The sequence below is a fragment of the Vibrio qingdaonensis genome, from assembly GCF_026191675.1.
Lineage (GTDB): Bacteria > Pseudomonadota > Gammaproteobacteria > Enterobacterales > Vibrionaceae > Vibrio > Vibrio qingdaonensis.
In genome coordinates this window covers 345,157-402,827 of record NZ_JAKRRY010000001.1, presented here as the reverse complement: position 1 = coordinate 402,827, position 57,671 = coordinate 345,157, and the positions used below count along the sequence as shown (strand labels likewise).

43 protein-coding genes and 1 pseudogene (2 of these 44 only partly in view) are annotated in these 57,671 nt (G+C 43.9%); 23 read left to right on the top strand and 21 right to left on the bottom strand.

What is annotated here, in order from left to right:
- The 9 genes from MD535_RS01790 to MD535_RS01750 all read left to right on the top strand — a co-directional run.
- Positions 1-547, top strand: the end of a protein-coding gene (locus MD535_RS01790) for an NDP-sugar synthase (RefSeq protein WP_265673199.1). It extends 578 nt beyond the left edge of the window; the window shows 547 of its 1,125 coding nt (coding positions 579-1,125); its start codon lies beyond the left edge, outside the window; its stop codon occupies positions 545-547.
- Between the two features lie 10 nt (positions 548-557).
- A complete protein-coding gene (locus tag MD535_RS01785) occupies positions 558-1,037 on the top strand; it encodes an ATP-binding protein (RefSeq protein WP_265673198.1) in 480 nt (159 codons plus the stop codon).
- 16 nt (positions 1,038-1,053) lie between these two features.
- Positions 1,054-3,210: a glycoside hydrolase family 2 protein gene (locus MD535_RS01780; RefSeq protein WP_265673197.1), complete on the top strand. Its 2,157-nt coding sequence runs from the start codon at positions 1,054-1,056 to the stop codon at positions 3,208-3,210.
- A 93-nt stretch (positions 3,211-3,303) separates the two neighbouring features.
- Positions 3,304-5,166: a glycosyltransferase family 2 protein gene (locus tag MD535_RS01775; RefSeq protein WP_265673196.1), complete on the top strand. Its 1,863-nt coding sequence runs from the start codon at positions 3,304-3,306 to the stop codon at positions 5,164-5,166.
- The gene (locus MD535_RS01770) at positions 5,156-6,472 is read left to right on the top strand and encodes a DUF3131 domain-containing protein (RefSeq protein WP_265673194.1); all 1,317 of its coding nucleotides are present in this window, start codon (positions 5,156-5,158) and stop codon (positions 6,470-6,472) included. Before MD535_RS01775 ends, MD535_RS01770 begins: the two co-directional genes overlap by 11 nt.
- A gap of 30 nt (positions 6,473-6,502) precedes the next feature.
- Positions 6,503-7,912: a DUF3131 domain-containing protein gene (locus MD535_RS01765; protein ID WP_265673192.1), complete on the top strand. Its 1,410-nt coding sequence runs from the start codon at positions 6,503-6,505 to the stop codon at positions 7,910-7,912.
- A gap of 11 nt (positions 7,913-7,923) precedes the next feature.
- Positions 7,924-9,315 carry a DUF3131 domain-containing protein gene (locus MD535_RS01760; RefSeq protein WP_265673191.1) on the top strand — a complete coding sequence of 464 codons (1,392 nt, stop codon included), beginning with the start codon at positions 7,924-7,926 and terminating at the stop codon, positions 9,313-9,315.
- The gene (locus MD535_RS01755; protein ID WP_265673190.1) at positions 9,302-10,327 is read left to right on the top strand and encodes a hypothetical protein; all 1,026 of its coding nucleotides are present in this window, start codon (positions 9,302-9,304) and stop codon (positions 10,325-10,327) included. The genes MD535_RS01760 and MD535_RS01755 overlap by 14 nt, the downstream gene beginning before the upstream one ends.
- 166 nt (positions 10,328-10,493) lie before the next feature.
- Positions 10,494-11,777, top strand: a complete 1,284-nt coding sequence (locus MD535_RS01750) for a glycosyltransferase family protein (RefSeq protein ID WP_265673188.1) — start codon at positions 10,494-10,496, stop codon at positions 11,775-11,777.
- Between the two features lie 54 nt (positions 11,778-11,831).
- On the opposite strand, the gene mpaA is transcribed toward MD535_RS01750, so the two are convergent.
- Complete coding sequence (gene mpaA, locus MD535_RS01745; RefSeq protein ID WP_390902875.1) at positions 11,832-12,641, bottom strand: murein tripeptide amidase MpaA; 810 nt, start codon at positions 12,639-12,641, stop codon at positions 11,832-11,834.
- A 172-nt stretch (positions 12,642-12,813) separates the two neighbouring features.
- Here mpaA and MD535_RS01740 point away from each other — a divergent pair, with 172 nt between their 5' ends.
- A complete protein-coding gene (locus MD535_RS01740) occupies positions 12,814-14,457 on the top strand; it encodes an ABC transporter substrate-binding protein (RefSeq protein ID WP_265673186.1) in 1,644 nt (547 codons plus the stop codon).
- Between the two features lie 111 nt (positions 14,458-14,568).
- On the opposite strand, the gene MD535_RS01735 is transcribed toward MD535_RS01740, so the two are convergent.
- Both MD535_RS01735 and MD535_RS01730 read right to left on the bottom strand, forming a co-directional pair.
- Positions 14,569-16,251 carry an aspartate:alanine antiporter gene (locus MD535_RS01735; RefSeq protein ID WP_265673185.1) on the bottom strand — a complete coding sequence of 561 codons (1,683 nt, stop codon included), beginning with the start codon at positions 16,249-16,251 and terminating at the stop codon, positions 14,569-14,571.
- A gap of 262 nt (positions 16,252-16,513) precedes the next feature.
- Positions 16,514-16,780: a GrxA family glutaredoxin gene (locus MD535_RS01730; protein WP_102470603.1), complete on the bottom strand. Its 267-nt coding sequence runs from the start codon at positions 16,778-16,780 to the stop codon at positions 16,514-16,516.
- Positions 16,781-17,283: 503 nt separating this feature from the next.
- Between MD535_RS01730 and MD535_RS01725 the strand changes: the two genes are divergently transcribed.
- Positions 17,284-18,510, top strand: coding sequence for an iron-containing alcohol dehydrogenase (locus MD535_RS01725; protein WP_265673184.1), 1,227 nt, complete (start codon positions 17,284-17,286; stop codon positions 18,508-18,510).
- 63 nt (positions 18,511-18,573) lie between these two features.
- On the opposite strand, the gene MD535_RS01720 is transcribed toward MD535_RS01725, so the two are convergent.
- The 5 genes from MD535_RS01720 to MD535_RS01700 form a co-directional block, all read right to left on the bottom strand.
- On the bottom strand, positions 18,574-19,428 hold the full coding sequence (locus tag MD535_RS01720; RefSeq protein WP_250617170.1) for a MurR/RpiR family transcriptional regulator: 855 nt from the start codon (positions 19,426-19,428) through the stop codon (positions 18,574-18,576).
- A 396-nt stretch (positions 19,429-19,824) separates the two neighbouring features.
- Complete coding sequence (gene panP, locus MD535_RS01715) at positions 19,825-21,492, bottom strand: pyridoxal-dependent aspartate 1-decarboxylase PanP (protein ID WP_265673183.1); 1,668 nt, start codon at positions 21,490-21,492, stop codon at positions 19,825-19,827.
- Positions 21,493-21,671: 179 nt separating this feature from the next.
- Positions 21,672-22,184 carry a hypothetical protein gene (locus MD535_RS01710; protein WP_265673182.1) on the bottom strand — a complete coding sequence of 171 codons (513 nt, stop codon included), beginning with the start codon at positions 22,182-22,184 and terminating at the stop codon, positions 21,672-21,674.
- An 89-nt stretch (positions 22,185-22,273) separates the two neighbouring features.
- Positions 22,274-23,179: a lysine exporter LysO family protein gene (locus MD535_RS01705; protein WP_265673181.1), complete on the bottom strand. Its 906-nt coding sequence runs from the start codon at positions 23,177-23,179 to the stop codon at positions 22,274-22,276.
- A 111-nt stretch (positions 23,180-23,290) separates the two neighbouring features.
- A complete protein-coding gene (locus tag MD535_RS01700) occupies positions 23,291-24,214 on the bottom strand; it encodes an HDOD domain-containing protein (RefSeq protein WP_265673180.1) in 924 nt (307 codons plus the stop codon).
- Between the two features lie 371 nt (positions 24,215-24,585).
- Between MD535_RS01700 and MD535_RS01695 the strand changes: the two genes are divergently transcribed.
- Positions 24,586-25,185 carry a TfoX/Sxy family DNA transformation protein gene (locus MD535_RS01695; protein ID WP_265673179.1) on the top strand — a complete coding sequence of 200 codons (600 nt, stop codon included), beginning with the start codon at positions 24,586-24,588 and terminating at the stop codon, positions 25,183-25,185.
- Between the two features lie 147 nt (positions 25,186-25,332).
- On the opposite strand, the gene MD535_RS01690 is transcribed toward MD535_RS01695, so the two are convergent.
- From MD535_RS01690 to MD535_RS01680, 3 genes are all read right to left on the bottom strand, one after another.
- The gene (locus MD535_RS01690) at positions 25,333-25,878 is read right to left on the bottom strand and encodes a hypothetical protein (protein WP_265673178.1); all 546 of its coding nucleotides are present in this window, start codon (positions 25,876-25,878) and stop codon (positions 25,333-25,335) included.
- A 369-nt stretch (positions 25,879-26,247) separates the two neighbouring features.
- A complete protein-coding gene (locus tag MD535_RS01685; protein ID WP_265673177.1) occupies positions 26,248-26,745 on the bottom strand; it encodes a response regulator in 498 nt (165 codons plus the stop codon).
- A gap of 73 nt (positions 26,746-26,818) precedes the next feature.
- Positions 26,819-28,780, bottom strand: a complete 1,962-nt coding sequence (locus tag MD535_RS01680; protein WP_265673176.1) for an ATP-binding protein — start codon at positions 28,778-28,780, stop codon at positions 26,819-26,821.
- 145 nt (positions 28,781-28,925) lie between these two features.
- Between MD535_RS01680 and MD535_RS01675 the strand changes: the two genes are divergently transcribed.
- The 3 genes and pseudogenes from MD535_RS01675 to MD535_RS01665 all read left to right on the top strand — a co-directional run bounded on the left by MD535_RS01675 (position 28,926) and on the right by MD535_RS01665 (position 33,128).
- On the top strand, positions 28,926-30,206 hold the full coding sequence (locus MD535_RS01675) for a DUF945 family protein (protein ID WP_265673175.1): 1,281 nt from the start codon (positions 28,926-28,928) through the stop codon (positions 30,204-30,206).
- Between the two features lie 136 nt (positions 30,207-30,342).
- Positions 30,343-31,437: a 3-phosphoserine/phosphohydroxythreonine transaminase gene (gene serC, locus MD535_RS01670; RefSeq protein ID WP_265673174.1), complete on the top strand. Its 1,095-nt coding sequence runs from the start codon at positions 30,343-30,345 to the stop codon at positions 31,435-31,437.
- Between the two features lie 379 nt (positions 31,438-31,816).
- A pseudogene (locus MD535_RS01665) lies at positions 31,817-33,128 on the top strand (hemolysin family protein).
- Positions 33,129-33,181: 53 nt separating this feature from the next.
- On the opposite strand, the gene cydC reads toward MD535_RS01665, so the two are convergent.
- The 3 genes from cydC to trxB all read right to left on the bottom strand — a co-directional run bounded on the left by cydC (position 33,182) and on the right by trxB (position 37,743).
- Positions 33,182-34,903, bottom strand: a complete 1,722-nt coding sequence (gene cydC, locus MD535_RS01660; protein ID WP_265673172.1) for a heme ABC transporter ATP-binding protein/permease CydC — start codon at positions 34,901-34,903, stop codon at positions 33,182-33,184.
- Positions 34,896-36,683 carry a heme ABC transporter permease/ATP-binding protein CydD gene (cydD, locus tag MD535_RS01655; RefSeq protein WP_265673171.1) on the bottom strand — a complete coding sequence of 596 codons (1,788 nt, stop codon included), beginning with the start codon at positions 36,681-36,683 and terminating at the stop codon, positions 34,896-34,898. The genes cydC and cydD overlap by 8 nt, the downstream gene beginning before the upstream one ends.
- Positions 36,684-36,786: 103 nt before the next feature.
- Positions 36,787-37,743 (bottom strand): thioredoxin-disulfide reductase, encoded by a 957-nt coding sequence (trxB, locus tag MD535_RS01650; protein WP_265673170.1) that lies wholly within the window; start codon positions 37,741-37,743, stop codon positions 36,787-36,789.
- A 526-nt stretch (positions 37,744-38,269) separates the two neighbouring features.
- Here trxB and MD535_RS01645 point away from each other — a divergent pair.
- Both MD535_RS01645 and MD535_RS01640 read left to right on the top strand, forming a co-directional pair.
- Positions 38,270-38,926 (top strand): 2OG-Fe dioxygenase family protein, encoded by a 657-nt coding sequence (locus MD535_RS01645; protein WP_265673169.1) that lies wholly within the window; start codon positions 38,270-38,272, stop codon positions 38,924-38,926.
- The gene (locus MD535_RS01640; protein ID WP_265673168.1) at positions 38,910-40,136 is read left to right on the top strand and encodes a cysteine desulfurase-like protein; all 1,227 of its coding nucleotides are present in this window, start codon (positions 38,910-38,912) and stop codon (positions 40,134-40,136) included. Before MD535_RS01645 ends, MD535_RS01640 begins: the two co-directional genes overlap by 17 nt.
- A gap of 54 nt (positions 40,137-40,190) precedes the next feature.
- Here the strand turns inward: MD535_RS01640 and MD535_RS01635 are convergent, their stop codons facing one another.
- From MD535_RS01635 to MD535_RS01625, 3 genes are all read right to left on the bottom strand, one after another.
- Positions 40,191-41,015 carry a DUF2797 domain-containing protein gene (locus MD535_RS01635; RefSeq protein WP_265673167.1) on the bottom strand — a complete coding sequence of 275 codons (825 nt, stop codon included), beginning with the start codon at positions 41,013-41,015 and terminating at the stop codon, positions 40,191-40,193.
- Between the two features lie 139 nt (positions 41,016-41,154).
- Entirely contained in the window at positions 41,155-42,846 is a 1,692-nt protein-coding gene (locus tag MD535_RS01630) for a GGDEF domain-containing protein (protein WP_265673166.1), read from the bottom strand.
- The gene (locus MD535_RS01625) at positions 42,843-43,898 is read right to left on the bottom strand and encodes an ABC transporter substrate-binding protein (RefSeq protein WP_265673165.1); all 1,056 of its coding nucleotides are present in this window, start codon (positions 43,896-43,898) and stop codon (positions 42,843-42,845) included. Before MD535_RS01625 ends, MD535_RS01630 begins: the two co-directional genes overlap by 4 nt.
- Before the next feature lie 338 nt (positions 43,899-44,236).
- Here MD535_RS01625 and MD535_RS01620 point away from each other — a divergent pair, with 338 nt between their 5' ends.
- The 4 genes from MD535_RS01620 (at position 44,237) to MD535_RS01605 (ending at position 51,348) form a co-directional block, all read left to right on the top strand.
- Complete coding sequence (locus MD535_RS01620; RefSeq protein ID WP_265673164.1) at positions 44,237-45,946, top strand: type I secretion system permease/ATPase; 1,710 nt, start codon at positions 44,237-44,239, stop codon at positions 45,944-45,946.
- A complete protein-coding gene (locus MD535_RS01615) occupies positions 45,943-47,247 on the top strand; it encodes an HlyD family type I secretion periplasmic adaptor subunit (protein ID WP_265673162.1) in 1,305 nt (434 codons plus the stop codon). The genes MD535_RS01620 and MD535_RS01615 overlap by 4 nt, the downstream gene beginning before the upstream one ends.
- A 25-nt stretch (positions 47,248-47,272) precedes the next feature.
- Positions 47,273-49,723 (top strand): calcium-binding protein, encoded by a 2,451-nt coding sequence (locus tag MD535_RS01610; protein ID WP_265673161.1) that lies wholly within the window; start codon positions 47,273-47,275, stop codon positions 49,721-49,723.
- Between the two features lie 443 nt (positions 49,724-50,166).
- Positions 50,167-51,348: a GGDEF domain-containing protein gene (locus MD535_RS01605; RefSeq protein ID WP_265673160.1), complete on the top strand. Its 1,182-nt coding sequence runs from the start codon at positions 50,167-50,169 to the stop codon at positions 51,346-51,348.
- 80 nt (positions 51,349-51,428) lie between these two features.
- Here the strand turns inward: MD535_RS01605 and MD535_RS01600 are convergent, their stop codons facing one another.
- From MD535_RS01600 to MD535_RS01590, 3 genes are all read right to left on the bottom strand, one after another.
- Positions 51,429-52,163: a SanA/YdcF family protein gene (locus MD535_RS01600; RefSeq protein WP_265673159.1), complete on the bottom strand. Its 735-nt coding sequence runs from the start codon at positions 52,161-52,163 to the stop codon at positions 51,429-51,431.
- Positions 52,163-52,486 (bottom strand): DUF3392 domain-containing protein, encoded by a 324-nt coding sequence (locus MD535_RS01595; RefSeq protein WP_265673158.1) that lies wholly within the window; start codon positions 52,484-52,486, stop codon positions 52,163-52,165. Before MD535_RS01595 ends, MD535_RS01600 begins: the two co-directional genes overlap by 1 nt.
- A 122-nt stretch (positions 52,487-52,608) precedes the next feature.
- A complete protein-coding gene (locus tag MD535_RS01590) occupies positions 52,609-54,297 on the bottom strand; it encodes an NAD-dependent malic enzyme (RefSeq protein ID WP_265673157.1) in 1,689 nt (562 codons plus the stop codon).
- A gap of 196 nt (positions 54,298-54,493) precedes the next feature.
- On the opposite strand from MD535_RS01590, the gene MD535_RS01585 reads away from it, so the two are divergent.
- Together MD535_RS01585 and MD535_RS01580 are read left to right on the top strand one after the other, a co-directional pair.
- The gene (locus MD535_RS01585; RefSeq protein ID WP_265673156.1) at positions 54,494-56,848 is read left to right on the top strand and encodes a helicase-related protein; all 2,355 of its coding nucleotides are present in this window, start codon (positions 54,494-54,496) and stop codon (positions 56,846-56,848) included.
- Between the two features lie 280 nt (positions 56,849-57,128).
- Positions 57,129-57,515: a transporter gene (locus MD535_RS01580; protein ID WP_265673155.1), complete on the top strand. Its 387-nt coding sequence runs from the start codon at positions 57,129-57,131 to the stop codon at positions 57,513-57,515.
- Positions 57,516-57,619: 104 nt separating this feature from the next.
- Here the strand turns inward: MD535_RS01580 and MD535_RS01575 are convergent, their stop codons facing one another.
- Positions 57,620-57,671, bottom strand: the 3' portion of a protein-coding gene (locus MD535_RS01575) for a phosphoribosylaminoimidazolesuccinocarboxamide synthase (protein ID WP_265673154.1). 1,055 nt of this gene lie beyond the right edge of the window; the window shows 52 of its 1,107 coding nt (coding positions 1,056-1,107); the start codon falls outside the window, past its right edge; the stop codon is at positions 57,620-57,622.

The following is a 57,671-nucleotide window of genomic DNA, read 5'->3' as shown; positions in this document are numbered from 1 at the left end:
ATTTGATTACATACCCAAAGAGACAGAGTTTGATATTGGTAGCGAACTTTTCCCAACTTTGGTTGAGCAGCATATCCCTTTCCACGCGGTTGAGATGAATTTTCAATGGCTGGATGTGGGTAATATCAAAGATATTTGGGGAGTAACGGAAGACGTATTGAGCGGGAAGGTCCCGGGTTATCGTATCCCTGGAACGCAAGTCAAAGCCGGTATTTGGCTAGGCATTAACACCAACATTAATTTATCGAAATGTAATATCGTCCCACCGGTCGTAATTGGCAGCGGATGTAAAGTCGAGGATGGGGCAACCATTGTTGGGCCAGCCTTAATTGGTGCCAATTGTCACGTTAAAAGCGGTGCGACAATCAAGCATTCGTTAATCTTTGATTACACGCAGATTCATTCGGGAGTCGATATTGCAGAGCAAACCATCTTTGGCGATTTTAGTATTGGTCATGATGGTCAGGCTGCAAGTTCAGTGATGTGGACGAATTTACGACCGTATTTGGCAATGAATCGTTTAACTGATGCGATAAACACGATGTAGGCAATACTCAATGCATATTAATGGTGATGAGGGCTCAGTAATGACCATAGATGGGCAAACATTTTCAAATACATATAAAAGCACCATCGATGTATCAAGAGTGGCCGCCGAGGATTTGAAAGGGTTCTGGCATTCACGTCGCTTGAGTGATAGCGATATTGGTGAACTTGAGCTTTGTGTGGTCGAACTTGTCAATAACGCGTTTGAGCATGCCTATGCTGGTCAAGATGGTGAGCCGATAGAAGTCACGAGTCGCTACAACGAAAATAAAGTTATTGTCGATATCACCCATTTTGGTGAGGGGATGTCACAAGACGAGTTTCGCGGTGCGTTAGAGGCGGATTTTATTGAGCCTGACCCTGATGACCCTGATACATGGACGACCTCAGGACGTGGGTTCATTATATTGGCCGCGTTACTCGATACTGTGGAGTTAACGCAAGATGGAGAAAAAAATACGTTTACCTTAATAAAAACCATACGGTCATGAAGCGATGGGGGCGGTCATGAGAATTCTAGGATTAAGTTTAATTTATTTGTTACTGCAGGGCTGCACTAGTCAGCCAGCAGTGCAATCTGTGAGTACTCAATCTCTGCATGGCCAATGGAAATTTACCTCGTTGACACCTATAGCTAAGCCTTATTCGCGTTCGTTATCTGTCCCCTCTAATTGGTATTCACAAGGCGTGGAGTTTTCAGGTGAAGCACTCTATCAAACATCGTTTAATGTGACAGAGTCAACTGAAAATGGCCGATACTGGTTGATGTTTGACGCGGTTGACTACGAGGCTAAAGTTGCACTGAATAACATTCCGGTAGGCGCACATACTGGTTATTTCTCTCCATTTTCCTTTGATGTCACGCCTTTCATTAAACAAGAAAACAACCAATTAACCGTTATCGTTAAAAGTGAAAATGATGAAAAACTTCCGGATTGGTCATTGAATAAAAGGGAGCTTAAAGGCGTGTTAAGCCACCATGATACTCGACCAGGAGGCGCGTGGTCAGACAAAGGGCAGGACGCCAACTCTGGCGGGATTTGGGGGGAGGTTACACTCAAAAAAACGGGGCCAATTGCAATTAAAGAAACAGCGTTTATTCCAACCATTGATTCCAATCGATTTACCTCGGGGACCTTAACCATTGAGCTGGATAGCTTAGTTATAGGGCAAGCGAATATTAATATCTCCCTTGTCTCGCCCTTGGAAGCGGATCATCAAACCCGTAGTGAAACTTACACTTTGGAAACGGAACTCAAGCAGGGAACAAATATAGTTGAATGGGCAGTACCAACAATGAAGAGAGCGTTGTGGTGGCCTTATGATTGGGGAAAGCCTAACTTACACGATCTAACAGTGGAGGTTTCATTAACGAATCAAGCCTTGTCTGACCAAGTAATGCAGCGCATTGGGTTTAGGGAAGTAAGGTATTCAGAGTCAGAGAAACATTTTTACATTAATGATCTTCCATACTTCATCCGAGGCACAAATTATATTGCAAGCCAGTGGTTAGGAGAGGTGACCCGTGAGGACTATGCCAACGATTTGACGTTGATGCAGCACGCGAATATTAACGGCATTAGAGTGCATGGGCATGTCGCTGGGCAGGCGTTTTATGAACTTGCAGATGAATATGGTTTTGTTGTCTGGCAAGACTTCCCGTTACAGTGGGGTTATGAAAACTCATTAGCGACAGCGGTTGAAGCGGCTCGGCAAGCAACTGAAATGACCAATATGCTATCTAATCATCCGTCGGTCGCCTTCTGGAGTGGCCATAATGAGCCTCCTTGGGATGCGACCTGGATGAAGTATAAGTACCCCAGTTATGAACGATCTCACAATACACAGTTGACGGCATCGGTGCATGAAGCGCTGTTACGTGCTGATGATGGTCGCATTGTGCGGGAGGCCTCTTACACTCACGAACATCCTTGGTTTGGCTGGTATTCAGGTCATTATAAGGACTATAAAAGACTGCAAGGACCACCCATTATTAGTGAGTTTGGTGCACAAGCCTTACCGCGTGAAGCGATATTATCCCGCTTCTTGACCGATAGAGATACTTGGCCATTAAGCGCAGAGCAATTGGCTACACTCGAATATCACAATTTTCAGCCTCATGAAATGACTAACTTGGCAAAAGTAAATATGGGAGACAGTGTTAGTGAGCTCATTATTAACAGCCAAGAGTATCAACGTGTCGTGAATAAATACGCTGCTGAACAGTTACGATTGAAGAAAAATAATGGAATTGCGGCTATTTATCAGTTTATGTTTGTGGATAGCTGGCCTTCTGTAACGTGGTCGATATTAGATGTCGAACGGCAAGAAAAATTGGCATACCTAGCAATTAAAGAATCTTTTCAGCCAATTTTACCCGTTGCCAGTGTAAAAGATAAATCTTCGTCTAAGCTATTAAATATCAGTGTAATCAATGACTCAAGAAACGATGTTGTTAATGCGAAGATAGAGATTAACTGCATAGAAGGCAAAGCTGAACCCACATCATGCTGGCAAGAGAGGAATATAACAATTGAGCACAACAAGGTTGTGAAAATTGCCACAATTGAACAGTCAAATATAACTGATGATTTTGTAATTAATATCATTGGTGGGGATGGACAGTTAATTTCAAGTAATCACTATAGAGCGGGTGATTATTAATGGCCTGAACAAGTATGTTGAATGAGATACTAAACATATAAAGGTCATTTAAGAAACTGAAGCATGAAACGCTTAATAAGGGAAGTTAAGTTGATGGATATGTATTTCAAAAAGTTCGAACATCGAACACCACCAGAGCCGGTGCCCCATAGCATTCCGAGAGAGTTGCTGTATCAGTATCTAGCGACGTGTAACCTCACGCTCGGGATGTGGTATTTATGGTGGCGTTGGACCTACGCATTAAACATGGATGCGTTGTGGTTTTCTTTGCCACTTGCTTTTGCTGAATCCTGTGCATTTATAGGTTCCATTTTGTTTACCATTAATATGTGGAAGACGAAAGATGAGCCGAAGAAAACCCCTCCTTCCAATATTAATCAGTGCGTTCGTGATTGTGAAGAGGACCGCCCCGTTTCGGTTGATGTATTTTTCCCTAGCTATGATGAAGAACCAGACTTGGTGCGATTGAGTATCGAGGACGCACAGAAAATTACCTATCCCAGTGAAATCGATATGAAGATATTTATCTTGGATGACGGTAAACGGACATCGATGAAAGCGCTCGCAGAAGAAATGGGTGTTGGCTATATTACCCGAGAAGGGAACGTCGGCTTTAAAGCGGGAAACCTAAGAAATGCCATGGAGCAAACCTATGGTGATTTTGTCGTTATCTGTGATGCAGATACTCGTCCATTTTCTACGATTTTAGAACATACCTTAGGATACTTTAGAGATCCAGATGTGGCATGGGTTCAAACGCCCCAGTGGTTCTTTGACCTCCCTGAAGGCGTTCGATTACCTAAGTGGCTATCAACAAAATTGGGTAATTGGGCGGCACCACTGGGCCGTGGCATAGAGAAAGTATACGGCCCTGTGACCTTCGGTCAAGATCCGTTTGTAAACGACCCCCAAATGTTTTATGACGTGATTCAACGTAGACGAAATTGGGTTAACGCTGCATTTTGTTGTGGAGCTGGTTCTATACACCGCCGAGAAGCGGTTATGGAAGCCGCTTTGAGAGCGTATGCCGAACAAATTACCAATGAACAACAAGATGTCGAGAAACAGATTAGAAAACTGACCAAAGAGAAAAGCGTCGATCAATCTGTTTCTGAAAATTTACGAAATGAAATTTTGTTTGATACTGAGTTTACTCCTTATAAGTTTCATGTCTCAGAAGATCTGTATACGTCAATTGTGTTGCATTCGGACTCTCAGCGTAACTGGCGTTCCATTATGCACCCAGACGTTGAAAGTAAAATGTTATCGCCGCAAGATTTACAAACATGGACGGTTCAACGCTTCAAGTATTCTGGGGGATCCATTGACATTTTCATGAATGATAACCCGATATTTCGCAAGGGGTTGAATCTAAAACAGAAGCTCATGTATGGCGGTAGTTTCTGGTCCAATCTATCAGCGGTTTGGAACATCGTATTTCTAGCTTGTCCTATTATCTACTTTTTGACCTCTATTGCACCGGTCAGTGCTTATGACGTGACCTTTTATCTTCATTTTCTTCCTTACGTATTAACCGCGGAAATTGCAATGATGATTGGTACATGGGGAGTAGCTGGCTATAAAGGTAAAACCAATTTCCTATCTTTCTTCCCAGTGAATATGCGTGCACTTTGGACCGTATTGAGAGGGCGGAAAATCAGTTTCCCTACCACGCCAAAAGAGCGACAAACAGGTAATTTTGCCAAACTGGTGGCGCCTCAGATGGCTGTGTTTTTTCTCAGCCTATTTAGCTTAGGATTTGCTTGGTACGGTCATTATTTTGGAGGATGGGGCAGCTATTCAGAAGGTGGTCTAGTTCTGAATACGTTTTGGATCATCAATAATATGCTCGCAATGTGGGGCATGATTGCAGCAGCATTTTGGGAACCACCAAAAGAAGATACAGCAGATAAAGCGGCCGTTTCAGAGACAGAGGATCTTAAGTATGAAGTTTAGTAATGCATTGTTAGCGGCAAGGCACCATATTGTTTTCATTCTTGGTCTCGCAACCGCGCTCGTTATCGCCTTTTCTATTGAAACGCGTGATTATGGCAAAACATTAGGCAATATCACGTTTGAGGCACATGAAGAGATTCCGTTAAAAGCGCAGCGAGTGCTCACCCAAGAAGAATTTACTTGGGCAACGACGGCTTGGCAATATTTTGAAAATAACTATCAAGAAAACACTGGTTTGGTGAATTCAGTTGATGGCTATCCTTCAACGACAATGTGGGATACGGCGTCTTATTTAATGGGGTTAATTGCGGCGGAAAAAATCAACATAGTGACACAAGACGTATTTAAGATGCGGATGGAAAAGGCCCTTCGATCGTTAGCCCGTTTACCGTTGGTTGAAGGGAAGTTACCTAACAAAGCCTATAACACACAAACGCTAGCCATGGTGGACTACCAAAACAATCCAAAACCGGACGGTATTGGTTGGTCTGCGATTGATATTGGACGAATTTTAGTCCCGCTTAATATTCTTATTTGGCAATATCCACAATTTAATACTGAAGTCACCAACATTTTAAATCATTGGAAAATGGATGAGATGCTAATTGAAGGCTATTTATATGGCTCTCGACCAAATGAACAAGGTGGCTTTGAACTTGTCCAGGAAGGGCGAATAGGGTATGAAGAGTATGCTTCGAAATCATTATTTCTGATGGGGCGGGATGTGTTTAACTCAATGAAATATATAGATTACCTAGATATGGTCGATGTCTACGGGATCGAAATTCCAACGGACAAGCGAGATCCCGCTAAGTATCACGCCCACAACTATGTGGTGAGTGAGTCCTATATTTTAGATGGCATTGAGTTTGGCTCAGACAGTGTCTCAAGAATATTCGCACATCGTGTGTTTAGTGCACAGGAGCGCCGTTACGACGATATAGGCATAGTGACCGCAGTGAGTGAAGATAACGTCGATGAGGCACCTTATTTTGTCTATAACACAGTCTTTTCCGATGGAAAAAAATGGAATGCGATTTCTGACGACGGTAAAGATCAATCACACTTGAAAACGTTGTCAACGAAGGCTGCTTTCGGTTGGTACGCCCTTTATGAGAATGCCTACACCGATCTTCTAATTAGTGAAGTATCGCCTCTATTTTCTGATGGTAAAGGCTGGTATTCAGGGCGCTATGAAGCGGACGGCCGTCCTAATAGAGCGATTACTGCCAATACCAATGGCATTGTATTGGAGTCCTTGGCCTACATAGAAAATGGCCCCTTGTTACGGGTTGGAGCTCAGTAATTGAGATTGTGCAGTATTAGGGAGAATTCGATGCGTTATTTGTCAACACTATGTATCGCGCTGGCCGTAGCTGGGTGTGGTAATAAATATAATCAGTTTTCAGAAGATATTGTTGAGCGAAAATCTCACTGGAGCATACCTCAGCCTCGTCATGGTGAACTGACGGAAAAAGAAATGGATATGGCCAGAATTGCTTGGAAATATTTTGAAAATAACTATCAAGAATCAACGGGTTTAGTCAATGCGGTAAATAACTACCCATCAGTAACATGGTGGGATGCGGCTTCCTATCTTGCTGGAGCGGTGAGTGCGCATCAGTTAGGAATTATCGAGAAGGAAGAGCTTGATAAGCGTTTAATTGCTTTTATAGGGACATTAAACCGGCTTGACCTGTTTCGTGGAGAGTTACCAAATAAGGCCTATAACACTCAAAATGCCGCGAAGGTGGATTACGCCAACCAACCTGGGGAAATTGGCTACTCTGCTCTAGATCTAGGGCGGCTTCTGGTTTGGTTGTATATCATTAAGCAAAGGTATCCAGAATTTGCACCGAGTATCGACTCTGCAATCTTACGCTGGAATTTTTGTAATGTTGTAGACGAAAATGGCACGATGTTTGGCGCTCTTCTAGAAAAAGATAAACCTGTGCAATATCTTCAAGAGGGGCGACTGGGTTACGAAGAATACGCAGCAAAAGGTTTTCAACTTTGGGGTTTTGATACCAGTCAAGCATCAGACCCTGAGCCGTATGCGACCATCAACTTATTCGGCTACGACGTGCCATATGACACACGTGACCCAAGAAAGTTAAAGGCACATAGTTACGTTGTAACTGAAAGTTATGTTTTAGATGGTGTGGAGCTTGGATGGGATTTAACGGAAGACAAAACGGGGCATGATGCTAACTATTCCAATGAGTGGATGGCGGAGTTTGCGCTTCAGATTTATCGCGTTCAGGAGGAGCGTTATAAACAAACTGGTATTATCACTGCTAGGACTGAACATCAATTAGCAGGGGCGCCTTACTTTGTTTACGACACAATTTATACCGATGGCTTTGCATGGAATACCATCTCTGAGGTTGGTGAATATCTACCACAATACTCAGCTGTTGCCATTAAAGGTGCGATGGGAATGTGGGTGCTGTGGGATACAGAGTATACCGACTTACTGTTTGACCATGTTTCTCATATCTATGATCGGGATAAGGGGTTCTATGAAGGGATTTATGAAAATGGTACAGGTCTAATTAATACGTTTACCTCTAATAATAACGGCATCACGTTGGAAATATTGTTGTACAAACAACAAGGGAAATTGTTGCGCTATAAGGACAAACCAGCCCCAAGCTTATGGGAAAAAGCGCTAGAGACACCGTTTGGCTATGAAGGGCAGTGCTTACCGCGAGAAAATTACAAAAAAAAGCAAAATAAAACGTAGAGATGTCGCTGATGGTTAAGCACGCAGTATTGCTTATTGTATTTCCAGTATTGGTCGCATGCGGGACGATTGTCCGCGGTGTGAGCGATGGTGTCGATGCAATTAACGCTTCTCAAAGCTTTAGGCAAGGACGATTTGGTGCGCTAACCGAAGAAGAGCTCGCATGGGCAAGTACTGCCTGGAAATACATTGAAAATAACACTCAGCTTCAAACTGGATTAGTCAATGGTATTGACAATTTCCCCTCAACAAATATGTCGGGCATATCGGATTATTTAATCTCACTGTTGGCAGCAAAAGAGTTTGAATTTATTTCTAACAAGCAATACGACGAGCGTCTTACCCTTGTTTTAACCTTTCTGAACGATATGAATCTGAGTATCGGACAAATCCCAAACAAAGTCTATCACACACAAACAGGTCAAATGACGGACTATGGCTTACAACCTAAAGATATAGGTTGGTCTTCTCTGGATGTTGGACGTCTGTTAATTGCTTTAGCCATGGTTAAACAGCATTCGCCGGAATTTTCTGAATACGTTGATAAAGCCGTGTTGCGTTGGAATTTTTGTGAACTGATTAATGAAGATGGTGAGCTGTTTGGAGGCGCGATCTTTGACGGAAATGTCACGCGATACAAAGAGGGGCGTCTAGGGGTAGAGGAATATACGTCATACGGGTATCTGGATTGGCAAGTGGTTCCTTATAAAGCGATGCGGATAGACCCTTATGATGTTGCCACGATTTATGGTATTGACCTTTTATTTGATGGGCGAGATCCACGCAATTTTGATGTGCTTAGACCGGTCTACAGCACGCCTTATCTATGGATGGGATTGGAATTTAACTGGGACAAAATCGACGACCGCTCTTCTTCAGATGCGACGCATACTGATGAAGTGATGTCGGCGATGGCAGACTCACTCTACCGGGTGCAAGAAGCTCGCTGGGATGCTGATAGAATTTATACCGCGCGCGGTGATCATGTGGTCGCTGGTGACCCTTATTTTGTCTATGACGCTGTTTATGCCCTTGGAACTCCATGGATAACAGTCGCAGAGGATGGCAGTTCCCATGACCTATTGGCGTTAGTATCAACAAGGGTCGCGTTTCAGATGTGGGCACTTTGGAAAACGGATTATACTGATCGATTAATGATTTTGGTCAAGGAGCTCTATGATCCTCAACGCGGTTGGTATGAAGGCCGATACGAGCGCAATAGTAAGTATGAGAAAAGTATTACCCTTAAAACCAATGCAGGGGTATTAGAGGCGTTACTCTATAAAAAGAAAGGAAAGCTCTACCAGCCTAAAGAGGATCGAGAATATCGAGATGTACAATTTGATTCGCGTTTTTACCACCCAGGTAAGTGCTTGACGGAGACCTTTGATGATTATGATTAGAGCGTTTTTTTTAATTTTAGTGCTCACGTTTAATGGATTAATGGTCTGTAATTTTGCTAATGCGGCAGTGCAAGATGTCGACTTAAGAATTTTTAGTAAACCGACGTTGTTGGCTGGCAATGGAAGGTATAAACAAGCTGCTGAGCAATATCACCGACTGAGTATTCAAATTTTGGCGTCAGAGTCTAAGTTAGGCACAGAAAAAATGTGGCAGTATGCAGGCCTTGCTGAAGTGCTGGCAACGGTATGTGCTAATTTAGATAATGATGCAAAAGCTTATGAGTATTGGGCGAATAGCGTCCGATACTTGTTAACGGGAGGGACTGACTGGGCTCAAATGCAGCAGTATCTGCATCAACAAAATGAGCAAGCCAATACGCAACTTCTTACGCAAATGCAAACCATCGATGTTGCGGGAGGCTATGATCAATCTTGGGAGCAGGATGCTGCTGTATTACAAGTGTGGCAGGAAAAACTAAACCTGTTTGTTTTTTCAGGCCCTAGAGCAGGGATGGCCGTTTCACCATCCGCTCTTACTATTCAGCCGCAAGTGCGGCGACCTGCTTCGCCGGTTCCTGCACAAGTGGCACCGGGGCAAAGAAAACTCAATGGGTTAGAGTCTAATTTTTCTCAGTCTTCGTCTTTCGTTCCAACCGAAGTTACTCCTGTTGTTGCTGTTGAAAGTAAGGATACCGAAGCGACGGCGGAGTCGGTATCAACAAGTTCTCCTACGCTAAATATTCCCCGCACCAATAGGCATTTAATTCAAGGCACAATCTCGCCACAGCCAGTGGTTACAGGCAATGAAGTGACGATTGCGACGCCTATTGAAGCGTTCGATTATGAACAAGCAGAAACGGCTCATAATGAACGTTCAATGCCTAAAGTAACAAAAGATGAAGGGCAGCAGCCAGAGGTCGCGTCACAGTTGCAAAAAGCCAATATTGGTACTGAAACTAATCAAGGCGTGCAAGCGATACAAAGGCGAAGCTTCGCACCGATAACAGAATAACTCTCGATAACAGAATAACTCTCGATAATTGATTGACGTGATCAGCAATCGTGCACTGGATCTCCTCGCATTAGATTTATGTCGGACAATTTCTTGATAACACGATGATAAATCCTAGTTTGCTTTCGTTACGTACATTTCGTTCCGTGAACGCGAGGCAAAGGATATGACCCAAGAACATCAACGACAAAGCGCAACAAAACTTCTTCGACACGCGAGCCAGCATTTTGACCTCACTGATAACGAGCACCAAAAGCAACTATTGAGTTTAGCTGAGCAGCTAGATTCATTGGCCTTGCTTTCAGTCGAGCAACTTAAACAGTTAGCAATTAACGAGCAGGCTCCCTTAGAGTTTCGTCTTGCGGTTAAATTGGTGGACTCAAAGCGCTACATGAGACAAATAACTAAGCCGATATCCGTCGGTGTAGTTTTTGCAATGTGGGGTGAACATAATCGCCTCAACCCAAAATCTGCTCATAATCCAAATGGTGAGGACTCTTTGCGTGCCAAAATCGATCAGCTTAATTGGGTGACACAAGATAGCCCAGTCTCTTGGCGGTTGTATCCCATTGATGATGGCTGTCCACATGGTAGTGCGGAAATAGCGAGAGGCATTAGCATTACGAGTGAATCGAGTAAGCAAGTAAAGGTTTCCTGTCTAGAGGACTATGTCGCAACAGGGGCAGGGCCTTTAGCGAACTTACATAGCGCAGACGATTCACGTAAGGGGGGCGCGATTATACTCGGCTGTATGAAGGCGGTTGAAAACAAGGTCGATGTGGTGGTTTACACTGATGCGGACAATTCAGTGCATCTTGGGCAGCTTGGTTTGTTGTTACGACCGTACTTAGAACAAGGAAAGCAGGTCATTCTTGGAAATAGGAAGCATCCAGATTCGATATTGGTGAAACAAGAAGAGCGTTGGGGAATTGGTATTAAAACGCTGAGGCATATGCAAAGAATGATCGGTAAGCAGATCTTTTCTCAGGGCATCAAAGACACGCAAGCGGCATTTAAATTGTACTCAAGAGATGCGCTAACAAAAATTTTGGAGCGACCAACGGTTTATGACTTCTCGTTCGATACCGACTGGATATTGGCGGCTATGGAATACAACAAGCCAATTACGACAGTGCCATTTGCATTCATTGACTCTGCAGCCGAATCCGCCTCGATAGTACAAGGACCTATGACGACATGGTTTACTTTGTTGGAAGGTTTAGTGAAAGCTGCGCGAGCGCGTCAGGCAAGTTATAGCCGTGAAATGGCAACCGTCTTTGATGAAGAAATTCATTCGCACAAAGACTTAGAGTTGCTCATCGATATTCTTCCTCCAGAGCTTGAGAAGGCAACCGATGCTAACCTTGGAGATCCAGCATTGATGTCACCACAAAAAATGCGTGAGTGGATTCAGAGAGCGAAAATTTCGCGACCTGCAGCGATTTCCTAGTGAGTGCTTGAAGTATAAAGCCAGGTATTGTTGTGCTTCAAGAAAGTTAATTAGCTATGCTGCCTTACCGCTGTACTGCAGCAATGATATTAAGGATTCAAGATAGTTAATAGTTAGCTGGTCTGGTGATGAATTTGGTAGCTCAAGGGTGATGCAGGGTAGTGCCTGCTCTTGACACCAGCTACCAAAAGATCCTGGTGTGTCATAGCCAATATCAGGAACTAAAGGTAATTGAAAGTAGGTAGACAACCAGTGGCCTAATGGCGAATTTTCCGGATCATCAACGCAGGCGAGCGGTTCATGCAAAGAAACAACAAAGTTCGGATTTCTCGTTTTAATAAGAGAAATGATAGCGCTGATTTCGGGTTCTAATGTTGTTTTTTGCCCTGTTGCAACATGTACGTCGCGTTGGGCATTCTTGCTAGTCCAACGATAGGTGGTGCCATTTTCACTCCAGTTTTTCGTTGGGAATGCACGGTTTAAATCAACTTGATTAGCATTTGCTCGCGTACCCAGCTGATGTCCATCAGGATTTAAAGATAAAACAACGTCATGGCGCAGATGTTCAGGTTGCATGCTTCGTAGCGCTGCTGATAATGCCGCCACTGAACCGGTTTCATCTCCGTGAGTGCCTGCAATAATTAACCCCTTTTGTGGGGAAGGTATTTGGGCTGGGAAAAAGAGCAACGGGGCATTGAAAACGCTGTGACCAAATGGTTGCGGTTGGATTAAAAATTGCGCGCGCTGAGATCTGGGAATTCGGGCCGTCAGGGAAGATGACGCTTTTGTCGACGATAAACTGTCGTCTTTTGAATTATCTTGCATCGCTATCGTATGTTGTTTAGGGGTGTTCTGACCTGACATAGACTACCTCGAAGCTCATTACTTGGGATAACCTCACGGCTTTATGGATTTGCCTGTGATAAAAGTGTAGGTGAGCTTGTTAATTATAACTTACCTCTGCTCATACGATAGTTCACTGATTTGGTACCCTCGTATGAACAATCAATATACATGGAATGTTGGATACGTCTCTATGAAAAAAAACAGTAAACGTCAGAGGGTGTCATTGACGCCATTTATACTCTTATCTGCTTTCACTATTCTTCTTCCCTCAACTGCTTATACTGCACAGTTGCCCGACCAGGTGCAATTAGCCCCTAATCAGCATGTTGTGAGAGGGAATGACGCTGAAGTCGCGACGTTAGACCCTGCTAAGGCAGAGGGGTTACCTGAAATGCATGTCATTCGGGATTTGTTTGAAGGTTTAGTGATTCAAGATGCCGATGGGAACGTGATTCCTGGCGTCGCAGAGTCATGGGAAACCAAGGATAATAAAACGTTTATTTTCCACCTCCGCTCTGATGCAAAATGGTCAAATGGAGATCCAGTCGTCGCTTCTGATTTCGTTTTTGCGTTAAAGAGAGCTGTTGACCCGGCCACCGCTTCGCCAAACGGCTGGTATTTGAAGATGACGAAGATCAATAATATCGCGATGATCTTAAATGGTGAGAAACCGGTATCGGAACTGGGTGTTAAAGCGATTGATAACCACACCCTAGAATTTAAACTCGACAGTGCCGTGCCTTATTTTGTGGCAATGACGGGGCATACATCGATGATGCCAGTCCATCAAGCCTCGATGAAAGCAAATGGTGACAAGTGGGCGCGAGCGGGCGTGCTTGTTTCAAATGGTGCATTCACTTTAAAGCAGTGGGTCGTGAATGAGCGTATTGAACTGACAAGAAATAGTGATTATTGGGATAACTCAAACACCGTGTTAAATTCGGTGACGTTTATTCCTTTTGAAAGTCAAACCGCAGCTTTAAATCGTTATTTGACCGGTGAAGTTGACATTACTTCAGACGTACCTGCTCAGATGGCGGCAAAGTTAAAGAAGGAGCAACAAGACGCGTATAAAGTCGTACCGTTACTATGTACTTATTACTATGCGTTTAATACAACACGAGCGCCTTTTAACGACGTGCGAGTTCGCAAGGCGGTGTCTTACACGATTATGAGGGATGTGATAACGAACGGTATTACTCAGGTTGGTAATATTCCTGCTTATACGTTTGCTCATCAGTATGTTGCGGGGTTTACCGCCACTCAACCAGACTATAGCCGTTGGGCCCAAGAACAAAGAGATCAACAAGCCAGACAATGGTTATCGGAAGCAGGCTATGGCATTGACAACCCCTTAGATGTTAAGTTGCTTTATAATACCAGTGAGAGTAATAAATCTATTGCAGTTGCCATTTCTTCAATGATGAAGAAGAACTTAGGCGCAAAAGTGGTGTTAGAAAATCAAGAATGGAAATCCTATCTAGTGGCTCGTCGAGAAGGGGACTTTGATATTTTACGAACCTCTTGGTGTGGTGACTATAATGAAGCGTCGACATTCTTATCTTTAATGACGTCCGATAGTGCTGGCAATAGAGCCTTTTACAAGAGTGATGCCTACGATCAAAAAATCAGTAGTGCGTTAACTGCCACTGACATTGAAGCACGTAATCAATACTACGATGCGGCGGAAGCCGTTTTAGTGGAAGACATGCCGATCGCCCCCATTTATTATTACATGCAGGCTAGGCTGGTTCGCCCAACGATTGGCGGATTTCCCATTAATAACGTAGAAGGGCGGATCTACTCTAAAGATTTATACGTGTTGGGACAATAGCACAAGCAGTAGTCGTCATGTTTACGCGACACTTAAGCGTGTGAGTAAAAGAAAAGGATGCCGTAGGCATCCTTTTCGTGTTTAAGGTGAGGCGTTTCTAACGTAGCTAAGTTAAGACAGAATAATCAGTATGGTGCCGGCGAGGGTCATTAATATATTCGCGATGGCATAAGTACCGGCATAGCCAAGCGCTGGGATGGTTGACCGCGCATGTTCGTTCACTACATCCATCGCAGGAGCACATGTTCTCGCTCCGACAATAGCACCGATAAGAAGCGCGCGATTCATCTTCAAGAAGTACGCGCCGACTAGATAGGCAAGTACGACCGGCACGACGCTGACTAAGAATGCGATAACAATCACTTGCGGGCCAACTTGAGTTAGGTGCTCAAACATTTTACCGCCTGCGCTTAACCCGATTCCAACCATGAAAAACATCAGCCCCAGATCTTTGACCATATTGAGGGCACCTTGTGGCACGTAACCAAAAGTAGGGTGATTTGCCCGAAGGAAACCAAGTGTGATGCCTGAAAGCAGTAGCCCAACAGCATTGCCTAAACCAAACGATACCTGACCAAATGTCATGGTAATCAAACCAAACATGATGCCTAAAATGAAGAAGCTGCAAAATGCAAGCAGGTCTGCCATTTGGCTATGTATGGAGATAAAGCCAACTTTTTCAGCAAGTCCTAACACGCGGCTTTTCTCACCACTGACTTGCAAAATATCACCTTTAGCAAGAACGATATTAGCATCCATCGGCATTTCGATTTGAGCGCGAACTACGCGGTTTAGAAAGCAGCCAAACTCTGACAGGTTAAGATTTGATAAACTCTTTCCTGCAATATTATCACTCTTAACAACAATCTCTTCTTCAACGATGCGAAGGTCAAGTAGGTTACGATCAAACACTTCTTTGCCATTTCTAAAGCTTGGGTCCAAACGTGCATGACTGTCAGGGAAACCAACAAGCGCGATTTCATCGCCTTCTTGTAAAATCGCATCTCCGTCAGGGTGGGCAAGGATACCATTACGACGAATTCGTTCGATATAACACCCCGTTTGACGATAGATGCCAAGCTCACGGAGGTTTTTGCCGTCAGTCCAGTCAATTAACTCTTGCCCCACTCGGTAGGCTCGAATTATTGGAAGATACACTTTACGTTGACTAGAGCCGCCAAGACCGCGCTCTTGAGCAATTTGTTGAGCAGAATCGTGTAAATTCTGCTTTTGTAGTTTCGGCAATAGTTTGGCCAGCATAATCATACTGATAAGACCAATCAAATACGCCATGGCGTAGCCGACGGAGAGGTTTTCTAGAACCAAACCAAAATCCATACCGCGTGGAATGGTGGCCAGACCAGAGTTCAACGCGTCTTGCGCCCCCACGAGCACAGGTGTTGCCGTAAGAGCTCCAGCCATAACCCCAGCTGAGAGTCCGTAATCTAACCCTAAGTAATGGCTTGCAAAATAGGTCACCGTTAATGCCGTGACCAGCACCACTAAACTTAGGATGAGGTAGTGCTTACCATCTCGAAAGAAGATACCAAAAAAGTTTGGTCCTGCTTCAATACCGACACAGTAAATAAACAGCATGAATCCGATGGTGAGTGCTTCGGCGTTAAATGAGAATCCAAGGTGTCCCATAACCAGTGAGGTGATTAATACACCAATGGAGTTACCGAGCTGAAGACTTCCAAAGCGAATTTTGCCAAATGCAAGGCCAATCGCTAAGGCGACAAAAATAAGGAGGATAGGGTTTTGATCTAACAATTGTACTACGTCAATGTTCACTGTAGCGACTCGAAGCAACGAAGTTGAGTGGGTTATAAAGTGTGGCGATTGTAGCGGAAATAATCAAAAAGATAAGTGATTTTTTTTAAGTTTGACCATTAGATTACATATTGTGGGGATTCTCTGACTTACTCGTGGCGGGTCAATAGCAATTTGGTATAGCTTTGTCGCAATATTGATATAGATCCCAATAAAAAAGCCAACTCATTACAGTTGGCTTTAAGTGTGATTCTTTCAACTATACTGTTGATTAGACAGTGAGTTATTCGTCGAAAAGACCTAGATTTTCTTTTGCATACGCTTCAAATTCCGTACAACCACCAATATGGTCTTGATCGATAAAAATTTGAGGAACGGTTTCAACGGGCTTACCAACGGTTTTCTCTAGGTCAGCTTTAGAGATACCTTCCGCGTGGATGTCAACATAGCGGAAGTTGAAATCGTCACGTTTAGCTTTTAACGTTTCTGCATGCTCTTTTGCACGAACACAGAATGGACAACCTGGACGACCAAAAATTACGACAAACATTGACTTTCTCCTTGAAGATTAAATTCTTACTAAGCACTAGGAGTTTGATTAACTCGGCTCTTATAGTGTATGACGATAACTATGCCTTAAGATGAAAAGGAAATAAAGCCGGAAATACCACTCACTACCATAGGTAAAACCTATTAGTGCATATGTTAGTCAGTTTGCAGCGTCAATGGATGAGTTTATGTTGTGACTCATACCGAAATTGCGAATTTAAAAATGGGTAAAACGTATGTTGATTGGTTTATATCAACTTTTCATTTCTCAGGTCACTGCATGCTATTAGTGGCTTATAACTCTCATGTGTTTTTACTATCGACAGGGCTTGCAATTTGAGACACCACTTTTTCAATGTCGTATTTTGAACTTCAACGACACTGCGCTTTAGGTTTTTAGCATCGGATGAATCGTCTATATGCTGAGACTTAAGTTTCTAGCATAGAAGCTAAATCGACAATGGTGTAATGGTGAGCTTGACGATATACCGAAAGGATATTGGTATGTTTCAGTTTATGACTTCGAGTCGTATCGTATTTGGCGAAGGTGCATTGCAATCGTCTCTCTCTATCATTAACCAATTTGGCTACAGTGTATTACTTGTAACAGGGCAGGATAGGCAACGCGCCGAACCTGTCATCCATTATCTTCACAGTCAAAATATGCGCTATCAGCATGTTGCTATCTGCGGCGAACCGAATATTACTATGGTGGAAGAAACGGCGATTATGGGGCGTCGTTTTAACCCAGATATGGTGATTGCGATTGGCGGTGGAAGTGTTTTAGATATGGGCAAAGCCCTGGCTGCCATCATCCCCAATCAAGGTGACGTTTATGACTATGTTGAAGTGGTGGGGAGAAATGTACCGTTAAAAACAAAACCAATCCCAATGATTGCGATTCCAACGACCGCGAGTACAGGAGCGGAAGTGACGAAAAATGCGGTATTGAAATCAGGACAAGATAAGGTAAAAGTGAGCTTGAGAAGTCCTGACATGTTACCAGACGTCGCGATTGTCGATCCGGTGCTGACTTATGGGACGGATGCTTACACTTCAGGGAGGGGGGCAATGGATGCGTTTACGCATCTGATGGAAGCCTATGTATGTGGTGAGCCAAACCCTCTTACGGACATGGTCTGTGAGGAAGGGCTAAGAAGGTTAAGCCAATCTATAATTTCAGGTTGTAAGCAAGACAACCCTAAAGCGCGCGCGGATCTTTCTTTTGCCGCGATGCTTGGTGGCATGGCAATTACCAATGCTAAACTCGGGGCGGCACATGGGCTTGCCTCTGCATTAGGCGGTAAAATTTCAGCCCCTCATAGTGTGATCACCGCGCAATTAGCGCCTCATGTTATGACTGAAAATGTGAAAGCTGCGAAGCGGGCTGGACGCAGTGACGTGCTAAATCGTTATCGTCATATTGCTCAGATTCTAACGTCACGATCGGATGCGTCGATCGAAGATGGGATTGTATGGGTCACAATGATTTTAGAGCGTTTAGAGTTGCCTAAATTATCCGATTTTGGTGTTTGCCATACACCATTTGATGTTGTTGCAGCAGACGCAATGAAATCCGTTGCCATTAAAGGTAATCCATTGCCTTTAACTGTCGATCGGTTAGAGCATATTTTAAATCAAGTATGTCAGTGTCAGTGCGACTCGCGAGATAGGGTCACAGAAGAGCAAGTACAGGTGGAGTATAGAAATAATCCAATTGAAACCGATTAAGGGTGAGAAGGGATAAAAAAAGAGAGGCGTTAACCTCTCTTTTTATGTTTGTTTGCAGCTGGATTAAAAATTAGGCAGCTTATCGTAGCGGGAGTCTTTTAGGACTTCTTTTACACGTTTCAGATTGTCTCTGAAGCGACTACCACGTCGCAGTGTAAAGCCAGTAGCAAGAACATCGATAATGGTCATTTGCACGACACGGCTAGCCATTGGCATGTACACATCAGTGTCTTCCGGCACGTCAACCGTAATAGACAGTGAACTGGCTTTATCCAGTGGCGAGTCTTTTGCTGTAACCGCAATAACCGTGGCACCATTTTCACGGGCAAGATGTGCAATTTCTACCTGACTCTTTGTTCGGCCAGTGTGCGAAATAAGCACAATAACATCATTATCTGAACAGTTAATGCAACTCATTCTTTGCATCACAACGTCTTCATAACAAGAAATTGGGATGTTGAAGCGAATAAATTTGTTTTGTGCATCACGGGCGACAGAAGATGACGCACCGAGTCCAAAAAATGAGATTCTTTTCGCTTGCGTTAGTAGGTCAACCGCGCGATTGATCTGCATGGAGTCTAAGCTGTTTTTTGCCACATCCAAACACGCCATTGTCGATTCAAAGATCTTGTGGGTGTAGGCGTCGGGACCATCATCTTCCTCAACATTTCTGTTGACGTAGGGTGTGCCATTAGCAAGGCTTTGCGCCAAATGCAGTTTAAAATCAGGAAACCCTTTTGTGTCGAGTCGTCGACAAAAACGGTTTACCGTCGGTTCACTGACATCTGCCATTTTCGCTAAGGTAGCAATGCTAGAGTGAATGGCCGTCTGGGGAGATGCCATTATAACTTCTGCTACCTTTCTTTCAGATTTGCTGAAATTTTCTAAGTTCTTTTGGATTTTCTCTAATGTATTCATAGTGTTCACAGGGTAAAGAGAACATCTTGTTAGCGCATAATAGTTTGATAAGGTGCCATTAATCTAGGGGTAGATTAGTGGGTTCTGTATCAATATCGATTTTATATAGTGACTTTATTTAACGAATAGAGTCACTGTCGACGCGCGCTAACTCCATAAGTTCAGTATAAACGAACAAGCCAGTCAGCTGTAACAAAAGGTCACATGAAATCTTTAGAATATGACAGGCATCAAACAAAATTCTGGAAGAAAAAAACAAATGGACAAAAAACAGGCGAAAATAGTGCTTTTCTAGCCCGTTTACGCCGTATTAGCGCCACAAAATAGAAATAAAATTTCATAATGTGATTGTTGCATCTAATTTCTTCTACAGTTGTGGTATTACTCACCAATACATCAGTTAGCTGAATGATGCTGCGCAAGCGTTATCTGTTTCGCGAGGCGTTCGATCTGAGTGACCAAGTTCGCACCACTGTCTTGCGCTATTTCACGTTGTTCTTGTAACACCGCTCTTAGAACATCCGTAGAGGTGAGTGGGTTCGCTAAGACTACACGAAAAACTATGGTATTGAGTTCACTCCATCGAGTCGGATTCAATTGCGTCCGTGACACAAAAGAACGTCCGGTTTCGCGTTGCTTCTTCTGAATGAGCTTAGTTAGCTCGTTGAGAAGTGTATGGATGCGAGTGACTTGTTCAGGTGTCGCCATGTTCAGTGCCTGTTTAGCACACTCAGGAACATAACGATAAGTTAATAAACACAGCTCAGGCTTGGATACTAATTCAAAATCGTGCTGTTTATCGATCAATTCAGAAAAGAACTTGGCTTTTTCGATGCTCTGGTTAATGAGTAATTCGTACCCAGGGCGACTAATAATATGCATCGCTGCATATACAAGCATGGCCATACCTGAACGAGAGCCTTCTAATGTGTGGCTTCCAAGATCTTTGGATCCTTTGCGAAGTATATACTGAGCATGATGTTCAATACTTTTCATGGCATCGGGCTTTTTGAAAAGCACCATGCCAGCGCCCATTGGGATGTAGAGTTGTTTATGTGCGTCTATGGTGACGGAATCAGCAAGTTCAATACCATCTAGCAAATGGCGATACTTATCAGACATCAAAGTTGCGCCACCCCATGCAGCATCCACGTGAAAATGGCATTGCTCTTGTGCACAGATTTGAGCGATTTCACGCAATGGATCGACGTGGCCTGTTTCTGTTGTGCCAGCTACGCCAATCACTGCGAACGGCTTGATACGCTGCTTATTTAACTGTTCAAATTTCAGTTGCAAGTCTTGCGGGCAAATTCGGTTATTACTATCAGTCTTTACGGCGACGAGTCCTTCTTGACCAATGCCAAGAATGTCCGCGGCTTTTTTAAGTGAATAATGACCTCGCTCCGACACCAGAATGGCAAGCCCTTCATAGCCAAAATGTTTCATGGCTTTGAACAAACCTTCTTGTTCAACACCCTTAAATTCGCCGTCGGCTCTTAAGGCGTTGTTTCGTGCGACCCAAAGCGCGGTAATGTTGGCGATGGTCCCACCAGAGCAGAAAGCGCCCAAAGAATGGTTCGCACTGTGCATCCAGCGCTGATAGAAGGGTTCATCTTGTGAGTAAATAAGCTTGTGCAGCATACCTAGCACTTGACGCTCTAAGGGCGTAAATGCTTTTGATGTCTCAATCTTCACGAGGTTTTGATTCAACGCGATCATTATTTTAGATAGCGGCATCAAAAAATAGGGCAGCGCTGATGTCATATGGCCAATGAAACTTGGCGATGATGTGTGTACTGAATGAGAAACCAGCGTGTCTAATAAGTGCTGCGTATGCTCTGAAACGAATTCAGGCTGCTCGGGAATAACCGCACTAGAGAAATCTTTTTCAATTTCATAAAGCGGTTTTTCTTCCGCCACAATATGCTCTCGCAAAAACTCATTAAGGTTTTGCGATAAGCTTTCTTCTATTTGTGTCAGCGTTGAATCTGGTCCTTCAGGGATAGTGAATATGCGAAGAAGGCTCTCAAAGCTGACGTTAGCAATTTTTTGCTCAGATACCATATCGTAATCTACTAATATTCCATTGGTGCAAGCGGCACAATCTAAACCAATTAAACGAGAATGTCTTCCAATAATTGAATTGAGAACTAAAGTTTCACCGTGCTACAGACAAAATGGCTAGTTTTTGGCTAATTCAGAAGCAAAAGCTGGCGAAAAAGCCAGCTTTCACGGTAGGGGCGCTATTTACAACGGGTTGCTTCGACTTTAGTTATCGCATCGTTGTACTTATTAAGTGCGGAATCAATTTTCTTTGGATGGCTAAGTAAGTCGGCGAAGGCACTGCGCAACTCATAATTTTGTTGATGTGGTGTCGCTTGACGGTCAGCAAAGCTTGTCGCGGCAATCTTACCCAGTTCGTCGTTACGTTGAGACAGTATTTTGATGTCTTTTTGTTCGAGCTGCAACCAACTTTCAATAGGACGCTCTGTTGATACTTTATTTTGATCGTTTTCTAGGTAGTAGTGCACCGCCGCTCGATTGAGTTCAAAGTGGTTTTTACGACCCTCTAAAAACCATTGGCTGACATCTTGTAGCTCAGGATATTGCTCAGTGGTGAGCGTAATTAAATCTTGATACCAGTTAATTGATGCGTCGACATAGGCATCATATTTACCAGAAAGGCATTGAGTATCTGCAGCAAGCGAAGAGAATGAGGTTGTTGCTAGCATCATAGCGGCAAGCCATTTTTTCATTATTAAGTCCTTTAAATGGGCTGAATTTGATTAATTATAATTATTAGAGCGCGAGGAGTATAACGACTTTACGCTAAAAATCCTGCGATCTAACTTCCAAGAGAAACAAAGAACAGCATTAAAACAGGGACTAATAAGCTGAGAATAAAGCCACTGACGATTGCGACAGGGACGCATTTCACACCGCCAGTACTTTGGATCACAGGTAGGGTAAAGTCCATTGCTGTGGCACCAGCGTAGCCTATCGCCGTACTTGGTTTCTTTTGAATAAAAAGGGGTATAAAGACCAATGCCACTAACTCTCTTAGTAACTCTATCATAAAGGACGCGCCGCCAAAGACAGGACCAAACGCATCCCCCATTAAAATACCCGCAAGAGAATACCAACCGAACCCCGATGCCATCGCTAGCCCTTGGTAAGCAGGAATGTCCAATGCCCACGCTGCTAACAAACCCCCGATGAGTGAGCTGATGATGATAAGAGACGCGATAGCCATGCCTTGCTTATTGACTAAAATTTGTTTGAGCGACAAGCCACTGTTTCTAAGCTGAATACCAATGAAAAACAGAAGAACAAATAAGATCCATTCACTTGCCACCTCGACCCAAGCCAAGCCAAGCGGGAGCAGAAGACCTGCCGCAAGGCCACTTCCAACGACAATAATCAGCTTTAGGGATTCAAGAGCCATGCGAGACAGAGGTAAGTTTGAACTCTTTTTCTCTGACTCAAGTGGTAGGAAGCGATCAATCAGTGGAAGGCATAGTAGGTTACACAAGCTGATAATGACAAAGAATGTCACCGTCATTGTGACGATAATCTTTAGATTACTGCCAAAGTCCTCTAAGGCAGCTAGGCTCAATCCCATTAAAAACAAGATGACATAAATGAGCCAAGACGTTGCTTGGTTGATTTTGTCGAGCACTTCGATACGAGAGATCGAAAAAAGATAGCCGATTACCAATGGAGCAAAGATAAACAACATGCCGGAGAACATAAGCTCAATAATCCTTCAAAATATGATTTGGATCGTATTGTGTAGCGTTTGAGCTTTAAAAACAAGCATGTAGCATTGTGTTTACATACTAGATAATAACCATTTCTTTCACTATAAGCCTGAACTACGCATGATATCAGCAGTGTGAGCCAGAAAATCAGCGTCGTTCATAGTGGTTAGCTGAAACATTACTTCTGCGCCGTCAAGGTTGATCTCAACTTCGTGTTCTTCTAAAGCTTCGTCATTTTGCTTTCGATATAAAAGAATGTGGTGAGCAATTCGTGCAATGTCGAGATACGAGACTTCCGGTCTGTCAGTGGTTTTCTCTTGGTTAGATGCCACTTCAATAAAGTCTTGATCAAATGCCCAAGTTGTTAGGACTTTTTCACTAATAAGAGGGCAGCGCGAATGGAATATCTGCATCGCAAGCTCTGGATTAAGGTAGTTACCTTTCTCTAAATAGAGGTGGTATTCGTTCACCAAGCAAAATAGTCCGATATCGGCGAGCAGGCCAACCAATAGTGCTTTTTCTTGTTCTAGGTAACTGTACTCGTCTTTTGACTGTTCATGAAATGCTCGGGTTACGAGGACCATTGTTGCGGCTAATTCACGTGAAATGGCGGCACTTTGGACAAGAACACTTTTGCAGTTATCAGACAAATTAACGGAATGTTTAAGTAACTCAATAGACTGGGCAGTAACGATGTCGCGCACTCTTAATATGCCAAGGCGCGAAACGGCAGTGTGTAAGTCATTACAGGTAATATTTCTGCGGTTGAATACAACAGAGTTAGATACGCGTAAAACGATGGCAGCGAGACCAGGGTCATCAAGAAGGCACTCAGCAATCTCGGTGATTCCAGTGGTTTCAAGTGTACAAAGCTTTTGTATCTTTAAAACAACTTCTGAAATAGGAGGTAGGGAAATCTTACCTGTATTGATGGACTGTTCCACGAGCTCGGCAAACTCGGTCTCTAAGCTTTCTATTAATAATTGTTGATTATCAGGGAGCCAGTAAAAAGATAAGTGATTCATAGGACTTCGGCAGCTAAATATAAGCATCTAGTTTACCTGTCCTTACTCGTAATTGACAATATCCTTAGTGCCAAAATGTCGTGCCAAGTCAATTGTTTGACGTTTAAAACAGCGTTCATATATTGATAGTTATGCCACTAGATGGGTATGATATAAAATAGTGAAGTGACTCGCATTTGCTGGGGGGTGTAGTTATGTAAATGTGATGTTGACCCAGACTTATTTTGCAATGTGAACTATGATTAATGCACATTATATAAAAAGAGAGACACCGCAGTGGTAATGCAGGTCTACTCTAGCTTCACTTTTTTCGCTTAAAAAATGCTGCTTTCTGGTGATCACGTTAATCGGGGTAATGGATTAAAGGATCAATGGAAATGATTGAGCAAAATTTCTACGACTACACAATTAAATTTGGTGAATCTCAAAAGCGTTCAATGTTTGGTGGTACAGGCTTGTTCAAGGAAGGCGCCATGTATGCACTGGTCAGTAATGAGCGGGTTTTTATTCGCGGCGGTTTAGAGCTTGATGATATCTTAAATGGTTTAGGGTGCGACAAGTTTAAGCATGTAAAAAAACAGTCTACAGCGACGGTAAATTACTATGATATTACGGATATATTCGAGTCTAGTTCGTCACGTTTGCATGACTTAGTCAAAAAATCTATTGAGAACTCGGTGAGTCAACGCTGTACAAAAAAGGCGATAGAAAACAGACGACTTCGTGACCTTCCCAATATGCAATTGACGTTAGAGCGTATGGTGAAAAAATCGGGTATTGAAGACGTAAAGACATTCTTAGAGCTAGGTGCCCCAAATGTTTTTAATCGAGTGAAGCGCACTTACGGTAGCGACGTTGACGTGAAACTATTATGGAAGTTTGCTGGCGCGGTTGATGGTGTGCATTGGAAACTCATCCAAGATCCAATGAAACAGCAGTTATTAGATAATTGCTCTCAACTTGATGCGTAATCGCTGTTCACACTTTCGTCTATTTCTGGGGGAGAGTGTCATTAAAAAGGTCATACGATATGTATGACCTTTTTGCTTTCTAGCCTGATTAGATAAGGAAAACTTAGACAAAAGAAGCTTAGCCAACCGGGTTCGCCTGTTTGGCGCTTAGAATGCGAAGCGTGCTGTAAACATCAATTGATCACCGTAGATGTGATTGATGCGGCCTTCCAAACCAAGAGAGAATAATTCTGTTGAGTGGAAGCGTCCGTAAATAGAACCCATCCAGCGGTCTTTATCGCCAACATTTAGGTAACCCGCTTTACCACCGATCTCAAGTTGTGGACCTAGCCATTGGCGTACACCAAGGTTGACTTCCATACCTGTGTCTGTTTTATGGTGATCACCACTGTCGTGAATATGCGCAAGCATTTCACCAGTAAAATCCGCCCAGTTGTTGACAGGAGCGTGGAAACCGACACCACCAGTGATATCATAATCGCCTTCGAATTTAGAATCGATACTACCAACGATGTGTGCATTTGGGTGAATAGATTTACTGATTCCCGCTCCAAATGTCATTGGACTAGCACCGATACGCGCTTCGGCGTAATCGTAGCTAAAGTTACTCATCGTTGCTTGATTTTGCTCTTGCTCTGCAAAAGCATGCTGCGATGTTACGACCATTAATGCTGCTAAAAGAGTCTTGCGCATAATCTTTGTAAACCTTTTTGTTTGATTTTAGTTCCTTGCACATAAGTGCGCGCCGCGTATTGCATTTTTGGCGGCAATGATATGTGGACATAATAATCGAAAGTGTCCCTCAATCACCAATAAAATGTGCCATCAACGCGGGGAAATTCCCAAAAAATGACATAGGTATACAAATTTCCATCAGTATTGACGCATCTATATGGTAAAACTAATGATTTGTTACCTTCTTCAGTGAGCGGCTTTTGGTGATAAGCGTGGGGTTTTAGTCGTGCCTATCACCATGGATGTTGCTTTTCGCCTTTCTTTTTAATCAATTTATCCCACGAAGTAGGCCGTTGCTTGGTTAAATATGGCAATTGCTTAGGTTTGCTAGTCTCCATAATTAATACGATTTTTAGATAGCGCGTCAAAAACGCGCTCGGTGTCCAATATTCTTGCCCAAGGCATCAGTTCGGGCTCGTGCTTTATCATAAAGGTGGTTAACTGCTGCTTTATGATGTTTCTTAGTTCATCACCACGCCATGGCTTGTTGATGTAAAAGTCTAGGCAAGAATGATTGACTGCTTCAATTGTGTCTTCATGACCGGCTTGTCCGGTAAGAAGAATCTTGCGACTCGCATGAGTGTCCTCGTTTTCGTTGAGTTGAATAAGAAAACTGACGCCAGTTTCTCCGGGCATAATGTGGTCACATAAGATTAGGGCGAGTGGAACATTTTCACCTTGTTGTTCTTGAATGATTTCTTTTGCCTCTGCAACGGATTCAGCACCTTCAAGAATAAAGTTATCTTCAAAATCGGATAGGTCTTGTAACACGCTGTCGAGAACTTCTCGTTCATCGTCAACACATAAGATTAAATACTCTCTCATTTTCTTCTCCTTTGCGCGTGTTGCTTCTTCTGGTGGTTAAGTGAGGCTTAGGCTTGTGAGTGCTACTTTTCTTTTAAGTGCTTGTTTGTGCAACTGGTGTTTCTAGTGGAAGGTAGACAGACATGGCGGTATAGACTCCCAGTTCTGAGTCAACGTCAATCCAGCCCTGGTGTTGAGCCAAAATTTGTTGGCAAACGGATAAGCCGATACCTAGACCAAAGTTGCCTTCTTTTTTTGTGGTGTAATTCAACTCAAATATAGCCTTTTGCTGCTCAATCGGGATACCATCGCCGTTATCAATAAATTGGTAAACCGCGTAATCGATGCCTTGGCGCTGTTTGCAACTAGTATGAATTTGCAATTGTCCATTGTCAGGAAGTGCATCCAGCGCATTCGAAATTAGGTTTGTCCATACTTGCTGCAATGCGATAGGCATGCATCGAATCTTGGGGATATCACCGTATTCTTTAATGACATTATGGCGTTTCAGCCTATTCTCAAAGATGACTAATGTGTCTTCAATTCCTTCATGTAAGTCAACTAACTCATAAGACTCATTGTCTGGTCTCGCATAGCCTTTGAGGCTTTTTACCATGTCTGCAATACGCTGTGCGCACACCTGTATGGACCGCAATGTGGCCCCCGTTTGTTGGTATTGTTCGAGCTGGTGGAGGCGATGAGACAGTTGTTCTGGTGAAACGCGGGCAAGATTGAGTAAATCTGGGTTGTGGTGCAAATCGAGCTGCACAAGACGCTTTGCTATGCGTCGGTCTGTGATGGTAGTTTGCAGGCTCTTCGTTCTAGCGCGCAATTCCGATGTCGAGAGTGGCGTTGCTAACCTCGATTTTTCGAATACATCAACCCCAAAGGAAAGCTCGTCAGGGTGATTATCTTGCTGAAGGATTTGACTTATCTTGTCAGTCACCGTTTCTGCACCACGTAAAATGGCAGAGACGGGGTTATTAAGTTCATGGGCGACGCCTGCCACTAACTGTCCGAGCATAGCCATCTTTTCTTGGTCGATGAGTTGTTGGTGCGCGGACTCTAGTGATTCAAGTGTCTTTTGTAGTTGAAGCTTAGTGTTGATACTACGTTGTAGTCGGCGATTAAAGTGTCGTAATAGCAGGTTAGTAAATAAAGGTAATAAATCGGTATTGGAATGCATGACTTGTGTGAAGACTTGTCGGTCTAATTTTATTACTTTGGTACGGGTCAGTGTCATCGCCGTGGAAAATGAACATTCGCCCGTAACAAATGACATGCCTCCGACAATACCGCCTTTACCGTGTCTGACAACTTCGCACTGCTGTCCGAGTTTGTCTTTTTTGTATAGGGCAACGTGACCATCCACAATGAACCACAAAAACTGATTAGCTTGTCCTTCTTTCGTGAGTAAGTGCTCGGCGGAATATTGTCGAACCGCTTTCGTTTCATCACTTTCGGTAAAGAATTTAAGTAACGCTTCAATGACTTGCGCAGCGAGGTCATCGTCGGAGAGTTCATGGAAATCATGAATAAAACTCGCACGATAAGAGTGCATCTTGCGTTCGATATGCGCTCTCATTAATTTTTGTTGGTCGAGTATTTGGCTGTAGTGCAGCAAGTCTTTTTTTTCTTGGGAGATGATATACGTAGACAGCTCTTTTTTAACCGTTTTTCGTAGAACGTTTTCAGCCAGTGGCAGCGTTAAGCAGTGATCAAGTTGACCTTCATTGACGGCGTTAAGGATGGCTTGAATGTCGCCATAGTTTGTTTTTGTCATCAAAATTTTTCGAGCGGTTTGGGTGTGACGAGATTGCTCGAGCTGGATAAGAAACGCTCCGCCATCAAAGACGTTTGAGTGACGGGCGATGACAAGCGCAAGCTGTTGCCCAACGGATCCTATTAGTGTTAACAGTTCATGAGCATCCTCAATTGAGGTTACCAGGTGAACATCAAAATGCGATTGATATGAGGATAACTCAGTGTCGAGCAAATCGAGATTCACTAAGTCACTATCTAGACATAACACCGCATATCGATTTCGTTGTCGCATTCGTTTCCAAACCTTCTCCATGAGAGTTACATTTTAATATAACAATAAAAAGCATAGGGTTATGAGAAGTAGGTATGAGATTGGAGATCCTTTCAAGTTAGGTTAGACTGAATGAAATACACATCAATAAAATGTCCATACCTCTATGCATCAATTAAAGAAAATGGCGGCTATCGGTGGCGCTGTCGCACTCGTTTTATGTTGGCCTTTTGCCGTCGGTCATATTGGCCAGAAAGTTATCGAAGATGGCATTGAACATCTAGATAGCGATACCGTCAGCGCTGAAGTGGTTCGCTATGATCGAGGCTATTTATCTTCTCAGGTGGAAACTCGCTATCGAGTGAATGATCCTGTTTTGAAAGAACAGTTGGAATTAGATGGGTTACCGACAGACTTTGTGGTCGCGAGTGATATCCAGCATGGTTTGTTCAGCCTTAGCGCTGAATCGGTAATGGTGAATTATCCAGACTTCCCACTGTTGCTCAACACCGTCACCCAACTGAATGGAAATACAGATTATGACTTCACTCTTGGTAGTTGGAGTTATCAAGGTAATGAAAGTCAAAACGTCGACTTCTCTATTTCTCCCGCGTCGGCGAGTGGGACAGTGACCGTGCTTGGCCAAGTGTCGATAGATGCGACAATCCCTTCTATCCAGTTAGATTTTGAAAATGGTGAGCAACTACTGGTTTCTGACTTAAGCATTAGCGGTGATGGCAAAAAAGAGCAAGGTTTTTGGCTAGGTGAACAGCAAGCGTCGATGAAAAACTTTCGTATCGTAAATCAGCAACACACCAGCATTTTTGATATTGATACGGCGTCTTATACCTTTAAGTCTACGCTGGACACCGAGTTAGATAGAATTGATACTCAGCATTTGTTTGACTTGAAAGCGTTGACATACCCTGAAGGCGGGGAGCTTAGTGACTTAAAAGTGGATTTCTCACTTGAGTCTTTAGACCGCACCGCATTTGAGGGCTTGGTTGGGATTTATCAGTCGAATCCTTCTTTGCAACACGCTGATATTAATACGCTGGCACCGCTCATAGAGACGCTGTTTGCACGAGGCTTTAAAGTTGCGATGAATGATATGCATTTTACGCTTCAAGATGGTGAGTTTAAGTCTAAGTGGCTGGTTGAAATCCCTGAGGGAACAACGAATGTATCTAAGGATCCGAGCCTAATCATGCCAGCGCTGACTGGCAATATGGATGCATATATGTCAAATGCAATGATTGCTTCTCACCCTATGTTGTCTCAAGGCGTAGATGAACTCGTGGTTATGGAGATGATTGAGCAACAAGAGTCCGGCTATCAGTTGAAGGCTGACATTGAAAACGGTCAGTTGATGTTTGGAAATGGACAAAAAATACCGCTGCTAGCCCTGTTTCTACCGTTGATGATGGGACAGCCTGGTGCTCAATAATCGCATTGAGTGAATACTCATTGTGTTGAAGCAAGAAAAGAGGTCTTAGGACCTCTTTTCTTGCTTCTTATCTATATAAAAACATGATATTACTGAATCTTAAACCGATTAAAGAGTAGTTAGGAGTAGTAAGTTCATGGAACCGATTCAAGAGAATGTCTTCAATTTTAGTGCTGGCCCTGCGGCATTGCCAAAAGCAGTAATGGAAAAAGCTCAAGCAGAGTTTATTGATTGGAACAATCTAGGCACATCGGTCATGGAGGTCAGCCACCGAGGGAAACCTTTTATTCAGGTTGCCGATGAAGCTGAGCAGGATCTTCGCGATTTGATGGCGATTCCTGATAACTATAAAGTCCTATTCTGTCACGGTGGGGCGCGAGCACAGTTTTCAGCTGTTCCTCTGAACTTGTTAGGGAACAAGACAAGCGCAACCTACATTGATGCTGGTTACTGGGCAGAGAGTGCCGTTGAAGAAGCGAAAAAATACTGCACGCCTAACGTATATCGGGCTAAGACGACGATTGATGGTAAGGTGGCGGTCACACCTGCAAGTGAGTGGCACATCGATGCAGACTCTGCCTATGTTCATTTCTGCCCGAATGAAACGATTGATGGTATTGAAATTAACGAGCTTCCTCAAACCGATTTACCTATTGTTGCCGACATGTCATCAACGATTCTATCGCGCGAAATTGATGTTTCTCAGTACGGTGTAATTTATGCTGGCGCGCAAAAAAATATTGGTCCGGCCGGTATTTGTATTGTGATTGTTCGTGATGATTTATTAGATCTTGCTAGTCATGTACTGCCATCGTTTTTGAACTATAAAGTGCTGGCGGAGAAAGATTCCATGTATAACACCCCACCAACATTCGCGTGGTACTTGTCCGGGCTTGTATTTAAGTGGCTGAAAGCGCAGGGTGGGGTTGCTGAAATTGAAGTTCACAACAAAGAAAAAGCAGCCATTCTTTATGACTTTATCGACGCTTCTGATTTCTATAGGAATGATGTGCATGTCATGAACCGTTCATTGATGAATGTACCATTCCAGCTGGCGAAACCAGAGCTGGATGACACGTTTTTGGCATTAGCTGAGGAGCGTGGTTTACGCGCCTTGAAAGGGCACCGTGCGGCAGGTGGAATGAGAGCCTCTATTTACAATGCGATGCCAATAGACGGTGTGCAAGCACTTGTTGCGTTAATGAAAGAGTTTGAAGCGCAATACGCATAAAAACAAAACAACGTTAAAGATTGAGATAGAGCCGCACGCGAGTGCGGCTTTTTTGTCTATGGCATACGGGTATGTGTGTGGATATTTTAAGATGAGGCTTGATAGCGACCTTTTACTTACTATTCGATTCTAATTACCATTCGATTCTATTTACCATAAGAGCCTATTTATCATAAGAGCTATTGCACACGTATCTTCTCCAGACCGTCCTATTTCCATAAACAATGTTTCAAAAAAACGTCACGAAAGTCGCCTCGCTTTCAATGATGGTCACCATAAAAATTTTGTGTTCAGCCAGGGCACTTTCTATGCTCATCTTCACGTTTTAGATAGGTAGAAGTCGGCTATGATCGTAGTGTGTTTATCTCGGAGATAGCGTATGGACATCATTTTTCTAGTAAGTCTTATTGCTCTTAACGGTCTCTTTGCTATGTCGGAGATTGCGCTTGTTACTGCGAAAAGCGGTCGATTGAAAAAAATGGCTCAACGGCAGGCATCGGCTCAGCTCGCGCTGCGACTCAAGGAAACCCCGACATTATTCCTGTCTACTATTCAGATAGGCATTACCGCTATTGGTATTTTGAGCGGAGTTTTTGGCGAGGCGATATTATCGGTACCGTTCAAGCTTTGGCTTATAGAGCGTGGCGTAGAGCATGATCTAGCGTCGGTTTTTGCCACCGTAATTGTGGTGATAGTGATTACCTATTTTGCCATCGTGGTTGGAGAGCTTGTACCTAAGCGATTCGCGCAAAATAATGCTGAGCGCATCGCTGTTCTCGTGGCTTACCCCATACATTGGCTTGCCCAACTCACCAAGCCCTTCGTGGGCTTGTTGTCAATTTCAACCGACGCTTTACTTCGAATGCTGCGACAACAGGACAATCAGAACGACAATGTCACTGAAGAAGATATTGTTGCCTTGGTGCGAGAAGGTACTGAAAAAGGGGTGATTGAACATCAAGAGCAAGTGATGATTGATAACTTGCTTTATCTTAATGATAGAGTGGCCACATCATTAATGACCCCGCGAAGTGATATCCACTATTTGGATATTGAACAGTCGATCGATGACATTTTAAAGAACCTTCGCCAGACCCAACACTCGGTATGGCCAGTATGTCGAGGTGGTTTAGACAATATGATAGGGACGATATCATCGAAAGTATTGCTTGATGAATACAATGAGCTTTCGATCGCCAAGCTAGCGAGGTTGTTACGCAAACCTCGTTTTGTGCCCGAATCAATGAAGGGGCTTTCGTTGCTGACTTACATGCAAAAGACCAGTTCAGAAATGACGTTTTTGGTGGATGAATATGGAGATGTACAGGGGCTAGTGACGCATTATGATGTCCTTAAATCCATTGCTGGTCAGTTGGGGATGGCACCACAGCAAGTGTGGGTGAAGCAATTAAAAGATGAGAGCTGGCAGATGGATGCTCTAATGCCCATCAACGAATTCAAACATACATTAAGTGTCGGTGAGTTGGAGGGGGAGGCCTCTGAAAAGTTTCAAACATTAAATGGGTTCCTAATATGGTTGATGGGCCGAGTGCCGAGTGCCGAGTGTGGGGCAACGAATTCATTATCAACAATGGGAGTTTGAAGTAGTCGTCGTGAAGAATAATCGAATCATTCAAGTGAGAGTTCGTAAAGCAGAGGCGATGTCGGATAATAGTCATGTTGACGGATGATAACTAAGATAGAGAATAACAAGCCGCTCCGTTAGGAGCGGCTTGTTACGTTATTATAGTGTTTGATGCAGTTCGAAATAGCGACCTTGCTTAGCCAGTAATGCGTCATGATGCCCAAGCTCTAGGACTTTACCATCCTCAAGTAAGCAAATGGTATCGAATGTATCGAGGTTAACCAGTCGATGGGTAATAAACACAACAGTTTTACCTGCGAAATGATGGTCGAATAGCGTCATGATTTGCTGTTCTGTTTGCTTATCTAAACCTTCGGTTGGTTCATCGAGTAACAGAATCGGTGCATCGTGCAGCAGTGCGCGAGCGATACCAATTCGTCTTTTCTCGCCTCCCGAAAGCTGACGCCCGCCGTCACCAAGCCAAGTATCTAAACCCGACTCAGTAAGTAATGAGTCTAAACTCACCTGCTTTAGTGCGGTCTCTAATTCTAAATCTTGAGCATCAGGTTTCGCCATCGTCAAGTTATCGCGTAGCGAGCCATTAAGAATATCAACGCGTTGACTCACAATGCTCATTGATTGCCTTAACTGCACTTCACTCCAATTTTGAATATTGTGTCCAGCCAGTTTGACGCTGCCAGATTGAACGTCCCAATAGCGGGAGATCAGCTGCAATAGCGTAGATTTACCTGAGCCTGTTTGCCCAACAATCGCTAGTTTCTCGCCGCCTGCAACGGAGACAGAGACATTTTCTAACGCATTTTGATGGGCATCAGGGTAGCTAAATTGTACTTTGTCAAAGTCGATAGAAAAGTGACCGTTATGCGTGACAGGTTCCGTAGGAAACTGCACTTCTGGCTCAGCAAGGATAATGTCGTTCAGGCGCTTAGCTGAAGTCAGTGTTTGTCCAAGGAACTGGAATGCGCCCGCGATAGGCATCAGTAGCTCAAAACTGGCCATTGTAGCGAACACCATCAGAGCAATGAGTGGATCGGGTTGATTGCCAGCGACACCATCAGCGGATAACCACAAAATGAGGATGAGTAACCAACCATTGGCCAGAATCAACAAGCCCTGTGCAAGACCTGAGATCTTGGCATGGATAAACTGGTTGCTCAATAAGCGCTGTTGCGCATCTAGAATGGCTTCACGGTAGCGAGACTCGGCGCCAAATAATGTTAATTCACTGTAACCTTGTAACCAATCTAACGTCTTAATTCTAAGGTCAGCTTTATTTAACGTTAACTCATGACCATTATTTTTTCCGAGGGAGTAAAATAATATCGGCCAAATAATCAATAGAACGAGTAAAATGCCACCCAACGTTAGGGCGAGCGTGGTATCAAACCAGCACAGTACCGCGGTAAGACCAATAATACCCAAAAACCCAACAACAATAGGGCTGATTAAACGCAAGTAAACATGATCCATCGCGTCGACATCGGCGACTAAACGGTTAAGCATGTCTGCGTCACGGATATTAATCGCTTTACTTGGGATCAGCGGCGCAAGTTTACTAAAGAAGAATACTCGTAGATCGGTCAGGAGTTTAAATGTTGCGTTGTGGCTAACGACACGTTCACCCCATCGCCCAGCAGTTCGACCCATTGCCGCACCACGAACGCCTGCGCCAGGCAGCATGTAGTTGAACGTTTCTCTCGCGATAGTCAGTCCGGCGACGGCTGAGGCTGAGATAAACCAACCTGACAGCGTCAATAATCCGATTGAGGCAAAAAGTGTTGCAAAGGCGAGCACCATCCCCAGAGACAGACCAAACCAATGTTTCTTATATAATTTAAGATAAGGGAGTAACTCACGCATCTAAATTCCCCTTATTGTTATCGACCATCGTATTGTGTGCCGACAGCATGGATTTAAATAACCCATCAGTTTGTGCTAATGCCTCAAAGTGACCAGATTGTTCCAACTTACCGTGATTCATGACCCATATACTATCGACGCTTTTAAGCTGGGATAGCTGGTGAGTCACCGTTAACGTGGTTTTCCCTTGAGTGGTGTGTCTGATGCCTTCTGTCACTAAGCGTTCACTTTTGGCATCTAAGCTGGCGGTGGGTTCATCAAGAAGCCAAAATTGCCCATCTTGAATCATCGCGCGCGCCAGTGCTAAGCGTTGAGCTTGCCCGACCGATAAGCTACTAGAGCGATCGGTAACGTGGTAATCAAGGCCATGCTGATCCACAAATTCATCTGAAAATGAGGAGGATAGGGCGCTTAGCACGGTGCTATCGCTGACATTTTCTTTGCCCAGTGTAATATTTTCACGGATGGTGCCGTGTAAAAGTAGTGGGTTTTGCCCAACCCAACTGACGTTCTCACGCCAATCATCGCAAGCAAGATCACGCAGTTCTTGTCCATTAATTTTCAGGGACCCCGAGTAAGGCATAAAGCCTAAAATCGTGTTCACTAAGCTTGTTTTACCCGCGCCACTCGGACCGACGAGCGCAATGCTTTGGCCATCTTGAATATGAAAGCTGATAGGTCCAACGAGTCGCTTACCTTCTGGACTAAATATCTCAAGATTCTCAGCGGAGAGCTCAATATGAGAGTGAGTGTTAAGTGTGTTTTGACCCTGTGGCAAATTGTCCACTTTAGTATCTAGAAACTCAACAATACTTTCTGCCGCGCCAACCGCTTGAGCTTTAGCATGATAAAACGTACCAAGATCTCTTAAAGGTTGGTAAAACTCAGGGGCAAGGATCAAAATGAACAAACCCGCAAATAAGGTAACGCCAACGCCGTAGTGGCCAAAATTGACTTCACCGATTAAGCTAAATCCGAAGTAGACCGCGGTCATGGCTATCGAGATGGAAGTGAAAAATTCAAGGACCGCGGAAGAAAGAAACGCTAAGCGAAGTACATCCATTGTTCTCTTTCTAAACACTTCAGAGGCACCTTCAAGTACATCCTTCTCTGCTGCAGTGCGGTTAAATAGGCGTATAGTTGTCATAGACTGCAAGCGGTCATAAAAGTGACCAGACAAGCGCTGCAAGGCTTTGAAGTTTTTTCTGTTAGCGTCTGCTGCTTTCATTCCAACCAATGCCATGAATAGTGGCACAAGGGGAGCGGTAATCAGGAAAATGAGACCCGCAGCCCAGTTAATTGGGAAAACGACAATCAAGATAACAAACGGAACTAAGACTGCCAGTGACATTTGCGGTAAATACTTGGCGAAGAAGTCGTGCATATCTTCGACTTGCTCCAGCACTAGCGTTGCCCACGTACCTGCAGGTTTACCTTTAATATAGCTTGGGCCAAGTTCATGGAGTTTATTGAGAATAAGCTCTCGAATGTAGCAGCGGATTTTTTCGCCACATTTAAATCCTGCAATTTCTCTTCCCCACGCACAACCGGCGCGCCCTGCAACCGAGGCAACAAGTCCGATAAAATAAGGGATAAGTTCATACTTGTCGGTATGTTCAATAATGAGCTGGTGGAGTATGGTCGCGATCAAGGCAGCTTGCGCGAGCAAGAACAAGCTGGACAACACGCCAAGGCCTACTGCGATCAGTAGCCAGCGCTTTGCCAAGCGACTTTGCGTTTTGAGCCAGTTATTCAAGCTCCGTTGTTTCTTTTTATCCATTTAGACGGCTTAACTTAATGAGTATTATTCTTAGAAGAAGCGGGGAGTATACAAAAAAGAACCCAGTGTATACACCACTGGGTTCTAAGGTTTTACAATTGTTTTAGGCATTGATAGCGTCGAGGAAGCGTTCAGCGTCCAGTGCAGCCATACACCCCGTGCCTGCAGAGGTGATCGCTTGGCGATAATTATGGTCCATAACATCGCCTGCTGCATAGATACCTGGAATAGAGGTTTGTGTGGCGTTGCCCTCTAAGCCAGATTTTACGATGATGTAACCATTATTCATCTCTAATTGACCTTCAAATAGCGATGTATTGGGTTGATGGCCGATGGCAATAAATGCCCCCATCACTTCAATGTGCTCAATACTGTCGGTTTGAGTATCTTTAACATTGATACCCGTTACGCCCATTTCATCGCCTACTACTTCGTCAAGCGTACGGTTGGTGTGCAAAATAATATTGCCACTTTCTACCTTATCCATTAAGCGCTTGATCAGTATTTTTTCGGCGCGGAATGTTTCTCGGCGGTGGACTAGGTGCACTTCTGAAGCAATGTTTGCTAGGTACAGTGCTTCTTCTACAGCAGTATTACCGCCACCGACGACGGCGACTTTTTGGTTGCGGTAGAAGAAACCATCACAGGTCGCACATGCTGATACGCCACGACCTTTAAATGCTTCTTCGGACTCGAGTCCTAGGTACTTGGCTGAAGCGCCTGTTGAAATAATAACCGCATCCGCTGTGTACTCTTGACTGTCTCCAAAGAGCTTAAAGGGGCGCTCACTGAAATCGACGTTATTGATGTGATCGAAGATGATTTCGGTGTCGAATTTCTCTGCGTGTTCTTTCATGCGATCCATTAGTAGTGGGCCACTAAGATCTTCGGCGTCGCCTGGCCAGTTCTCAACATCAGTGGTCGTAGTGAGCTGTCCACCTTGCTGCATTCCTGTGACGAGCACTGGGTCTAGGTTGGCACGAGCCGCATAGACAGCAGCAGTATATCCAGCAGGACCAGAGCCAAGAATCAGCAATTTACAATGTTTTGAATCAGCCATGTTTATTCTCACTTATTTATCTTTAGGCAGCGACGTTGAGCTACTCGCTTTGTCTTCCTTAATATATTGGGCTTTGCGGATAAGAATCAACACTTAGCGAACAACAATGTCAGATATTTACTAAATCCGTTGACGATAGGTGGATAAATAGCCCGAAAGGCTTTGCTTTCTGCGGCAAGCCACTATCTTTGTCTCATTCTAAAGCATAATTGACTGCTCTAAACACTAATGGAGATGGGGTGTGATTAGCTTTTGTTTTTGTCAGTATTTTTTATGTTAAGTATATGATAAATGGCATTTAAATTAGTTGTTATAGTCAGCTATGCTAGTTTTTGGTCACTTGGATAGGTTTTAATGGTGATAATATGCTTAATTTTCTTGTTTTGTTGGATTTATATTTTTAAATTGTAATTTTGATGGGTGTAAATGCTACAAATGGTTGAAATAGTAGAGTTACTGCGTTTTACTTATTTGTAATGAAATTGTTGCATTTGTAACTAGAGTGCAGGCGACCAAGGCGATTATTATGTTACATTCCAATGAAAATACCCTACATTTAACTCAGCTCAGTGAGGAAGCAACGCAACAGCTTTCTCCTTCTTTTTCGAAATTGCCCAATACCGAGCATGCCGATGGGCAATATCGTTTGCGTCGTTATTCGGTGATTCAATTTTGCGATGGGAAGGTAGTAGAAGAAGATAAGCATGACTTTATTCAGACTGAACACTTTAATCACTTCCAAGGGGATGTGATTCGTCGCTTTGAGCCTATCCTCTCCAAAACATTGCATAGTGAAGGCATGCGAGAATTGGTTTCACTATTTATGACGTCCAATCAACTTCCGAATGGCCAAGAGATAGAAATTCATCAAATGCGTATCGCTGCCGTTTATGAAGAGACTCAAGTCGCGCCTGAAGGGGTGCACCAAGATGGATTTGACCATATTGCCATTGTCGGTATTGAGCGTAAGAACATTGTTGGCGGAGAGGTGATGCTGTACAACGATAATCATGAAGCGCCGTTCTTTCGAAAAGTGCTCGAAGATGGAGAGGTCGCCATTTTAGATGATCATCGCTTGTGGCATAACGCGCAACCTATTCGTTGCGTAGACGCCAAAGCAGAAGGGCACATGGATGTCTTTGTACTCACAGCCAAGGATGCGAATAATGCACTTCACTCCTAACTCAGCAAGAGAACAATTTCCGGCGTTGGCGCAATGGTATAATGAACGGCCTGTTGTGTTTCTCGATGGACCGGGTGGCTCGCAAGTACCGCAAACAGTACTTGAGGCAATGACGCATTATTTAGGGCGTTATAACTCAAACCTTGGTGGGCATTACTTTTCGAGTCAACATACCGTCTCATTAATGGTAAAGGCTCGCCGTGCCGCGGCTGAGTTACTTAACGCCGAAAACGGTGATCAGGTGGTCTTTGGCGCTAACATGACGTCCCTAACGTTCCAGTTGAGCCGCGCAATTTCGCGTGATTGGCAACCTGATGATGAAATCCTTGTTACGGCACTGGATCATTATTCTAATGTTTCATCGTGGCAACAAGCCGCAGATGATAAGGGTGCAATTGTTAAGCAGGTCCAAGTGGATGAGCGCCACTGTACTCTTGATTATGAACACTTTGAATCATTACTGACCACGAAGACGAAGTTGGTGGCGGTGACATATGCGTCTAATACTACCGGCTCTATTACCGATATTCGCCGTATTGTAGCGGCCGCAAAGAAAGTGGGGGCCCAAGTGTATGTAGACGCGGTTCACTTTGCACCACATGCATTGATCGACGTGCAGAGCTTAGGGTGTGACTATTTAGTGTGCTCTGCTTATAAGTTTTTTGGACCCCATTTAGGCATTGCCTATATTGCACCGCAGCATTTGCAATCGCTAGAGCCATACAAGGTTGAACCAGCAACCAATATTGGTCCGGGTCGGTTTGAAACAGGGACTCAAAGCTTTGAGTCGTTGGCAGGTTTAATTGCTGCGATTGACTATTTAGCGCAATGGGGCGAAGGAAAGGGGACTCGTGAAAAGTTGATATCATCTGCGACCGTCATTGCTCAGCATGAAGAACAAATCAGTCGTTACTTTTTAGATAGGCTGTCTAGATTAGACTACATGACACTCTATGGGACGTCGGAAGCAGACCATCAGCTTAGAACCCCAACCTTTGCGTTACGGTCGGATGTACATTCACCTGAATGGATGGCAAAAGTGCTCGGGGAACAGAATATCTGCGTGTGGAACGGGCATTTCTATGCGTTAGGTTTAGTTAAACAACTGGGTATTGAGGAGTTGGGTGGCGTGTTAAGAGTAGGCTTTATGCACTATAACACCTTAGCCGAAGTCGATACGTTTTTTGATGCCCTTGAATCGATGCATTGATGTTTGCTAATTATCGCCCTCATGAAAGAGGGCGATGTTGGTTCTGTTTTTCGTTTATTCAGACACTTCCACTTCATAAGAAGTGAACTTTCTAATGTTAATCACGCCTGTATCAAAGATTAGGTATTGACCTTTAATCCCCTTTAATACGCCAGACACAACCGGCTCTTTATCAAAGTTATGAGACTTAATCTTTGTTGGGTGCTCGTCTACCGGATAACTTAGAGGCGTAATATTTTCGGCAAGTATTTCGATAGACTGCTCGCCATATTGCGTTCGAATCTCTGCAATTTTATCGGCAACGAGAGGAAGAAGTTCTAGCGCTTTTTCTTGTAACGCAATTGGGGCACCGTCCTCTTTTAATAGTGTGCGCCAATTGGTTTTATCAGCAATGTGCTTCGCCAGTTCAATCTCAATTAAGCCAGAAATGTAGCGAGTGGACACTTTTAAAATAGGCAAACCCTGTGTGGCACCTTGATCAATCCAGCGAGTGGGAATTTGAGTGTGGCGAGTGATACCCACTTTTAGGCTAGAGGTATTCGATAAGTAGACAAAATGGTCCACCATGCAGTTGGCTTCGCCCCATTCAGGCTCTCGGCAAGTCCCCGCGTCGTAGTGGCAGGTTTCAGGTTTCATAATGCACATATCGCAACTGGCGAGTTTGCGCATACAGACAAAACAGTGACCTTGAGAGTAGCTTTTTTTCGTTTTCTTACCACAGGCGCTGCAAAAAATATTGCCAGTATGGGTAAGGGTTAATGTGCGACCAATGAAGGCAGCGAGTTCAATTTCTTGCTCGCCAACCGGCAGACGATATTGAACCGTTGAGTCGAGAGTAGCACGCATTTTGGATAGCGTGCCAGATGCTAAAAGCGACATGACATTACTCATTTTTGTTGTTTTGTTCAGTGTAACAAATACTCGATAACGGGTCTGTCTAAAATCATATTGGTCTACCCAAATATTAACCGCACCTAGACTTTCTAGATTTGCTTAAAAATGACGGAGAGCCTATCGGTTATTGAAATGGAGAGTGCCAGTGCGTTTGAGAGCGGCCATTATGTTTCGCGTGATACATGGCTTTATCCGCTAACTGGATTAGTTCATTGGGGCTGTTGGCAGACTCGGGATAAATGGAGACACCGATGCTTAGTGAGAGATCGTACTGACTTAATTCTAGTGACTCCACAAGGTCTTCCATTGCGTAGTGGAGTTTGTCACAAATGATATGTATGACGTTGAGCTGTCTGAGGTTTGAAAGCAGAATTACAAACTCGTCACCACCGTATCGACAGACAAGATCACTACTGCGCAGACTATCGGTTAAAAGACTTGAAATGCCTTGTAACAGGTTATCCCCAACATGGTGCCCTTTATTGTCGTTTATTGCTTTAAAGTTATTGACGTCAAGAAACAACAATCCAAAGTGCAACTGATTTTGTTTGTGATGCGCGATTTCGTTTTCTAACCGAGAGTGAAAATCTTTTCTGTTAGGGAGCCGAGTGAGGTCGTCTCTGCGAGCGAGTTCTTGAAATTTTTGCTCGGAAACTTTGAGTTCATGAAACTTAGTGTTGAGATGGTGTTGAAGGTAGTTGAGAGCTTTGGCTAAATCGCCAATTTCATCTGTTTGGCTGTATTGGCTAAAGTGGGCGGTTTTTCCTAGAGCGATACGTTGTGCTAAGTGAGAAATTTGTGTCAGTGGGCGGGTGATCAATCTAAACAGTGAATAAGAAAGCAGTACCGCAGTGAATATAAAAACGACGATTGTTACACTAAATCCGCGGAGCGCGGTAACTGTCCAAAGCTCAGTAATAACGTCACTTTTGGTTTGCCCAAACATATAGAAATGAGATGTACCGTGCATGAAAAATCTAGCAGGAGAAAAATAAACGTAGCTATGATCGGACGGTGTTTGAGGATCGCTGATCTCAAAAAATGACACGATGTTTTTAGATACCGATTTTTGAGCCGCGGGGTAGTCTTGTTGGACCTGTTCCAATTTTCCACGTGTATAGCCAAATTGTTTATCTTTGTCACGGTGTAAGAGGTAGTCGCCGTTAGCATTGGTGATAAAAAATGTAGAGGGTGCATCCATAATGGACGTTGCATTCTCCATTAACTGCTCGATATCGATAGCAATGAGTAACGAAATATCGCGCTTGTTCAATGTCGACAAAGGGTAAATGACAAAAACAAAAGGCACGGGTTTTGGGTGTGATATTCTGTCGTAGTGCATTGAAATTGGCGAAACAAATATCTTGTTTGGATGAAACGCATAGGATTGGGTATAGAAAGGAATATGGGCGAGGTTATTCAATTCATCATTACTTACTTGAATCACATTCTGTTGTTGATCGCGCTCCAAACGAAGTATTTCTTGATGCGATTTAGCTCGATCAATCAAAGATATACTATTAAATATCACGTCATTCTTAATCACAGCAGCGATTATAGCGGATAACGTCTTCGAACTTGTGCTGTCTTGTTGCGTATTTTCGAGCAGTGTTGCTAAGGTATCGTTCATTCGCTCGATGTCATGCAGCTTTTCTTGCAAAGAACGAATTACGGTGCCTGACGTTTGTTGCATCTTCTCTTCGGTGTTGGCGACGAGTAATGTCACTGAATGTTGATAGGTGAGCCAAGCAACACAAGAAAATGTGCTAAAGAGAGAGAAAAAGAAGATGAGGGTGATTTTGCTCGACAGCTTCATGGTTTCGCTCTTTTGGTGTGTTCCATTACTTTTTCGAGCGACTTTCCACTGTAGACCGCGTCCCACATTGCTTCGCGCTCGTGCGGAGACTCAACGGGCGTTAACCAAATGAGTTTTTGTTGTTGTGTGTCGGGAGAAAACTGAGCTAATGGGCTCTGCAGCCCGTGGCGCTGGGTGATTTCCAGTTGAACCCAAGGTTCTAGTACGAAATTAATCCATTGGTGTGCAAGTTCAGAGTGTTCAGTATCAGCAAGTATTGCCCAGCAGTCTAGCCAGCTTAGTGCGCCTTCTGTTGGAATAGTATAAGCAACATTCGCGCCGGACTTCTGTAATGACGTCAATTGCTGGCGTCCAAAATTAGCAAACATCAATGACATTTCAAATTGATTGAATAATTGCGTTGCCTCTTCAACCGAGTCATAAAAGGTCAGGGAGTTATCTCTTAGGGCGATAAGCTTTTCGGCGATATTGGATTGCTCGGTGTTAGGAATATTAAAAGGGTCGTCAAGGTTAAGTACCAATGCTGCAAGGCTTGTGTTGTGTGTCCCGCCATCATAACTCAACACTTTTTTATCGTACGTTGTAGACCAAAACGCATTCCATGAAGAAGGGGGAGTTTTTACCCGGTCTTTATGGTAGATCATTCCCATTGAAGAATAAGTGAAAGGCATGCCATAGATAGTGCCATGTTGTGAGGTTTTCGTGTTACGGCGAAGTGGTGTAAATTGCTCACTCAACCATTTGCTATTTGAAACTTTAGATATATCAATGGGAAGAATGCTATTCAATCTAATATATCTTTTTAACTCTGATGAGTTTAACACCACGATATCAAATGTCTGTTCGGTATTTTCAATGTTGTTGCGTAACTGCTTATCGTTAGTGACATATGTGATATTTATCTTGGTGTTATACTTATCCTCAAAATAAGATACGACATCTGCGTCGGTATAGCCATGCCAAGATAGTATATTTAACTCAGAATTAGCCTCTGATTTAACGCTAGTAAAAGCAATGGTTAATATGGCTTTGTACACCAGTTTATTCTTCATTTATCCCCCATTAACACCTAACCCTTAAGTGTAATAGGATCATTTTTTCTCTTATCAAGTGTAAATAAATAAATCTATCAATTATCGTTTTTTTAATTCTAAAGATGAGATCTCCATCACCAAATCGCCTGTTATTTAGATCTGCATCACGAATCTTTTGATAGCAGGGTGTAACAAATCTCAAAAATTGGAATGGGTATCGTTGCTGGGCTTTGTTGAGTATTTAGTCAAATAAATTCATAAATCACAACTAATATCGTTATCGGTTTGCTAGTAAATAATAATTCTACAGCGCATGTGAACATGATGACTTAGAGATAATAAATGTTGAGGTTTAAATGGAATTAACTGAGGCAAAAGGTCTTGTTAATTTAAATAATACGCAGTACTTTAAATTTAGCAAGAAAGTTTTTACATTCATAGCAATAGTGTCGGTAGCGGTTAATATCCTTTTTTTGGTATTACCCTTATTTTCCATGCAGGTTTTTGACCGAGTTTTATCTTCAGAAAGTAGAGAAACCTTGGTGATGCTAGCATCTGTCGCATTATTTCTTTTATCTATTCAAGCATTACTTGATTGGGTGAGAGGACAGGTAATGCTACGTTATGGTTATGGTATTGAACAACACTCATCAGACTTTGCATTTAACATTGCGATGCTAAAGTCTCAAGAGAACAATGGGGTACATAGCCAACCACTCTCTGACTTATCGCGAGTCAAAGAGGTGATCGCGTCTCCGGGTATTTTTGCCCTTTTTGATGCCCCATTCGCGCCTGTCTTCCTCGCGGTCATGTACTTAATGCACCCACTACTTGGTCACTTTGCTCTTATTGGTGCTACGGTGCTCTTTGTTATCTCTCTCCTAAGTCTGCTTGTTACTAAGCGTTTGCAAAATAACGCCAGTCAGCACGCGGGTACGTTTAATGCATTGACGAGTGATTGGCTTAAAAATGCCGAAATTGTGCAAGCGCTTGGAATGAATGACAACTTAGTGGCGAAGTGGCGCAAAGAGTCGATTAACCCAACGGTGGACAAAGCGACAGCAGATAAAATCTCTCGAGGCATTTTGGCCTTAGCAAAATATGCCCGCATGCTACTACAGATAGGCGTGTTATGTGTCTCTGTAATTCTGGTGCTTGAAAATGAGGTGGGAGCCGGTGTATTGATTGCCGCTTCAATGATAATGAGCCGAGTGCTGGCACCCGTTGAGCAAGCGATTCATAACTGGCAAAGTTGGTTAGAGGGTTGGAAGGCACATAAGCGTTTACGTCAAGCCTATCTTGAGCAGGCGGATGATGTGGTCGAACTGCCTAAAATAAAAGGCACAATTCAGTTTGAAAAAGTCAACCTAGGGCATCATGGAAGTGAAAAGCCACTGCTTGAGGACCTCTCATTTGTTATTCCTGCCGGCGCTTCTGTCGCTATAGTGGGGGGAAGTGGTGTAGGAAAATCGACGTTAGTCAAAGCCATGTTGGGGCTGGTGATACCCGTTAATGGGCAAGTGCGTATTGACGGTGCCACCTTAAACCAAAGGCAAGTGTCAGAACTCGGTAAGCAGGTAGGGTATGTGTCCCAAAATAGCCAATTATTGTCCGGCACTATTGCACAAAATATTTGTCGATTTGATGAGCAGGTTGAAGCGAAAGACATTGTCGATGCTGCTAAATTGGCGGGAGTCCATGAAATGATTCTTGCCCTTCCCAATGGATACCAAACCTTAGTTGGTGGCCTCGGTATACGACTCTCAGGTGGGCAGCAGCAACGAATTGCCATGGCGCGCGCACTTTACACCAAACCAGCACTGCTTATTCTTGATGAGCCAGATTCCAACCTAGACCATCCTGGACAGGCCGCATTGACCGAATTTATTGCTCATGCGCATTACAAGCGCATCACCGTTGTTGTTATTTCTCATCGAATGTCGATTATTCAGCATACTGGTCTTTGTATGGTGCTTGGCGAAGGGCGAATACAACAATATGGCAAGACAAGTGACATTCTCAATATCCCTAAAAGCAATGAAAGTGGTATGGAGAGTGCATCATGAAACTCACTCACACAGAGACATCTCGTTCATTCAATTTGTCACTAAGCGGACACGTTCTATTTGGTTGGTTAGTGTTGTTATTGTGCGTCGTTGGTGTTGGATACTGGAGCTACCAAGCCCCGTTAAGTTCCGCATCATTGGCGCCAGGTAAGTTAGTCACAGAGCTAGAGAACCAGGCCGTTCAACATCACACTGGTGGGGTGGTTGAAACCTTATCGGTTAAAGAGGGACAACGTGTAGAGAAAGGTGACCTGCTATTGGTGCTGTCTGACCCATTATTAGTGAGCCAACTAGAGCAACTTAACCAGAAGCAATTTATTGTGCAGTCTAGGCTTTCTCGGGTAGAAGCTGAACTGTCTGGAACGACCATACAGTGGACGGAGGTAAATGATCTCACGCCTATTCAAGTACAGATACGCCGTGATCAAGTGTCGTTACTTAATCAAAATCGGTTAATTCACAAAGAGCAACTGGCATCCTTACACCAACAAATTACTCAGTCTGAAAACGACAGCGACAGTTACAAGGCTTGGTTATCAAGCGATGCGCAATCACTAAAGCTATTGAGCGAAGAAATTGAAGCCAATTCAGCTTTATTGAAAAAAGGTTATGTCTCCAAGGTGGCGTTTTTGGAACTAAAGCGAGAGTACTCCAGCTTAGTGGCGAGAATTGCCGAACATCGAACGCGTATTAATAGGGCGCAAAGTAAAATCATTGAGCTAGGCTCGCAAATAGACGCCATGAAAATGGACTTCATGCGCACGGCGCAAGAAAAAAAGCAAACGCTCGTTTCAGAGCAGCAAGCCATATTAAAACAGCTAAAAGCATCCAACACCCTCAATGATCGAATTGAGGTACGAGCTCCGGTAAGTGGTGAAGTGATCAACCTCACCATTCATACCCAAGGAGGCGTTATCGCCCCCACCAGTACAATTTTAGAAATTGTTCCGAAAAACACCCGTGTGGTGGCGAGCGTGAATATTCAACCCAAAGATATCGAATCGGTGTATGAAGGTCTATCAGCAAATATACGACTGACATCATACAGCTTTCGACAAGTCCCAGCGGTAACAGGTGAGCTTATACACCTCTCTGCGGACAGCATCGTGGATGAGCGGCTAGGCGGTCATTTCTATCAAGGAAAGATAGCCCTCGATGCAACGGAGCTTCTCGATCTTGGCTTAGATCTTAAACCGGGTATGCCGGTAGAAGCGCAAATTGTACTAGAGGAACGCACGGTTCTTGATTATTTACTTTCTCCGCTGATACAGAGTATGGAGAAGGGGATGAGAGAGATTTAGGGCAACGTCAGAAAGGAATAGAGCAATGAGTACGGCAAATAACAGAGCGAATAAGCATGATTCTGAAACAATTACGATAAATGATTCTGTCACAAATACACATGTTAGAGGGTTTAAGGGCGATGACACACTTGATGCCTCAGCAGCGAATAAAGACCTAGTTTTAGAAGGAAATAGAGGTGATGACACAATCATCGGTGGTAGTGGCAGTGATACGCTATTTGGCGGTGTAGGTGACGACAGCTTAGAGGGTGGTGCAGGTGCGGATACATTTGCTATGCGTATCACCCATGGTGGAAATAATACTATCACCGACTTTGAAGTCGGCACTGATAACTTACAGTTCTTACTCGACCGTAAGCACTTTGTGTTAGAAAACGATTTATCACGTAATGAAAGACACGAAGGTAGAGTGGACGAAAAGCTTGATAGCAAAGTGGATAAACTTGATAACAAATTCTTAGGTGGTGAATTAGAGGTTGAGGAAGGTGCGTCAGGCCTAGAAAAAGCAGATGCATTCGTTGATTCTGCCGTGGCTAATAAGCTTACTATGAGTGTCGATGGTAGTGACTTAGTGTTGACCTTTTTTGCCGATGTCGGAAATGGAAATAAAGGGACAACCATTACCCTTAATGGGGTCGCCGATAATGTAAATATTCAGCGTATTATTCAAAGCAGTGAAGAAACAAATTTTAGTGATGTTCAACATGATATTGTAGGTATTCTCTCTGGCGAGATCCCAGTATTTGAGGGCTCAGTCCTCGATTATCACTATCAAAATCGTTTAACCGTGACAGATACCGTTGATGATCGTGATGGTGTGGTCCAACTTGATAAAAGTGTAGAAAAAGCGAGCTTTGCAGATGGGACATATACGCTAGTCACTGGCCACAATGCTTACGACAACTTGAAAGCCGAAGAGGGAGTCGACTCTCTTTTGATCGGTACTCATGGTCATGATGACCTCACTGGCAACACCGGCAATGATGTCTTGATTGGTGATAATGGTGTTGGTTTTACCTATAAAGGCGGAAACGATAACCTAAATGGCGGTGGAGGCGATGACATTCTCCATGGTGGTTCTGGTAATGATCGTCTTGATGGCGGCGAAGGAATCGATAAGGCAGTATTCAGTGGTTCAGTATTGGACTATAACTTCTTACATCAGTCTGGCGGTAATACGGAAGTAAGAGATTTATTCGGCGGACGAGACGGTAATGATTTTGTCAAAAATACCGAAATCTTTTCCTTTGCTGATGGTGAGTATGCATTTCTACGTGGACACAACTCGGTTGATAATCTGACCGCTAGCGATACAGATACGTTATTGGTTGGGTTTACTGGTGATGACACCTTAAACGGGGGTGCCGGTAACGATGTATTACTTGGCGACAATGGTGTCGGGTTTACCTACCAAGGTGGCAACGATAACCTAAATGGCGGAGGAGGCGATGATATTCTTCATGGGGGTGCTGGTAATGACAACCTCAATGGTGGAGAAGGAGTCGATACTGCGATATTTAGTGGGTCTTACCTAGAGTATCATTTTCAAAATCGCCTCACTGTCACAGATACAATTGGTGGACGTGACGGCAAGGATCAACTGAGTAATGTTGAAAAAGCCACCTTTTCAGAAGGAACGTACACACTAGTAACAGGTCACAATGCCTACGACAATCTTAAAGCAGCAGAGGGTGTGGATTCCATGCTTATTGGTACTCATGGTCATGATGATCTCACCGGTAGCACCGGTAATGATGTGTTATTTGGCGACAATGGCGTTGGGTTCACGTATCAGGGAGGCGATGACACGTTAGACGGTGGTGATGGTCAAGATTACATACATGCAGGTGCGGGTAATGACACTATTTATGCTGACCAAAAGGCACCAGCACACTTAGCAATTTATGCTGACAGTGATGTTATAGATGGAGCAGAAGGCATTGATACGCTTACCTATAATGATACTTACAAGAATGCTGACTCCTTAAAAGTAACGGTCGTTGATAGCGATACGTTTAATGTTGAGACGTTGCAAGGTTCTGCTGTCACATCAACGGATGCGGTTTCAAATGTTGAAATATTAAACGGTACTCGTGGTGACGACATTATCGACTTCAGTGGCTTAGGTCATGGTATGACCTACAACGATAAGTCGACGGGTGCAGGTCAAGAGGAAGTCACGGGTACTGACTACGACGATATTATTAATGTGATGCACGGTGACGATACCGTCTACGCAAGTGGCGGCCAAGATTATGTAAATGGCGGGCACGGTCAAGATTCATTGGTGTTTGACGCTGCGATAGCGAATATATCTTTTGAAGTAAACGGAGCCGCCTATAAACAAGAGTACAAAGTATTTGATAGCTCTCTCGATGTGAACCGTGATGAAGGTACGGCGAATGATGTGTTTACTATTGTAAAAAATGTTGAGTATATAATCGGAAACGATGGATATTTTGAGATTGTTTAGTAGGACAGGGTAATATGTACTTGAAGAGGTCTTCGACATAGGTCGAAGACCTTTTTGTTATCATCCCTAAACCAGTGCTTCATACGGTGATGATTGTACCTAAGGGCTACTGACCAAAATCAAGGTCGGATATTCGAAATAGACAATTTGAGAAAGGTAAGAACCCTTTTGTTCGCGGATTAAACCGCTCCCCCACAACCAGTAATTTATAGATCACTCAAAAATGTCAACACTAAGCGCCGGATACAGCGAGAGGCTTCATGGTATCGGGATTTGATGATTGCGAATCATAAAGCCAAACGGTAAGTTATTGACGTACTAGTTAACGAGTTTTGCACCACCTCATGAAGTTCCCTTATCAAACTCTCCTGCTACTGGTTGTTATTACGGTGGCTGTTGTTCAGTCTTTTCAATTATGGGGAGACCAAAAACGGCTGGTGTTAATGTCTAAGCAATTTCAACGCTTTGCCACCAACGATCAACAAGATGGGGGACAAAGCCAGTCGACGCTGACAGCCAGTAACAATCAAACACAACTCAATTGTGAATTAAAAAGCAGTGACTACCCTTGGCCTTACTGCGGGCTATCGATTCACTTAAGTGGCGATGCATCAAAAGGAAAAGATCTGTCTGCTTATCATACGTTAGAAATTGAACTGGATTACCCCCAACCGCTTAATGCCGAAAAATCGTTGCGCCTTTACTTTAGAAACTACAACCCCGCCTATTCAAACCTTGAAGATGAGTATACCCATAAGTACAACGGTATTACGCTTAATCATGACAGCGAGAGGTTGTCGATCCCAATCAAAAACTTTCAGGTGATGACGTGGTGGTTGGTTGACAATAAAATCCCCATTGAATTCGCGTCTCCTGAATACCGTAATGTTACCAAGTTTGAATTGGCGACGGGGTCAAACTCTGCGCTGGGTGACCACCAAATAACGATTAAGAATATCACGTTGATAGGGCGCTACATTGAGGGTGAAGCGTTGTTCTTAATACTACTTGTTATTTGGGTTATTGCTGCCATCAGTTTGATTATGTGGGAGTTTAGAAAGCATCAGCGAGATATTGATCGTTCGCAGCGAAGAACCGCTCACTTGGCGCGCCTCAATCAAAGGTTGGTCAGTGAAAATATCATGTTTGCTGAGTTAGCGCATAAAGATGCCCTCACGGGGATCCGAAACCGTCATGCGGTAAGAGGGTGGTTGGATAGCCATCAGAAAAGCACTTCATCTAGCGTGATGAGTATTCTTTTTATCGACATTGACAACTTCAAGCCGATCAATGATACCTACGGACACAGTGTGGGGGATGATGTGTTACGTGAATTTGCGGTGATAGTGTCGGAGTTTATCACTGATCCAGACATTGTGGTTCGCTGGGGCGGCGAAGAATTTGTTATTTTTTGTATTAGCAAGAACAGGGCGCATGCTACACAGGAAGCTGAAAAAATTCGCCAGAAAGTGAGCAGTCATTTATGGGTTCACGGCGACCCGTTGACGTGTAGCATTGGTGTGTCAGAGGTGTACGCGGACAATGTTTATGGCGCGATCACTCAAGCAGACAACCACTTGTATCACGCTAAACAAGCGGGAAGGAATTGTGTCGTGGCTGGCTGATTCGTTGCTCAACCCGTGTTGCTGATAATGAAGTCTTCTTGATAATGAAGTCTTCTTGATAATTAAGGGTTGAGTGGCGGTTACATTGGTTCAGTAGTTATTATTTCGTTTCCCATCGCGTCCTCTTCAGAAATAATGGGCTCTTTAGGACCCAAATACTTGGGTTGTGTATTCATGATATATAAATCTAAGAACGCTTTTGTCCGAGCAAAGACTTCTCTAAGACGAATGGAGAAGCCTGATTTTGATGTGGGACCAGATACAGCAAGGCATGTAGCATTGATATCGTAAGAACGTGCAATAAACAGTGCTCGTTCACAATGAAATTTTTGCGTAATGATGAGAAAGTCATCGGTATCGAAGATCTTCTTAGCTCGAACAATGGAGTCTAGGGTTCTAAAACCTGCATAGTCGAGGTGAATGGCGGGGTCGGGTACTTCGGCTCTTAATAAATCACGCTTCATTGTCCAAGGTTCGTTGTACGAGCGGTGGGCGTTATCTCCGCTCAGTAAAAAGTGTGACACTTTTCCTTCATTATAAAGATCAATGGCTGCTTCGATACGATGTGAATAATACTCATTGAGCGTACGCCCTAAGTACTTACTGGTGCCTAACACGACGGCTACCTGCACATTATCTATCTCTTCAATAGATGTGAGAATGCGGTCTTCCGCTTGCCAGCTGACCCAACGGTCAACGGAAACAACAAAGACAACGAATAGGATGACGGTATAACAAGCAATACGAAGTCCTCTCTTGATGAAAGAGAACATGGATGCGGAGAACAACGTTTCCTTGTTAAATCTGAAGGTCACTAAATCTGACGATTCCTTTGAGCCCAAATGCCTATACTCACAAAGCTTAGAACCACAATGCTGAACATCAAGCCGGGTTCGGTATTATCCAAAACATCAGCTAACAAGGGCGTTGCTTTTATGATGACTAGCCCATAGCCAAATGCGTTAAGTAGTATAAAGCAGACCGTGCGAATTGCGAAATTTGTGTTTCGTAATGCGTTTCGCATCAAACGGTTAATGTCTGCCCCTAATACGACAAGTACGCAAGCAACAAGTGCCGTTGAAACTTCAAAAAGATAGGGAGAGATAAATTGGCCACCGGGCGAGAAGATGTGGAACATAGGGGAGATCCTTACGTATTCGGGAAAATGGAGTCGAAAAACGAAGTTATTAAACAAAAAAAAGGCCCTTGTAAACAAGAGCCTATGTGTGAGTAATCCGCTAAGTGTGAAGTGTATTCCGTTTAGAACGCTGAGCGCTTGTACTTACGGTACACTGGCTGCCAGAAGTTTTCTTCAATCGCTTCACGAAGCGTCTCGTCAGAGGTTTCTTTAGCAACGCCTTGCTCGATGGCTTTTTTAGCAACGGCAAACGCAATGCGTTTAGACACTAAATGAATCTCTTCTAATGGTGGTAATAATTGCCCAAAGCCTTTTTGTGCTAATGGCGAACATTCGGCCAACGCACGGCTAGACTCCATTAACATTTCATCGGTTACGCGTGATGCTTGAGCGGCGAGTACACCAAGCCCGATACCAGGGAAAATGTAGCTGTTGTTACATTGCGCGATAGGGTAGGTTTTACCTTCAACAACAACAGGGTCAAAAGGGCTGCCTGTTGCGACTAATGCTTGACCTTTGGTCCAACGAAGAATGTCATTAGGTGTTGCTTCAACACGGCTGGTTGGGTTTGAAAGCGGGAACACAATTGGGCGTTCACAGTGTTGATGCATCTCTTGGATGATCTCTTTACTAAACAGACCTGGCGCACCAGATACGCCAATTAATACTGTTGGCTTACCATTCTTAATGACATCATGTAGCGAGAAACCACTGTTTTCACTTTGCCAGTCGGCAGTGTTAGTGTGTTTTTGAACCAAACGTTGTTGGAAGTCGAGAAGGTTTTGCATGCCTTCTTGCAATAAGCCCCAGCGGTCGACCATAAAGACTTGTGAACGCGCCTGTTCATCAGAGATGCCTTCAGAGACCATTTGCGCCACAATTGCTTCAGCAATACCACAACCCGCAGAGCCCGCACCCAAGAAAGTAATGCGTTGATCAGACAGTTTACTGCCTGCCGCTTTACATGCCGCGAGCAGAGAACCCACGGTGACCGCAGCAGTACCTTGAATATCATCGTTAAAACAACAGATTCGATCTTTATAGCGCTCGAGTAGTGGCATCGCATTTTTTTGTGCGAAGTCTTCAAATTGAACGAGCGCATCTGGCCAGCGGCGCTGGACAGCTTGAATAAAGTCTTCCACAAACGCGCGGTATTCATCGCCGGTAATACGCGGATGACGCCAACCCATGTACATAGGATCCGCAAGACGTTGTGGATTATTGGTCCCTACATCGAGCACGATCGGCAACGTATAGGCAGGACTAATTCCGCCACATGCCGTATAAAGTGCCAGTTTCCCAATAGGGATCCCCATGCCGCCAATGCCCTGGTCTCCCAATCCCAAGATACGCTCACCATCCGTAACAACGATAACTTTGACGTTATGGTTACGAGCATTGTTTAGCAAGTCGTCAATACGGTCACGATTTGGGTAAGAGATAAACAAGCCGCGTCCACGACGATAGATGTTTGAGAAGTTTTCACACGCTGCCCCAACGGTCGGGGTGTAAATGATAGGCATCATTTCTGAAATATGGTTTTGAACCAAGCGGTAAAAAAGCGTCTCATTAGTGTCTTGAATGTTACGAAGATAAATGTGCTTATCCATGTCGCTTTCGAAGCTTGTATATTGCTTATACGCACGGTCGACTTGTTCTTGAATAGTCTCAGTCGTTTCTGGCAATAGCCCTTCTAAGTTGAAAGACATGCGTTCTTCGTTATTAAAAGCGCTGCCTTTATTAAGAAGAGGCGTACTAAGTAGGGCAGGGCCTGCATATGGGATATAAAGCGGTCGTTTATTGTTGTTCATGGGTTACCTGTTTGGGAACAGTGGAGACGGAATTGAGCACAATTGAGAGACGTAATTTACCATATAATTAGCCATATCGCGATGACGTTTTGTTAACGACTTGTATTCCACTCGGGAAAAGTACGGTGATGAACCTCGAAACTTCGTGTGACCCTCGTTATACTCACTTTCCCAATACTTATTGCTTAGCGCCGTTATGATTTCTCTCCCAATTGATAGCATTGAAACCGAATTTAAACAGTTACTTACTCAACACGATTTGGTGGTTGAGGCTGAAACAGGATCGGGTAAATCGACACGTTTGCCGTTATGGGCGATGACACAAGGTCGGGTACTGGTAGTTGAACCGCGTCGAATAGCGTGTACCTCGCTGGCTGGATTTGTCGCAGAAACGCTATCTGAAAAGGTAGGTGTTAGTGTGGGTTATGCGATAAAGCTCGAAACTTGCTACCAAGATAGCTCTCGTGTGGTGTTTGTCACGCCGGGCGTCGCTTTGCGTTGGTTTGCGGAAAATCAACTGGCTGGTTTTGATATTGTCATTATTGATGAATTTCATGAACGACGCTGGGATACCGATTTATTGGTGGCGCTATTAAAACAGGCACAGAGCCACAGAACCGTCATCACATCGGCGACAATTGAAGGGGAAAAACTTGCTGGGTATTTTGGCGCGCAACGCTTGGTGGCCCAGGGACGCCACTATGACGTCACGCTTCAGCATGTGCGAACCGATAGTCGCCAGTTACCAGACAGTCGAGATTTAGAGCAGAGAATCAAAGAAACGGTTGAGCGTTATTGGCCTACATTAAACGGCGATGTGTTGGTGTTTCTCCCCGGTCGCAAGGAAATTCAGCAAACGGCGTCTATGTTGCGATCCATTGCTGAGCAATACGATATTCTTATCGCACCCTTATATGCGGCGGTTACAGACACGGAACGTGTGCTAGCCATGACAAAGCAGGCCAAACGTAAGATTGTCTTGGCGACGAACGTGGCCGAAACCTCGCTAACAATACCGAATATCGAATTGGTTATCGATTCAGGTCTCGAGCGACGTAATGTTCAAAGAAACGGTCGTACTACGCTGATGCTATCTCATATTTCCAAAGCCAGTGCTAAACAGAGAAGTGGGCGAGCGGGGCGCGTGATGAATGGGCAGTGCGTACGTTTGTATGGAGAGCATGCCGCCCTTGCTGCCGTGACGCCGCCAGAACTTCAGCGAGAGTCCGTTGTGGAACCAGCTCTTGTTGCGGCAGTGTGTGGGCAATCGCTAGAGCGGTTAGATTTTATCGACGCTATTCCCGTGAAATCGCTAGAACAAGCTAGCCAGCATTTAACGGAACTTGGAGTAATCAATGAGTTTGGTATCACCGAGCATGGCCGTCAGCTCGCCCCGTTACCTGTTGATACCTTATACGCACATCTGATCGCTAAGATGCCGACTAACGCATTAAAAGAAGCAATGATCGACCTAACGGCGGCGTTGTGTACAACAGGCAACGTGTACCAGCTCTCTCGTAATGAAGAAGTGCTTGAAGCGTTGGATAAACAAGAGCCAAGGGGCTGCGACGCTACGCTATTAGTGGGACTGGTTCGTGGCAAGGTGTTTAACGGGATTACCATTAATGCGGAAGCCTTAAAGGAAGCTCAAGGTCTCTCACAGCAGATGCGAGACGTGTTTAAACTGCCCGCAAGGGAGGTTGCGTCACGGTACGATATCTCTGAATGGATACTGGCAAGCATTCAGGCGAACAGCGAACTGTTATTCGTTCGCCGTAAGCGACGTAAAGATGCGTTGGGTAATGGTGATATGGAGGTGCTTCTTGGGCGGCAAAGTCGGCTTAAACCCAACTCGGAAGGGGCGTTAGTCTTTTCTATTCACAGCCTGCCGGGACGCGGCGTAAGGGAAACAATGAATTTAGCCACTGCTGTTATGCCCGTCAGCATGAGGTTGATTGAACTCTCAGGAGTTGGGCAGTGGCAGACAAAAGAAACGGTCAATACGGAACACGGTCTCAAAAACCTCGATGAATTGCAGTACGCTGGAAGGGTGATTACAACGCGGTTGTCAGAACCTGAGGATGGCAGTGCATTAACCATGATGGTCAATGCCATCATGAGTAAGACGGTTTTTCCTGCGTTAGCTCAACGTATTAAAAGCGAGTTACAGCATTGGCAGCTCTATCAAGAATTGGGATTGGCGGAGCACAAGAAAGTAGCCTCGGCGATCACCGTTGAGCAATGGCTATTTGATAGTTTGAGTTCACTGGGCGTGGAATCGATGAGTGACCTTGAACTATTGGATGACGGTGATTTTATTGTCGAAGGCATTCCTAACTGGGAATACCAAGACTTTGCCGCTCGTTTTCCTCTCATCATTCAATTAAGTGGTTTGAAATTGGATGTGGAATATTTTGGGCGCAGTAAACTCGTCCAGGTTCACTTCAACGGTGGCAGTAGAAAGGCTGATCCAATGCGTAAAGAGCTACCAGCGTGGCAAGGTTGGCGAGTTCGTTATAAAAAAGCGAGCCGAGTAATTGACCTAAGATAAGTGATGCTTTGCATTATCGTTGTGTCGTTATCATGAACATGCTGGTGGTGTTGCCAAGCAAGTTGGAGGCCGATTAAAGAGGTCAGTCTCGCAAACGCTATCGGTTAAATAAGATTATGCAATCTGATGCGCCTTTGTTCTTATTATGTTGCGAGTTCGCTTTTTATATCACCATTGAATCGCCGTTGAAGTAATAAAAGATGATTTTAATATATCCTATTGCTATATGCCGACTGTTGGACAATTATAGCTATATAACATTCTGTAAGCAGGAGTGGTGATGAGTAATGAGATCCTAACGGAAATTGAATTCGACTATACAAGCTTTCTTGGCGCATCTTGCAGTAAGAAGTGGACGTTTCTAGAAGCATTAAGCTCCGTCGCACCTATTTTTGGCGAGGTTTGGAAAGCGAACGCAAAAGGGTCAGAGGATGTAGACTCACGTTTGTGGAAAGAAGCACTCAATACGCTTTCAACCCGACAAAGTGATGAACGTAATTTGATTCGCTTGATTCGGTTGGCTCGTGAGGAAAAAATCACTCGCCTTAGAGTCGTGATGCCTTATTCATTAGAAGTCGAGCAATTAGAAGAGATTCAGACAAAAACTCAAAGCGAGGTTTTGTTAGACAGCGATGATGACGCGCTAACGATCATACTATCGTCGTAATTAAATATCGTCGCAATTAAAGTATCGTCATAACGGAAAGAAAAGAGAGGGGCATCTACCCCCTCTCTTTATTATTAATATGTTAGTGACCACTGAACGAGAAATTAGTCAGCGATCAAATCATAATCGCGGCGAAGAATATCAATGATTTCTTGC

Excerpts from the sequence above, each read along its gene's own strand:
- MD535_RS01740 (WP_265673186.1), top strand. The coding sequence starts at position 12,814 with ATGAAAAAAAACAGTAAACGTCAGAGGGTGTCATTGACGCCATTTATA.
- MD535_RS01770 (WP_265673194.1), top strand. The coding sequence starts at position 5,156 with ATGAAGTTTAGTAATGCATTGTTAGCGGCAAGGCACCATATTGTTTTC.
- MD535_RS01730 (WP_102470603.1), bottom strand. The coding sequence starts at position 16,780 with ATGTTTGTCGTAATTTTTGGTCGTCCAGGTTGTCCATTCTGTGTTCGT.
- MD535_RS01705 (WP_265673181.1), bottom strand. The coding sequence starts at position 23,179 with ATGTTCTCCGGCATGTTGTTTATCTTTGCTCCATTGGTAATCGGCTAT.
- MD535_RS01645 (WP_265673169.1), top strand. The coding sequence starts at position 38,270 with ATGTTACATTCCAATGAAAATACCCTACATTTAACTCAGCTCAGTGAG.
- mpaA (WP_390902875.1), bottom strand. The coding sequence starts at position 12,641 with ATGTCAGGTCAGAACACCCCTAAACAACATACGATAGCGATGCAAGAT.
- cydD (WP_265673171.1), bottom strand. The coding sequence starts at position 36,683 with ATGGATAAAAAGAAACAACGGAGCTTGAATAACTGGCTCAAAACGCAA.
- MD535_RS01585 (WP_265673156.1), top strand. The coding sequence starts at position 54,494 with ATGATTTCTCTCCCAATTGATAGCATTGAAACCGAATTTAAACAGTTA.
- MD535_RS01760 (WP_265673191.1), top strand. The coding sequence starts at position 7,924 with ATGGTTAAGCACGCAGTATTGCTTATTGTATTTCCAGTATTGGTCGCA.
- MD535_RS01710 (WP_265673182.1), bottom strand. The coding sequence starts at position 22,184 with ATGAAAAAATGGCTTGCCGCTATGATGCTAGCAACAACCTCATTCTCT.
- MD535_RS01590 (WP_265673157.1), bottom strand. The coding sequence starts at position 54,297 with ATGAACAACAATAAACGACCGCTTTATATCCCATATGCAGGCCCTGCC.
- MD535_RS01640 (WP_265673168.1), top strand. The coding sequence starts at position 38,910 with ATGCACTTCACTCCTAACTCAGCAAGAGAACAATTTCCGGCGTTGGCG.
- MD535_RS01690 (WP_265673178.1), bottom strand. The coding sequence starts at position 25,878 with ATGCGCAAGACTCTTTTAGCAGCATTAATGGTCGTAACATCGCAGCAT.
- MD535_RS01720 (WP_250617170.1), bottom strand. The coding sequence starts at position 19,428 with ATGAATACATTAGAGAAAATCCAAAAGAACTTAGAAAATTTCAGCAAA.
- MD535_RS01750 (WP_265673188.1), top strand. The coding sequence starts at position 10,494 with ATGACCCAAGAACATCAACGACAAAGCGCAACAAAACTTCTTCGACAC.
- cydC (WP_265673172.1), bottom strand. The coding sequence starts at position 34,903 with ATGCGTGAGTTACTCCCTTATCTTAAATTATATAAGAAACATTGGTTT.
- MD535_RS01610 (WP_265673161.1), top strand. The coding sequence starts at position 47,273 with ATGAGTACGGCAAATAACAGAGCGAATAAGCATGATTCTGAAACAATT.
- MD535_RS01675 (WP_265673175.1), top strand. The coding sequence starts at position 28,926 with ATGCATCAATTAAAGAAAATGGCGGCTATCGGTGGCGCTGTCGCACTC.
- MD535_RS01785 (WP_265673198.1), top strand. The coding sequence starts at position 558 with ATGCATATTAATGGTGATGAGGGCTCAGTAATGACCATAGATGGGCAA.
- MD535_RS01580 (WP_265673155.1), top strand. The coding sequence starts at position 57,129 with ATGAGTAATGAGATCCTAACGGAAATTGAATTCGACTATACAAGCTTT.
- MD535_RS01625 (WP_265673165.1), bottom strand. The coding sequence starts at position 43,898 with ATGAAGAATAAACTGGTGTACAAAGCCATATTAACCATTGCTTTTACT.
- MD535_RS01765 (WP_265673192.1), top strand. The coding sequence starts at position 6,503 with ATGCGTTATTTGTCAACACTATGTATCGCGCTGGCCGTAGCTGGGTGT.
- MD535_RS01695 (WP_265673179.1), top strand. The coding sequence starts at position 24,586 with ATGGAAATGATTGAGCAAAATTTCTACGACTACACAATTAAATTTGGT.
- MD535_RS01595 (WP_265673158.1), bottom strand. The coding sequence starts at position 52,486 with ATGTTCCACATCTTCTCGCCCGGTGGCCAATTTATCTCTCCCTATCTT.
- MD535_RS01680 (WP_265673176.1), bottom strand. The coding sequence starts at position 28,780 with ATGCGACAACGAAATCGATATGCGGTGTTATGTCTAGATAGTGACTTA.
- panP (WP_265673183.1), bottom strand. The coding sequence starts at position 21,492 with ATGGTATCTGAGCAAAAAATTGCTAACGTCAGCTTTGAGAGCCTTCTT.
- MD535_RS01780 (WP_265673197.1), top strand. The coding sequence starts at position 1,054 with ATGAGAATTCTAGGATTAAGTTTAATTTATTTGTTACTGCAGGGCTGC.
- MD535_RS01635 (WP_265673167.1), bottom strand. The coding sequence starts at position 41,015 with ATGTCGCTTTTAGCATCTGGCACGCTATCCAAAATGCGTGCTACTCTC.
- MD535_RS01615 (WP_265673162.1), top strand. The coding sequence starts at position 45,943 with ATGAAACTCACTCACACAGAGACATCTCGTTCATTCAATTTGTCACTA.
- MD535_RS01700 (WP_265673180.1), bottom strand. The coding sequence starts at position 24,214 with ATGAATCACTTATCTTTTTACTGGCTCCCTGATAATCAACAATTATTA.
- serC (WP_265673174.1), top strand. The coding sequence starts at position 30,343 with ATGGAACCGATTCAAGAGAATGTCTTCAATTTTAGTGCTGGCCCTGCG.
- MD535_RS01775 (WP_265673196.1), top strand. The coding sequence starts at position 3,304 with ATGGATATGTATTTCAAAAAGTTCGAACATCGAACACCACCAGAGCCG.
- trxB (WP_265673170.1), bottom strand. The coding sequence starts at position 37,743 with ATGGCTGATTCAAAACATTGTAAATTGCTGATTCTTGGCTCTGGTCCT.
- MD535_RS01620 (WP_265673164.1), top strand. The coding sequence starts at position 44,237 with ATGGAATTAACTGAGGCAAAAGGTCTTGTTAATTTAAATAATACGCAG.
- MD535_RS01685 (WP_265673177.1), bottom strand. The coding sequence starts at position 26,745 with ATGAGAGAGTATTTAATCTTATGTGTTGACGATGAACGAGAAGTTCTC.
- MD535_RS01725 (WP_265673184.1), top strand. The coding sequence starts at position 17,284 with ATGTTTCAGTTTATGACTTCGAGTCGTATCGTATTTGGCGAAGGTGCA.
- MD535_RS01630 (WP_265673166.1), bottom strand. The coding sequence starts at position 42,846 with ATGAAGCTGTCGAGCAAAATCACCCTCATCTTCTTTTTCTCTCTCTTT.
- MD535_RS01605 (WP_265673160.1), top strand. The coding sequence starts at position 50,167 with ATGTCTAAGCAATTTCAACGCTTTGCCACCAACGATCAACAAGATGGG.
- MD535_RS01755 (WP_265673190.1), top strand. The coding sequence starts at position 9,302 with ATGATTATGATTAGAGCGTTTTTTTTAATTTTAGTGCTCACGTTTAAT.